The sequence below is a fragment of the Pelotomaculum isophthalicicum JI genome, assembly GCF_029478095.1.
Lineage (GTDB): Bacteria > Bacillota > Desulfotomaculia > Desulfotomaculales > Pelotomaculaceae > Pelotomaculum_D > Pelotomaculum_D isophthalicicum.
The window spans coordinates 57,672-115,342 of sequence record NZ_JAKOAV010000003.1 but is presented as its reverse complement, the minus strand read 5'-3'; the positions used below and the strand labels follow the sequence as shown (position 1 = coordinate 115,342).

The following is a 57,671-nucleotide window of genomic DNA, read 5'->3' as shown; positions in this document are numbered from 1 at the left end:
ATTGTCTTGCGTTCACCTTGATAATGCGCTTCAATAGAACTTTCCCTGATAATAGCGGTTTCATAACGATTTTTGAAAGGAACCGGGAAGTCCATTTTATAGGTGTCCCCTTCTATTTGCCGGTAGCGCGGCATAGCTACCCGGACATCGTTGCCCAAGTTATCGTTGCCCACTGTGGCCAGAGCCTTTGGCAGAGAACCGGCGACATCAGCCAGCCCGCCTGTTTTCGCAAAAGGAACAACTTCGGAAGAAACAAGCAGAATTTTCAGAGGACGGTCAAACATAATGATACACCTCCTGGTTAGACCTTTCATGCAGGGGATAGAACTCCTCCGTATCCCTGAGGGCCTGCGCGGCCATTTCCGGTGGAGTGGGGTTAATAAAATATCCCGTTCCCAGTTCGAAACCGGCCATTATAGTAAGGCGCGGCATTATCTCTAAATGCCAGTGGTAATACCCTTCCTCACGAATGTTCACCGGAGAAGTGTGAAGAACCATGTTATACGGGATATTTTTTATCATTACGGAAATTTTGCGCAAAGTCGTCCTTAAAATACCGGCCAGGTCCCTTACCATCTCTTCACGAATTTGCCCAAAATCGTATTGGTGTTCCTTGGGTATTATCCATGTTTCGAAAGGAAAACGGGAGGCAAAGGGATTAAAACTTAAAAAATTTTCACTTTCAACAACAACTCTGTACTGTTCAGCTATTTCCTGACTGACTATGTCACAATAAATGCATGATCCGTGCCGTGAAGCATATTCCCTTGCCCCTTCCAGTTCCTGACCGACTTCGACAGGCACTAACGGCGTGGCAATAAGTTGGGAATGGGTGTGTTCCAGAGAGGCTCCCGCCACCGGACCGGTATTCTTAAAGATCTGGATATACTTTAGCCTGGAGTCTTTCCTTAAATCCAGGGAGCGTTCCCTCCATACCCAGATTACTTCTTCCACCTGTTTCTCTGTCTGGGTATCAAGACCTGGCTCATGCCTGTAAGATTCCACAATAAGCTCATGAGCGCCGATACCATTCATGGCCATGTATATCCCATGCTGACTCAAAGAGGATTCTTCTTCAATCCTTAAAGCGGGATACTTATTAGGAACCACTCTAACCCACCAGCCAGGCGTGTCATTTTGGCTGCCCGGTTCACGGTAGGCCATAATTTCTGGTGGAGTGAGCTTTTCTTTCCCTACACATAAAGGACATTCCTGCGTTTTTTTTTCTTCCAGTATGTCCTTGTAGTCATTCGGCCGTTTCCCGCGCTCGGTGGAAATAATAACCCAACGGTCGACGATGGGATCTTTCCTCCATTCAGACATTTTTCTACCCCCTGATTTGTACTGTGTATTTTTTGCGTGATAAAAATCAGTATTATTATTTATGCCACCATAGCGGAAAACTATCAAAGAATTTATAACAGGTGAGACTCAGTTTTATCATGCCTGTCGTCAATCGTTACCGTTGTAACGACTCTTTCCACACCGTTCCTAAAAGGTTCCTGATGCATTTTCTGAACTAAATCCATTACTTTGTCCAATTCACCTTCCAGAATAGTTGACATAGAATTGACCTGGCTTTTAACGCCGTTTTCCTTTCTTGCCAGTTCGCAACAGTCCGCTATATAACTAGAAATACTTGGAGTTGGTGTTCCCATGGGAACAATACTGACTTCAACAATAGCCATTTTTTCACCTCCTAACGATGAACAGAATAACTTTATTTGAGGGTACCGCAAATAAAGCATTTTTATTCACGTTGGTCTTAATATGTTGATTATTTTCATAACAAGGAGGAAATTAGACAATTGAATCGAAATACTATATTGTGGTGAAAATTATGGAAGAAGGGGTCGATTATGAATCAAGATACGGTCAAAATCAAGGGAACCAGGAACGGTCTTGTGATCGTCCTTGATTCAAGCTGTGATTTCGAAGATATTAAGGAGAACCTCCTGCGCAAAATGGAGTCCGCCAGAGGGTTTTTTAAAGGAGCGAAATTCTCGCTATTCCAAGGTCATAAGGATATCCCGGTCAGCCAAAAAAACGAGTTGGAAAGCATTTGCAAACAATTTGGATTAGTGCCTAACACAGAAGAATACATGGGGGTAAGATCTGACTTAGCGCCAGTCCCGCAGGCATTTACCAACTCAAGATCCGGTGAAGCAGCCCTTTTAGTGAGTCGCTCCCTGCGCTCCGGACAAAAAATATCATCGCCTGAACATGTTGTCGTATTAGGGGACGTTCACCCTGGCGCTGAAATAGTATCAGGTGGAAATATATTAGTTATGGGCAACTGTCAGGGTGTAATTCACGCCGGAGCGGGTGGGGACCGCAAGGCCAAGGTAATCGCCCGGCAACTCGCCCCGACTGTAATCAGTATTGCCGACCGTAGATACTCACCCAATCAAAACGGAAAATTACCACCTGGGCGACAGCTGGCAAGGCTTGAAGGAAAAGAAATTATTTTTGAGTTGTATCTGAAATCAGAGAGTCAATCCTCTATTACGGTAAATTAGTGATTATATAATATGAAAATATTAAAAAAGCTGACAGGAGATTAATTCCCGTCAGCTTTTTTGATACTGCGTGCAACAGCCAATATACCCGCAATAGATTTTGCGTCACAAATTTCCCCCTCCCAGACCAACTCGATGGCGCGTTCAAAGGGCATAATCACCAAATCAATATCTTCGTCATCGTCCGGCTTCTGCCCTACATAGGTAAGTCCGGTGGCTAGAAAAAGATGCAACATTTCATTGGTAAAGCCCGGTGTGCTGAAAAAGCTAATCAGTCTATGTAAACTAGCTGCCTCATACCCGGTTTCCTCCAGTAATTCACGTCCGGCACAGTCCGTCATGCTCTCACCCGGCTCTAATTTACCCGCGGGTATTTCCAATAATGATTTTCCAACAGCATGACGGTACTGTCTCACCAGGAGTATCTCTCCTTTTTCATTTACAGGTACAATCGCAACTGCTCCGGAATGCTCAACAACTTCACGAATCGCGGTTCGCCCCCCGGGCAAAGAAATCGTATCGACCCTTAAATTTACATTATTTCCCTCATATATTCGCTTTGTTAAAAGGATTTCCTCGACCTTACCGGCCAATTTCACCACACCTTTCCAACTAATGTAATTAAGCGGGTTAGCATAATTATATTAATATTTCACTGTATTTTTTCAATATCCTGCAATTATCTCCATATCACGCACGTTGTAACGGGGCGCACAGCTTTTTAATATCGATTCTTGAAGGAATTTTTAATCGGGCATAGAATTCTTTTATCATATTTACTGGTATAACATGCCTGTTAGTTCATATAGTTATACAGAATTTGCCTTAACCAAAAGGGAGGAAATCTTGTCTTGGCTGTTAAAGTCGGCATACCCAACGCTTTATTATATTATATCTATTACCCGTTGTGGCAAGCCTTCTTTAACGAGATCGGCGTTCAGGTAGTTACCTCTGGAAAGACGACTAAAGAAATACTGAATAATGGTGTTCGTGAGGCGCTTGCAGACGCTTGCGTACCGGTAAAGCTTTTTTTCGGCCACGTCATGGGGCTTAAAGATCGCGTTGACTACCTCTTCATACCTAGAGTAGTATGCATCAACCGCAAAACAATTTATTGTCCAAAATTCCTTGGCTTGCCAGACATGATCAAGCATTCAGTAACCGGCTTGCCACCGGTCATTGATGTTCGCATGGACACACGCCAGGGACGTTTTGCCATGCTCAAGGCTTACATGGAAATTGGCGACATATTCGGCGCCAGCAAGTATTTATCCTCTCATGCTTACAGAAAAGCATGCGGCACCTTGAAAAGATATAACAAGCTATTACGACAAGGCTGGCATCCACATGAAGCAATGAACTTATTGCATAAGCCGGGTTCTTTGCCAAAACCTCCTGCCACAAGTCTGAAGTTTGCGGTTATTGGTTATCCTTACAACATTTATGACAGTTTTATCAGCGTAAATCTTTTGGATAAACTCCGGCGTTTGGGAGTAGGTACGATCACCGCTGAGAACATTTCCCCGTTATCATTGGCCTGTCAGAAAAATTGCGGCTTACCGAAACGGCTTTTCTGGACTTTTAGCGACCGGGCCTTAAAAGCCGCCCATTTCTTATTTAAACGGGGACACATAGACGGTTTGCTGCACCTCACCGCCTTCGGGTGCGGGCCGGACTCACTGTTAAACAAGTTTATTGAACTGGAAGCGAAGAAGCATCGGAACATACCTTTTATGACTTTGATGATCGACGAACATACTGGCGAAGCCGGTATGTCTACGCGTCTTGAAGCCTTTGTCGATATGGTGAAGCGTCGGAAGGAGGCGTTGGCATGCCTAAAATAACTTTCCCGCGCATGGGAGAATCCTACCGCACTTTTAAAATGTTTTTAGAGGATTTGGGAAACGAGGTGGTAGTTCCTCCCCGTCCCAGTAAACGCACTCTGGACCTGGGAATAAGGTATGCTCCCGAATTTGCCTGTTTTCCGCTAAAAATCCTGATGGGCACCTACCTGGAAACTATAGAGATGGGAATCGACACTATTGTCACCACGGGCGGCGTCGGTCCATGCCGCGCCGGGGAATACGCCATGCTGCACCATAAAATACTCAATGATTTAGGGCACAAAATTAAAATGATCGTTATTGAACCGCCCCGCCTGCATCCCTTTAAGTTTTATAAAAGTGTTCGTGCGCTGAACAAGGCAAGAGTCTCCATAAGAGGTATTATCGCCCATGTAAAGCGGGCATGGCGTAAGCTTCAAGCCCTGGATAACCTTGAAAAACTGAGCCACATCGTGCGGCCAAGGGAAATCAGCCGCGGCAACACTACCAGAGTCTACCGGAAAGTCCTGGACTGGATTGATCAGGCCTATACCACTGAACAAATTATTGAGGCCGAATCCACCGCGATAGAAGCGCTTAACAGCATTCCTCAAGATCCCAACCGTAATGTTTTAAAAGTTGGCATCATCGGGGAAATCTACGTCCTTTTAGAACCGGCCAGCAACCTGGAAATCGAAGAGACTCTCGGAAACCTGGGAGTTGAAGTAGAAAGGTCGATGTTCCTGACAGGCTGGACCAGGGATAACTCCTGGAACGAAACAACAGAGGGCATTACAGTTAAAGAAGCCGCTTCTCCTTACCTCCCTGAACTAATTGGCGGACATGGCCGGGATTCTATCGGCAACACCGTGCTTTACGCCAAGCGCGGCTTCGATGGGATGATCCAGCTCGCGCCATTTACCTGTATTCCGGAAATAGTAGCACGTACTATCCTGCCAAAGGTGAGTAAAGATTATAACATCCCGGTGCTTACTTTCTTCCTTGACGAACAGACTGGAAAAGCCGGCATGACTACCCGGCTTGAAGCGTTTGTTGATTTACTCAGAAGAAAAAAACAATTCCGGAGCGAAGTTCAGTCTCTTACATGTTGATTGACGGAAAGGATTGTTATGAAGGCATACTTGGGTATTGATGTCGGTTCAGTCAGTATAAATATTGTCATTCTTGACGAGGCTGGAACAGTAATTACCGGTCTTTATCTGCGCACCCAGGGCAGACCCATTGAAGTAATCCAGGAAGGGCTGAAACAAACTGCCGGTTTTCTTCCTGCGGATTTAGAAATCGCGGGTGTCGGCACAACAGGGAGCGGCCGTTATCTGGCCGGGGTGATGGTCGGGGCGGATGTAATAAAAAACGAAATAACCGCGCACGCTGTAGCGGCATCCATGCTCATTCCCGAAGTTCAAACCGTCCTTGAGATCGGCGGCCAAGATTCAAAGATCATCATTTTAAGAGATGGAATCGTGACTGACTTCGCTATGAATACGGTATGCGCAGCCGGCACTGGTTCGTTTTTGGATCAGCAGGCTTCCCGGCTGAATATCCCGATTGACCAGTTCGGAGGTCTGGCGCTTCGTTCCGAAACCCCTGTCCGTATAGCCGGGCGGTGTACAGTTTTTGCCGAATCGGACATGATTCACAAACAGCAAATGGGACATAAGATAGAGGATATCATCAAGGGCTTGTGCCAGGCCCTGGTCCGGAATTATCTCAATAACGTCGGCAAAGGCAAGGAAATATTGCCGCCCGTAATGTTTCAGGGCGGGGTCGCCGCCAATGTAGGGATCAGAGCCGCCTTTGAAGAAGCGCTGGGCATACCCATACAAATACCAGAGCATTTTGGGGTAATGGGGGCGATCGGTGCCGCCCAACTAGCCAGGGAAGAAGTTGCCATGACCGGTAAAACTCGCTTTAAGGGATTTAAAACAATGGGTCTCCCATACCGGACCGGCAATTTCGATTGTAATGGTTGCCCAAACGTTTGTGAAATAGTGGAGATTTATGAAGAAGAAAAAGTTATCGGACGTTGGGGTTCACGGTGCAACAAGTGGGATGTAGTTGAAAACAGCTAAGCTCAGCTTATTTTACAGTCCGTTATCTGTTAACCAATAATATTTATTAACATCTGATAAACACCGGATGCTTAACAAGGCAAATGGTGTTTTTTTGAATTATTGTCGTTTATATGATAATAACTTGTAAATACATATTATTACACTTCTTCTAATTTAATTTATATTATATCTCCCGATATTGGCACCCTGGCATAAAAAGGATTCTAAGTATTTATGTCGAAAATATGACAAATATACCTCAATAAAATAAGTATAAAAACTATTGCTTCCATTAAACAATTAACGGAGTGATTAAACTATTGTTTAAAAACAACAATTATTTATCCAAAGCATTTTATTATCTTATTGGTTTTACGATATGTTACTTAATTAGCATTTTGCTGGAACGGTTCTTTATAGATGTTTTTTTTCCTGATACAGATAAATGCGATAGTCAACTTCTATGCAATACAATGGTGTTGATATTTGGATTTTTGTTTATTTTCCTTATTTGGCGGCTTTATCGTTTACAGTTGCTGGAATTGACGGGAATCCAGGAGAAATTAAATAAATCTGAGGAAAGATACCGTACGCTGGTGGAAAACATCAATGATGCCATTTTTACTTTAGATCTATATAATTTTATAACATACGTGAGCCCGGTTATAGAAAAATTATCCGCTTTTAAACCAGACGAATTTAAAGGCAAATCTATCACTAACTTTGTGCATTCTGACGATTCTAATGGTCTATTGGCCATGTTAGAAAAAGCAAAAACAGAAGAAGTACTGTATGAATGCCGGCTCATCAATAAATCCGGAGCATATCGCCACTTTCGCATCTCCTGCGGCCCGCTCTTTGAAAGCGAAAAACTTGCCGGCTTGACCGGCGTACTTAATGACATCACAGCACGCAAACAGGCTGAAGAGGCTTTAAAAGACAGCGAGGAAAGATTTCGCACACTGGTCGATGACGTGCTCGACAGTTCTGCTGTGGGCATAATGATTCTAGACTGGGATTTTAAAGTTGTCTGGTTGAACAGGGCTCTTGAGAGCTTTTTTTTGTTGCACAGAGAAGAAATTCTTGGGATCAGCGCGCGAAATCTGATCGATGAAAGAATAAAATACTTCTTTGCCCAGCCTGAAACATTCGCCCAAAAGCTGCTGGCCACTTATGAAGATAATACATATGTGGAAAGCTTTGAATGTCACGTTTCACCTTCTGAGCAGCACCAGGAACGTTGGCTAGAACATTATAGCCAGCCTATCTATTCAGGGTTATACGCAGGCGGGCGGATTGAACATTACTATGATATAACCGAACGCAAGCAGGTTGAAAAGCAATACAAATATTTGAGTTTGCACGACTCCCTCACCGGACTTTATAACCGTGCATTCTTCAATGAAGAAATGCACCGTATGGAGGGCGGCAGCTATTTACCGTTGGGAATTATTGTTTGTGATGTGGATGGGTTAAAACTAGTTAACGACACCATGGGACACGAAGCAGGCAACAAACTGCTTCAAGCAGCGGCAAATTTGCTCAGCAACTGTTTTCGCAAGAGTGATATTGTAGCCCGTATTGGTGGAGATGAATTTGTAATTATACTCCCAAGTACCGATAATTCCACAGTTGAAAACGCATGTCAACGGCTAAAAAATGCCATTAAAAAATACAATAAGAGCCAGCCGGAAATCTCTTTAAGCTTATCAACCGGATTTGCAGTTAGCAACGACATCACAAAAAGCTCAACCGACCTATTTAAAGAGGCGGACCTCAATATGTACAGGGAAAAACTAAGTCACGCCCAGAGTACCCGCAGCATCATTGTAAACACCTTAAAGAAGGTTCTGGAGGCCAGAGATTTTATAACCGAGGGGCACGCTGAACGAATGCAGGAAATGGTTGTGCAGCTTGCTATTGCTTGTGGTATCCCCGATCATATGCTAAACGACTTGCGTCTTTTTACCCTATTCCACGACCTTGGCAAAATCGGCATACCTGACCGGATTCTATTTAAGCCAGGTCCCCTTAATGATGATGAATTTCTCCAAATCAAACAGCACTGTGAAATCGGTTGCCGAATCGCCAACACTGTGCCCGATCTTAAATCTATCGCCGATTGGATTCTCAAACACCACGAATGGTTTAACGGTAAAGGTTATCCGTTGGGTTTGGCAGGTGAAGAAATTCCCTTGGAGTGCCGCATCCTGGCAATTGTCGATGCTTATGACGCTATGACGAGCGACCGTCCTTACCGAAAAGCTACAACTGTTAGTGAAGCAGTGGTTGAATTAAAAAAATGTTCCGGTGAACAATTCGACCCACAGCTTGTCCAGAAATTTTTGTCAACACTCCCTCATCAATAAAAATTATTCACAGCTTAACATATCAATTATAAACATGTTCGCTTACACTTGTAGAATCATTTTCATTGTCAATCTTATGAACATCTTCGCTTACACCGGCAGGAATATCTTTGTTCACACTTTTATTTGCATCCGCGTACACACAGGCAATTATATTCACTTCACAACTATACAAGCCAGGCTTAGCGGAAGGTGGAACATTCAAGCGAAAAGCTATTTCTTTTTGATCGCCACTCGCTTTTGCCATAGCCGGCGTTGTCAATACAGGAATCAGCGCATCTGATGCAGGAAGCCACCGTGACTCCGACTTTTCCTTGAACTCCAGCACAGTTGGCAGAAGCTCCTTTAAACCATCTGCTTTTAAAACTGTTGCTTGAATATATAGCTGATATAGGTCATTACCCTTAACCATGACAGTAACATTTTTTTCTTCGCTAATTTTGCCAACATTAACCGTTGGAAATGACAATGAATTAGCATCTATTATGACATCAAGCTGTTTCTGTATATTGGCCTTAGTTTCCAGGTTGGCGCCGTTTGCAGAGCAAATTATTAAACAAAGCGACCCCAGAAGTAAACAAAGGAGTTTTACCGTCCATTTACCCAACGCATCTTCCCCCTTAGTCCAACCACTACTTGCAGCCAGCAAAGCGGCAAGTAGTATAGTGTCTGGGACTAAAGTCCCAGACACTATACATACGCTATCCCACTTATTTCTAGATTTGTTTTCGTCTTGTGATCATGTTAAAATAAACTTAAGCATTGTCAAGACAAAATCCGTTTTGGGTGGCAGCCTTTTTTGGATTATTTGTTTTATGGCAATGCTTTTATTGTGGGACAGCGGAAATTGTAACTGTGGCAGTGTAACTGCCGTCACTTGCGTTACCCGGGAAATTAACCCGAATGTCGAAGTTCTTCGCATCCCCACCTACGACTGCTGTACCGGCGGAAGCCAACATGTTTGTAGCAGTACCTGAAGCATTTGCGTAATTACCTGCTAACAATTGATCCCTGTACTGCAGCACACTAGCCGGTTGTGTTACTCCTCCAGACGCGATGAATGATGTGCTTGAAAGCTGGAGTTGGTAGGCACCGGTTCCACTGGTGGTGGCTGTCAATGTCTCAGGGGTAGTAGCAGTACCTTGCTGTACGTTGTTAAAGGTCAAAGAAGCTGGATTAAGCGCCAGGGTCAATGAGTTTTGAACATTGGCGGTTATAGCCAAGGTGGCTGCATTCACTATGCCCGCGGCAACCATCAGTATTCCTAGCATCAAAAGAATAGCTACGGTTTTTTTCACCTAATTCACCTCCTTTCATGTTGTACCCGGACCGTTGGTGTCATTTAATTATGATTATGCTCCGGGATTATTGTCCTGCAGTCCTCCTTTTTCCGCCAACCGTTTGTGAAGCTTGCGAATATATAGAATGACGGCAAGAATAATGGCCGCAATAATCGTCACCGTACCAGCCATTGTAAGCAGAGGTCCGGTTAAGAATGATAGCTTTCGTTCATAAAAGTTCTCACTATTATAGGTCAACAACATGTTTCCTTGGAAATAACCGATGAATGGCGCTTCGTCCCAAGGAATTTCAATCTTTTTCTCTTTACCGGGCAAAACGTTAAACAATGGTACATTGAGTTGAGTCCTCTGGTTTCTCAGAACGTCATAAATTTCAATATTACCCCGTACTTCCAGGTGCACATCACCTGTGTTTGTTACAGCCACAATAAAAACAGGCTTGCCAGTGTTCCAGAAACCTGTATCCGCTTTAATAACGCGCCAGTCTCGCTTTAGGTTTAAACTTCCAGCGGCATCGGTTACTTTCACGTAAACAAGCGAGCGGATTTCTGATGCCACAGTAATAGCCGCGGACAACTTCCCTTCTTGTTCCGGGAGCATAGGTATGAATTTGCTGTTAAAATAAGTTACATGCTCACCCGCTTCAGCATTTAAAGGAACATCAAATCTTACACGGATTTTACCTTGTTCCCCATTATCCAGTTTTTCCGGAGCGCTGACGACAGTAGCCCAGGTCATGGGCGACCAGCTGGAATCAATGTCCTCGACCTTATTCCACTGGTTGTTTTCCTCGCGAAAATCCTGTAAATATGCTTCAATTCTAACAATTTCACCTGTCCGGTTCTGCACGTTAAATTCTTGTTCGAAGCTTTCCCCTGGTTTAACGGTTTTGTCGACGATCGACGGCCCGAGACTTACACCATTAAGTTCAACTGCATTGGCAGTGTCATATGCTCCTATAAGTAAACCAATCCCTAATAGTAATATAAATATGCCTTTGACCGGTTTTATTCTAACCATATGTCACACCTCAGTTATTCAAAACAACTATATTGTAAACAATTTGTCGCAATATGTAATAATAAAGCCAAGCCCAAGTTAAATACTTAGGCTTGGCGATAATAATATAACCTAAGGCAGCCCGGCTACCGTAAGGCAAATCAATAACCCTTTAGGTCCGTAGCTTTGCGCCCTATGCCTTTCGGCATAGATTGCTTTGTTGTTATTATATAAGTTATTAATTACCTGTGCAATATATTTTTTCACTACATTTACTTAAATATCCGTAATAAGAACGGAAAAGCCGCATAATAGCGGCTTAATTCACTTAGGATTATTTCCAGTTTCTTTCGTCACACTTCCATGATGATGGGTAAAATCATTGGCCTTCTCCTAGTTTTTTCATAAAGAAATTTTCCTAAAACTTCCCTTACTTGCGATTTAATTGCCGACCATTCCGATACACCACGTTCCGTGCATATATCTAACGCATTCCTAACCTTTATCCTGGCTTCTTCCAGCAATTCTTCCGATTCCCGGACGTAAACAAAACCTCGTGATACTATATCAGGACCGGCTACAATCAAACCTGCTTCTCGATTTATTGTAACAACCACGATCAGAATTCCATCCTGGGATAGCTGCTTGCGATCTCTGAGAACGATATTGCCAACATCCCCGACACCTAAACCATCAACAAGCACTTTTCCAGCCGTTACCTTGCCGTTGATTCGCCCGGCGCGGCGGGTGAATTCCAATACCTGGCCATTTTCCGCCACAAAAACATTCCCCGGCAAAACCCCAACTTCTTTGGCCAGTTCAGCGTGCTTAATGAGCATTCTGTATTCCCCGTGCACAGGTACAAAAAACTTGGGGCGAACCAGGTTAATCATCATTTTGAGGTCTTCCTGGCACGGATGTCCTGATACGTGAATACTTGAAGCCGATTCGTAAATAACATACGCTCCTTGTTTGAAAAGCTGGTCTATAATCCGGGCAACCACCTTTTCGTTTCCGGGGATAGGAGTGGCCGAAATAATAACCGTGTCGCCCGGTACAATATCTACCTGTTTATGATCTGACAAGGCTATTCTCGTCAAAGCCGACATCGGTTCTCCCTGACTGCCTGTTGTTAAAATTACCACCTTATGTCTCGGCAGACGGTTTGCCTCATCTAACTCGACCATCGTGTTCTCGGGAATATGAAGATATCCGAGTTCGTAAGCCACACTGACCACATTAACCATGCTACGTCCCACTACGGCAACCTTGCGGTTCTGCCTGTGAGCTACCTGGATGGCTTGCTGGAGCCTGTGCACATTTGACGCAAATGTGGCGATAATAATCCGCTCAGTAGCCTGGCGAAAGGTTTCATCAAAAGTATTTCCCACCATTCGCTCAGAAAGGGTGTATCCTGGTATTTCAGCGTTGGTGCTATCCGACAGCAAAACCAATACACCTTTGTCACCCAACTGAGCCAGCCGGTGAAAATCAGTAACCTGGCCGTCGACCGGGGTCTGGTCAAATTTAAAGTCACCAGTGTAAATAATCACTCCCACCGGTGTATGCACGGCTATTGCCACAGCATCCGGTATACTGTGCGATACTTTGATGAATTCCACCCTGAATGGCCCGATTTGAACAATGTCCCTTGGCTTAACCGAATTAAGAGCGGCATCAACATTCCGCTCCTTAAGCTTACCTTGCAGCAAGCCTAAGGTAAGCCTCGTGCCGTACACAGGAACATTTAACTGCCGCAAGACATAAGGCAGGGCTCCTATATGATCCTCATGGCCATGGGTAAGCACTATCCCGCGGACAAGCTCCCTATTATCCAACAGATAGGTAATGTCCGGAATAACAATATCTATTCCCAACATTTCTTCTTCCGGGAACATTAAACCGCAGTCAATTACTAAAATATTCTCCCCAAATCTCACCGCCATCATATTTTTGCCGATTTCCCCTAATCCTCCGAGAGGAATCAGGGACAATTTGGGATCTCGCGCCAAATCCGCACCTCCTTAACCATCTAAAAAAACAATTATATATCGTACTGCAACCGGTGAGATAAACTAGGAGAAGGTGGGAAGTATTTTATTGACTGATAGTTCTAGGAAAGCCTTGCTTTACATTCAGGTAATATTATACTTCATTTTTTTACCTGCAACAAGCCAGCGCTCAATGGCTTGGACAAATATATTATGGAACCTGTCCACAAGTTCTAATGGTATATATTTATCAACTTCCTATAATAATTTCATGTTTACCAATAAGGAGCAAATATTTTCTTTTTCCGCCGCAGTAACTTGCACTAAAGGAAGGCGCAGACCGCCTACCTGCCAGCCTTTGATGCTTAAAGCAGTTTTCACTGGTGCCGGATTAGTAGTAATAAACATTCCTTTAAAAACAGGGAAAAGTTCCAAGTGAATTTTTGTAGCCAGGGTAGTATTGCCGGAAGTATACGCGTTAATCATCTCTTTAATGCGCATACCTGTTAAGTGAGAAGCCACACTTATTACCCCCTTGCCGCCCAACGCTAGAACAGGCAAGGTCAATGAGTCGTCACCACTGTAAATAGCAAAGTGGTCAGGTAAAGAACGTCTTAATTCACTAACCTGATCCAAACTGCCGCTTGCTTCCTTGATTGCGACAATATTAGTGATCTCAGCAAGCCTTGCCACTGTCTCAGGCAACATGTTTACTGAGGTCCTACCCGGTATATTATACAGAATAATCGGCAGTTCCGTACTCTCTGCTATGGCTTTGAAATGCTGAAAAAGCCCCTCCTGTGACGGCTTGTTGTAATAAGGAGCTACCAGCATAACACCATCAACTCCGGCTTTTTGCGCGGCTTGGGTTAAGACTATGCTGCTGGCAGTGGAGTTACTGCCGGTACCGGCGATTACAGCAGCTTTACCACCAACCTCTTCAACAATCGCTTCGAAAAGCCCGACCTTCTCATCTGTACTAAGAGTCGGCGATTCACCGGTCGTACCTGCAACCACCAATCCGTCCGACCCGGTCTGAACCAGGTAAGAAGCTAATTTTTTGGCCTGGCTTAAATTAATTGTAAGATCTTTATTAAAGGGTGTAACCATAGCTGTAATCATTCGACCAAAATCATTTGTCAAATCTTTCACCTTCTTTATAAATATTCACCCGGTCTGAATTGCCGGTGCAATATTTGGATACATTTTTCCATTTCAACCCGCTTCACCAGTATCCAAATTGTTGTATAAGAATCGGCAGACTGCAAGATCTGTATTTTTTCGTTAGACAGCGCCTCAACAATTTTAGCCATAACACCGGGAACACCAGTCATTCCTGCTCCCACAACCGCCACTTTAGCGCAATCAGGCAGCACCTCGGGGTAAATATTTATTTCTTCCAGGACACGAACTGCTTTGGCTACAACCGAATTTTTTACAGTAAAAAGAATTGATTCCGAAAGTATGTTGATTAGATCTAAACTAATTCCGGCATGCGCCAAAGCATTAAATATTTTTTTCTGAAATTCAGGGACATCAGAACAATTTTTAATTATAATTTTCATCCTGCTGACGTCAGAGATATTTGTAATTCCAGTTATTGTACGGTCCCTGGTAATATCTATAGAACCCTTATATACTTCTCCATACGAAGTAACTAGAGTACCTGGCGCGTCGTTAAAAGTGCATTTAATCCTCAAAGGAATATTTTTTTGCATGGTAATTTCCACAGCCCGGGGGTGAATCACTTTGGCTCCTTCCTGGGCGAGTTGGCAGATCTCATTATATGTCACAGTCTCAAGAGGTCTCGCGTCAGATACAATTCTCGGGTCTGCTGTCATTATACCTTCAACGTCAGTAAAAATATCAACGCTGGTTGCCTCAAGCGCAACACCAAGGGCTGCCGCAGTGGTATCACTGCCGCCCCTGCCAAGTGTGGTGACTTCCCCCTCATTGGTAATACCCTGAAATCCGGCAACTATAACAATTTTCCCCTCCAAGGCATGTCGCACTATGCATTGCGGGTCAACCTTGATGATTCTTGCCTCGGTATAATTATTGTCTGTAATTATGCCGGCCTGCGCTCCGGTTAGGAAAATGGCCGGGTAGCCTAATTTTTGTATAGTGGCTGTCAACACCACACCGGAAATGATTTCCCCACAGGACATCAGGAGATCGGATTCACGGGGCGACAGTTCCTTATTACCGCTGCTGGCATATGAAAGGAGTGTATCAGTCGCATAGGGCTCACCCTGGCGTCCGATAGCAGATACTACAACTACCGGAAAGTAACCTGCCTGACTGGCTTCGACTACCTTGGCGGCGACCTTTAAACGCATGTCTTCATCAACAAGGGAAGTGCCGCCGAACTTCTGAACAATAAAATCCATATATACTCCTTTCGGTAGCCACTCTTTTCAGTAGTCAGTAGTCAGTAGTCAGAATTCAGAATGAACATAAGAGTCCGGTTCTCTTATTCTGACTACTGACTCCTGAATTCTGACTCCTGATATTATTATTTTTTCTTTAAACAATCATACTTAATTAAGAGTTCAGCAATTTGAATTGCGTTAGTTGCCGCGCCTTTTCGCAGTTGGTCGGCTGCAACCCAAATATTCAGGCCATTGGGAATGGAATTATCTTCACGAATACGGCCTACGAAAACCTCGTCTTGATCAGACGAAAACAAAGGCATCGGATATTTTTTCGCCGCCGGGTCATCAACAACAACAATGCCGGGAGATTTTTCGAACACTTGTCTCGCTTCTAAAGCGGTAATTTTCCTCTCGGTTTCGATATTTATTGACTCAGAGTGACTGCGGTATACCGGTACTCTTACGGTAGTAGCCGTAATTGCTATCGAATCGTCATGCAATATTTTTTGATTTTCTTTCACCATCTTCCATTCTTCTTTTGTATAATCCAGATCCATAAAAACATCGATATGTGGAATTAAATTAAACGCTATCTGGTAAGGAAATACTTCCGGAGTAATTTTACCCTGTTCCAGCACTGCTTTAGTCTGAACAGTCAATTCTTCAATAGCTTCCGCTCCCGCACCTGATACCGCTTGATAAGTCGACACCACTATCCTCTTTATTTTCGCCGCGTCATGGATTGGCTTCAATGCCACTACCGCGATAATAGTCGAACAGTTGGGATTGGCAATGATCCCTTTATGCCATTTAACATCTTCGGGGTTGACTTCAGGAACCACTAGGGGAACCTCGGGATCCATCCTAAAATTGCTGCTGTTGTCAATTATCACTGCTCCCCGCTCAACGGCTGCCGGTCCAAATTCCTTGCTTGCCGCCCCTCCGGCAAAAAAAACAATATCAGCGCCGTTAAACGAATCCGGAGTTGTTTCTTCCACACTATAGTACTTTCCCCGATAAGCTATTTCTTTACCTGCAGACCGGGAAGTGGCGCAAAGTTTTAAATCCCCCACAGGAAAATTCCGCTCATCAAGAACTTTTAAAATCTCATGTCCCACTGCACCGCTGGCGCCAACTAACACTACTTTGAATTCCGACAAAGAAAAACCCCCTTAATAAAATGTTTTATTTAAAAAGTATCACTTCTAATTGCCTAGTCTCAACTGGTATTTTTTCGGGCAAGATTGCACAGGGTTTACAGGAGTTTTACTTTGCAATTTTTAGGGTTATTTTAATAATATATGTTAATTATGTACCACTAGCAGTGGTTGATACTGTTTACCCTTTAATGCATCTTGTATTGTATCTACTATCAAATCCCACTTCGCCATTAATGAGTTTGGCTTTCCAGTCGGATTGTCTTGTCCGAAAGGCACCAGAAAAATATTTTTCATGTTAAGCAATAAACCAATGTTTTTTGCGTTCATGCTCAAACCATCGTTGGTTGAAACAGCCAGCACAACCGGGCGCTGGTTTCTTAATTGGGCTTTTACGGCCATCAGCACAGGGCTGTCGGTAATACCGTTGGCTAGTTTTGCCAGTGTGTTCCCCGTACATGGCGCTACTACTATTATATCATGAAGTTTCTGCGGACCGATGGGTTCGGCGCCCACAATAGTTGAAATTATATCCCGGCCGGTAATATCACTGATCATGTTCTTCCATTTTTGGCTGGTACCAAATCTAGTGTCGGTGGCAAAGACCGCGTCGCTCATTACCGGATATACTTCAGCACCTTCATTAACTAAATTGCGCACTTGCGGTATTACGTCGTCAAGACAACAATGAGAGCCAGTCAAGGCAAAGCCAATCTTGACTCCATGCAAACGCATCTCAAGCACCTCCGTTATCTAAAAACCAGTTAATTGCCTGCGGCTTCCTCTGCAAGATATCTTGTAATCGCCTCAGCCAAAATCCTTCCGGCTGTTTTTGGCGCAACCCTGCCCGGCAGACTAGGCGCAAGAACAGCTTTTATTCCTAAACGCTCTGCCGCGTGAAAGTCAGTTCCACCCGGCGCTGTGGCCAAGTCAATAATCACCGTACCGGATGTTATGCCTGTTAATATATCTTCCGTCAAAACCGGCGCGGGTACCGTGTTAAAAATCATATCGGCTTCGCCCAAACAGCTTTTCATTTCCGCAAAAGGAACAGGTCTAAGATTCATCTCAACGATCCGAGCCAAGTCCGCATTCTTTCTGGCAACGACTCCTGTTTGTGCTCCCATCGCACTTAATAAACGGGCTAGTGTCCGGCCGGTCCGGCCGAATCCGATAACGAAAGCTGAACTACCGTGAATAGTAATCGGCAACATTTCCATCGCCATCTGTACAACGCCTTCCGACGAAGGAATGGAATTTAATATCGCCACTTCGTCTAAATTCATCAGTTCGACGAGACGAAGTCCTAAACTGGTAGTCATCTGCTTGAGCAGCGCACCGGCTAGTCCGGTAAAAACAAGAGTATCAGCGGGTAAAGTCGCCATTATTTCTTCCTTTAGGGTTAGGGTCTGTTCGGATAACACACAATGCAAAAACCCTTTATCGTCAATACCAAGAATGGGTAGAACAACAGCTTTGACACCATTCATACACTGCACTAAACTACTTGAAAGAACAACACCGCTGGTACCGGTTTTTACTGGCAAGCCCATGACATTCACCCGGATGCCTGATGCAAGCAACTCCTCGATCATATCCAGGTACCTGGCATCGCCTCCGATAACAGCAACCGTAATCCCATCAAGATTTGGCCGCATAACCGTTGAGAACCCCCTAACATCGTTGGCTGCGTTTACCCACATTATATGAGCTATTAGAAATGAAGGTGCTTGTCATTATTTAGTTACGATTAATCAAAAAGCAGCTTGTCTAAACCATAAACCACCCTTTCAAGATGTACTACTTTACGTATTCCTAAAAGTACTCCGGGCATGAATGATTCCCGGGTAGTGGAATCATGCCTGATTGTTAAAGTCTGCCCCAGACCGCCAAAAATAACCTCCTGATGGGCTACCAGCCCCGGTAGGCGGACACTGTGTATACGTATTCCACCTGTCAGTTTGCCCCCGCGCACCCCGGTTATATTTTCAAATTCATTAACCGACCCCTGCTCGAAATCCCCGCGCTGTTCAATGATCGTCTCGGCTGTTTTTATTGATGTGCCGGATGGGGCGTCAACTTTTTGATCGTGGTGCAACTCAATTATCTCCACATGAGGGAAATGCCGCACAGCTTCAGAGGCAAATTTCATCATTAGAATTGCCCCAATGGCAAAGTTGGGCGCTATCAATCCACCTACACCCAGAGATTGTGAAACATCTATAATTTCCTGAATTTTCTCTTGACTCAATCCACTTGTCCCGACAACCGGACGCACACCGTGATTTAGACAGGTCATTATATTCCGGTACACAGCTTGAGGGATAGTAAAGTCTATCAATACATCAGGACGTGTACGTAATATGAGCTCTTCCAGGTCTTTTTCTATCAGAACTCCTATCTCCCCGGCTTCAATCAATGAACCGACATCTACTCCTTCTCCTTTACTGTCGGTTGCGCCGATAAGTTCCATATCATCAGCATTCCAGACCGTTTTTGTGACCTCCCGGCCCATCCTGCCATAAGCACCAGCAATAGCTACCCTAATCAAAACCACACCTCCTTTTAAAATGGCCGCTAACTTTTTAAAGTTTATTGTCTTATATATAATTAAATATGTCAATAATAATTAAAGTAACAAAATAATGCTTGAATGTAAAGTGAACTCTGTACACGCTTGGGCTTCTTTCAACCTAACGGTAGGTTCCGCTTTGGTATATTTATTTTTTAATACAGTCATAATACTATCGATAAGAAGGGTGTGATAGAATGAACAAGGACCCGTCAATTCAAGAAGAACAAAATAGTTACCCTTTGATGAGCGGGTGGCCTTTCTCTACATCAGCGATGCCCAACCCCTGGTTGCAATATGTCACTGGAACAATAATACCCAAAGTCGACATTATTGAAAATGATTCATCCATTATTTATATTTATGACCTCGCGGGTGCAGATAGCAGTAAGCTTAATCTTGAGGTGTCCGAATTTGAAGTTGTCATTACAGCCCCCGTGGTTCCTTCTCAACAACCAAATATCCAGTATATATACCAGGAAAGACCAAAAGGTCGATATGAAAGAATTTTATTACCCCCCAAAAATGTTAATATAGAAGGAATAAAAGCAGATTTTAAAGATGGAATACTAGAGGTTAAATTCCCGAAGCTTTCTAAAAGATCCTGATATGAAAAAAGACAAGGTCATGACCTTGTCTTTTTCTTTATATTATACAATAGTATCGTTTTCAGGAACCATGTCCACCGTTTTGGGCATATTTTCTGGAATCACAAGTCTTGTCGCGGTACTCTCCGAAAGATCCGAATAAGTAAATTCAGCCAACGGATACCCCGAGCCCCTTGTTAATAAATAATATTTTGTTTCATTCGTTTTATAGTTAAAATTAATTTTTTCATTCGTTATTTTTGTAAGTTCATCTTTCACAATACTTCCCTCCTAATTTAGTTCATACTATGACATGGTTTTCCAGCCCTGCTTCAATATATTCACATTCACCTTGCCGGGCTCAGGAAAATCACGCCGCTCAACAACCCCTGAGAAAACGAAACCATCCGAACCATACATTGACTCTACAATACCACTGGTAACTTCAAAATCCATTCTATTACCGCTAAGATTTTCAGCAGGGTTAAAAGGTTCCGATAGAGCCAATTCTTCAGCATAGTCCTGGAACAGCATCCATAATACGGACTCCAGATTACTGTCAGGTATAGTAACATTAAGGGTAATTTCTTCAGATGCTTCCCGTCTGGAGATCATATGATTATGAGCATATAGTTTTTCTGTAAGGTTGTCTACTATATGCTCACTTCTACCTTCCCTTAACGGCTGCTGATGCATTGCCAGCAGTTTTTTTGCCAAAGATCTGATCAACAAATAATTCCGGTGAACATTCCCAAGGGCTAGCGGGTGGATCCGCTCCACAAGAAGAGTAAATGCCTTTACCTGCTGATCATTGCTGCAAACACCAGCCTTTTCCCCAGCTAAGGCTAAATAAGAATAAACGTCCTCAATATTTACCGGAATTCTAGCAGCGGGATTGTTGGGATCTTGAGGGTTAAAAGCATTTACAACACTTGGATCTATCGGACCAAGCTCACCCATTTTACCCATTACAATTTCGTCCGCTCCCAGACACAATAAAGTTCCGGCACTGTAACAACGGAAAGGAACGATAATATTAAAACGACTCGTATATTCCCGGATTAGATGAACCAAACGCCATGGCGTCAGTACGTCACCTCCCCTTGTGTATAGAAACAAATCTATTTTGCTTCCTGTTCTCTGATCGTTTTTATTAAGCATTTCCAAATGTCTGTAAAAAACTTCAGTTACATCCGGCGCAATTCTTGTATTAATATTTTCCCGGTCGCCGGTAATATAACAGATAACGGCGGAACCTCTCAATTCGGCAATATTTCTAATTAACTCAATTCTTTGTTGACGCGCCATATAAACCTCCTGTCATCCGTGGTTATGCTAAATCTAGTATGTCAAAAGCAAGCGGTAAAGATGACATATAAGATAAAATATTTGGTCACTTATTTTCAAGTATTCAGAATTCGGGAGCCAGAATTCTGAACCTTTCGAGAGATAAAAACACTCTCATTCAGACTCCTGACGGATATAGTTACCAGGCGGAAGGTTAAAGTTAATCTAGCTTAGTTTCGTATCAATATAAAACAGGAGGGGGTGGAGTATCCCCTCCTGTTTTATATTGTTCTTAATTATACTATTCTTAATACTAATAGCGCTGAAAAGCCGGATTGGTTTGATCAAGTTCCACGATGATAACTTCAGCACCGATTTTTCTCACAGCCTCCCATGGTATAATCAGCTTTTGCTTGTCAATCCAAAGATTAATAATGTTATTTTTCTTTGGTAGAATTATCGAACGAATCTCTCCGGATTCAACATCAATATCCATATCAGATTCTTCCACCACACCCAATCGTGCGCCGTTATAGATATTCACTATTTCTTTACCGACTAGATCGCCCAGCCTCATTTTAGCCACCTCTTGCATATTAAACTTTAAATTTAAACTTAACTATTACATTTTGCGCCAAGCCCGCAGTACCTTCTGAAAATAAGGTTGAGCTAAAGCCATAATAATTGAAATAGTAGCCAGCGGTTCCAGACTAAATTGTCCCAGATGGAATCGCACCGGTAATTGCAATTCAACAAAAGTACATATTAGTACAAGAGAAAGATAGATACCACCAGCTACTCCAACAAGATTGGTTAAGGCTTGTGAAAGAGGACTGGATTTACTTTCGCCAATTGCCCCCCAGTCTTTTTCCCTGTATCTGTGCTGTTTAACTCTTTCGCGAACGGAAAAAACTATCAGCAACAATACAACCGTCCCGAATAATAATCCGTTTAGCATTGTCCCACCCCCGTATTAATTTATTGGGGACATGCCGGGAATATGATAAAAAAATCAGGTAGTCAGAATTCAGCAGTCAGAATTCAGAATACGAGATTAAACTGCTTTCGCATTCTGACTCCTGACTTCTGACTCCTGACCCCTGAGCCATTTCCCAATAGCTATACTTTCCCCGTGGATCCAAAACCACCTTGCCCGCGGCTGCTTTCTTCAAGCTCTTCTACAGTTTCAAGGTCTGCATGATAAACCGGTAAGAAAAGCAGCTGAGCAACTCTTTCTCCTGGATTGACGATATATTCACAGTCGGACTGATTGTAAACAGCCACGATTATTTCTCCTTTGTAGTCACTATCAATAACACCCACAGCATTCGCAAGAGAAATACCGTGCTTGGTAGCCAAACCACTTCTAGGGAAAACCAAGCCAACAACGTGTTTAAATGGGATTTCAATGGCAATACCCGTTGGGATTTTCATTCTGGCGCCGGGAGGCACCACTAAAGGTTCATCCAGGCAAGCCGGCAAGTCCAACCCCGCTGAGCCTATCGTGGCATAACGCGGAAAAGGTATGGAATCGCCTATTTTTCCTGATACCTTTTTTATTCTTACAGATATTGAAAAGCTCATAAAGATCCTCCATTGGCAACAAATTTGACAATAAATTTAAAATCCCCCTCAACGGAGGATTGATATTTGTTAGTCACCCTGATGTTCACCAACATTAAGCTATTTTTCACGATATTATTAATTACCATACCTCTCCAGCATTTTTCCCATATTACCACAATCCGTCCAGGGTCCGATAGTCGCCATGGAAAAATCCGCAGGCTTTAACTTTTCCGCAGCTAACTCCTGAATATCAGCTATTGTTACTTTGTTTAGTTTCTCTACAACCTCCTCCGGTGGCAGAACCTTCCCCAGATAAAGTTGAGATTTTCCCAATCTGCTCATCCGGGTACTCACATTCTCCAAACTTAAAAGCAAGTTGCCCTTTAGCTGGTCCTTTGCACGCTGGAGTTCTTCTGGTTTTACGCTATTTACTCTGATATCTTTCACTTGTTTAAAGATTAACTCCAATACCTCATCCACGTTTTGCTTGCTCAAACCGGCATATATGCAAAAAAGACCGGTATCATGATACGAACTGTGATAAGAATAAACTGAATAAACCAGCCCGCGTTGCTCCCTAATTTCCTGGAACAACCTTGAACTTAGGCCTCCGCCTAGAATAGTGTTAAGCACCTGGAAAGTATATGTTTTCTCATTTTCCAGACTTAACCCAGGGGTACCGATACACAAGTGCACCTGTTCAGTTTCTTTGCTGCGGCAAACTACATCCCGCTTGGGCGCGGGAGCGATTATGGTTCTTGCCGGCACGTATCCTTTTTTTGTCTCCAGTATTGGGCGGAGTTTATTGATAACCTCATCCTTATCTATGTTGCCTGCGGCTGTTACAATCAAATTACCCGGTTTGTAATGAGCATTATAAAATTCAACTATCTTGTCCCTCGAAAGATTCTCAATCACTTCAGCAGTTCCAATAATCGGTCTGCCAAGGGCATGTCCCTGCCACATTGAACCGGCAAAGATATCATGTACCAGTTCATCGGGAGCATCTTCGTACATTTTTATTTCTTCAATGATCACGTTTCTTTCACGGTCGATATCATCCGCATCAAATTTTGAGTAAAAAAGCATATCGCTAAGAAGGTCAACTGCCAGGTCAAAATGCTCGTCAAGAACCCTGGCGTAATAGCAAGTATATTCCTTAGTTGTAAAAGCATTTAGCTGCCCGCCTACCGCATCAAGGGCTTCGGCGATCTGCTTGGCTGTACGCCTTGCCGTCCCCTTAAAAAGCAAATGTTCAATAAAGTGGGATATTCCGTTATTCTCAGGACTTTCATAACGTGAACCCACATCAACCCAAAAGCCCAAAGCCACCGAGCGAACGTGGGGAACTTGTTCCGAAAGAATATGTATATTGTTGTCAAGAGTAACCTTATGGAACATAAAGGAACCTCCTATAAAATACATCCTCAAACATATTCGTGATATTTGATCTAATTCCTTTAAATCTGAACAACATATATAAAAAAGCTGAGATACGCCCCTTATCAGGTTTCCCAATTTCCCGCTTGATTATTAACCGTTAACTTCTTAACAAATCCTATGCATTGCACAGGACAATTATTAAATAAAAATCAGGTAATCAGAATTCAGGAGTCAGAATTCAGAATACTTAAAGATAATAAACCGATCTCTCATTCTGAATTCTGACTCCTGACTCTTGTCCCAGTAATTACCCCAAATTTAATACCAATTTCATTTAGATTAGCTTCGGCCGAATTCACGGCGTCTCTGCGGCCGCGATCCCCGGTCGCGAGGCCTGTCTCCACGGTCCTCTCTGGGGACTTTTCCTTCCGGCGCAGGCGTAACATCTTTCTTGGATAGCTTTAACCGGCCTTGATTATCATATCCGATTGTTTTAACCAGGATCATATCCCCTTCTTTAACAACATCCTCAACCTTGTTTACCCTGTGGTGTTCAAGCTGGGAAATATGAACAAGGCCTTCTTTACCCGGCAATCCCAGAACTCCCGGAATAATTTCAACAAAACATCCAAAGTCCATTACCTTGGTAACTCGTCCGTTATAAATCTCGCCGGCTTGAATTTCCTTTGTTAATGATTCGATAATCTGCAGGGCTATCTTACCTTTTTCCTGGTCAACAGATGATATAAACACCCGTCCGTCATCTTCAATGTCTATATCCGCACCGGTTTCCTCAACGATTTTCTTAATAATCTTGCCACCAGGCCCAATAACGTCGCGTATTTTATCCGGGTCAATTGTGGTATGGATAATACGCGGGGCGTGTGGCGACAATTCCGGCCTGGGAGCGGGTATAACTTCAATTATTTTATTTAATATATGCATGCGTCCATCATGTGCCTGTGCCAGAGCTTGTTCAAAAACTTCCTGGGTGATGCCGGCGATTTTGATATCCATTTGGAGAGCGGTAATCCCTTTGGCAGTTCCTGCGACTTTAAAGTCCATATCACCAAGGTGATCTTCAAACCCCTGGATATCAGTAAGCACTGAGTGATTATCGCCTTCTTTAATCAGGCCCATGGCAACACCGGCAACGGGCGCTTTAATTGGAACTCCGGCATCCATTAAAGCTAAACAACTGCCGCACACACTACCCATGGAGGTTGAACCGTTTGACTCAAGAGCTTCGGAAACAAGGCGAATGGTGTACGGGAATTCTTCTTCAGTTGGAATAACTGCTGAAAGCGCCCGTTCCGCCAGCGCTCCGTGTCCGATTTCCCTGCGGCCGGGTGATCTCATCGGCCTGGTTTCACCCACACTAAAAGGTGGAAAATTATAATGGTGCATAAAGCGCTTGGATTCTTCCACCCCAAGACCGTCCAAAATCTGCTCGTCGGATATTGTCCCCAGGGTTACCGCTGAAAGGATTTGGGTTTGTCCCCTGGTAAACAGCCCGGATCCGTGGGGTCGTGGCAAAACACCAACTTCAACGGATATCGGGCGCACCTCAGTTAGTGCCCGCCCGTCAATACGCACTCCTTCTGTTGTAATCATACGGCGAACGATCTTCTTTTCAACCGCGTCAATAACTGTACTTATTAAATTTTCCTGATCCGGAAAAGTTTCGATGAACTGCCCCGCTAACTCGTTCTTAACATCATCCAAGTATGATTCACGGGCTTGTTTAATAAGCTTTTCATTCACACACCGCCGAAGGGCAACTTCGAGTTTTTCCTCGGCAGGCCCGGTTACTGCTTCAATAATATCGTTCCCGGGTTCGGCTATATCGGGTATTACTTTTTCCTTGGCCAGGCCTATAGCAAGGGCTTCATCACGAAACTTTTCAATAAAGTTAACGATTTCTTTCACAGAGTCATGTCCGAAAGAAATTGCCTCCAGCATGACCGCTTCCGGAATCTCACGGGCACCCGCCTCTACCATCATTACTGCTTCCCCGGTACCGGCAACCACCAGATGCATGTCGCTCTTTTCGATTTGGGCTAAAACGGGGTTAATCACAAACTGCCCGTCCACCCGGCCTACGATAACACCACCAATTGGATATTTTAAGGGGATTTCTGAAATATGCAACGCTGCTGAAGCACCGATCATGGCGGCTATTTCAGGAGCATGATCTTGGTCCACGGACATTATTGTAGCTATAACTTGGACCTCATTGCGCATTTCTTTAGGGAACAGAGGACGAATTGGACGGTCGATCAATCGTCCGGAAAGAACAGCTTTCTCACTGGGACGACTTTCTCTCTTTATAAAACCGCCCGGTATCTTTCCAACAGCATAGAACCTTTCCTCATAATCCACTGTAAGTGGAAAGAAATCAATCCCTGCCCTGACGTGGCCGGCCATAGTGGCGGTGACCAGGACAACAGTATCACCGTAACGGACAAGTACGGAACCACTCGCTTGTTTTGCCAGTCTACCAGTCTCTAAGATCATCGGGCGACCACCGACGAGAATTTCTCTGATTAAAACCTGGTTATTTAGCATTGAGTCGCTATACCTCCTGTAACAGACATGAAACATTTAACAAAATATATCTTCGACGTTCTTATTAGTATTTCCTTTCGGGGTAAAATAAAATCACAAAAACCCCCGCATATGACGAAGAAGCGGGTGAATTAGCCCGCTTCATGAACATCGCTACTTTCTTAAACCAAGTTTTTCGATAAGTGAACGATATCGATCAAAATGCCGGTCACGTAGATAGTTTAGCAAGGCCCTTCTTTGGCCAACCATCTTTAACAAACCCCGGCGTGAGTGGTGGTCACCCTTATGTTGCTGCAAGTGACTGGTAAGATTATTAATCCTTTCCGTCAAAATAGCAATCTGAACTTCTGGAGAACCAGTGTCGTTATCGTGAAGCTTATGTTGGGAAATAATGTTTTGTTTGCTTTCAGTAGTCAAAGCCATGCTGTTCACCTCCTTTTTAATTAATCGCTGCCGGCCAAGTCAACCGCCGGAGAACGTGTTACCTAGCCTGCAGTTCTTTGGGAAGGTTACTTCCCGATTATTGTAATTACCAGGCGACCGCCTGGTATATCCTTGGCAACAATATCAAACACTCTACCGGGCTTTGCCAAAAACCCCCTAAATCTGGTAGCTGTCGGTATGCGTCCTGGTATGCCACTGGCAGCGTTAATTATGTCTGCTATAGTAATCCTATCCTGTCTCAAATCCCGTAATCGCTTGCGGGCGTGTTCAGTAATAATTACCTTCATCTGTTTTAGGCTCTAATACGCGTTAGATTGGTATACTTGTTCGTCCCTCTCTTGCGAGAGAAAGGCGTATAGAGCATCCTCGAAGGCTGTTAACCGGACATTTTCCATGTTCGATTGGAGGTAAATGCTTTCCAGCTCTTTTTTCAAGGACTGGAACTCCTCGCTCAGACAAATCAAAGCGATATAATTTAACCACTTCTTGATTTCCTCTTCTGGAGAATCAAATTTTGGAACTGTCAAGGTAAACGCCTCCTTTCATGATACGGGACGTTTAACGCGATAATTGTAGCACAAACCTGGCACTTATGTAAACGCTGCCTATTAAATTTATATTGAAAGTTGTTATTTTTTATTCATTTGCTTTCGACCCCCGCACGGGTCTCCATAATATCCTGCTCTATTTGTTTAACCAGATCGGTTGAAGTCATAAATCTTTTTTCCTCCCTTAACCGCCTGGTAAATTTTACTTTTATATTTTTTCCATATAGATCCTGGTAAAAGTCCAACAAATGCACTTCAATGTTCCTCGTGCTACCCTGAAATGTTGGTTTGACACCGATATTTGCCACTCCGAGGTAGGTTTCATTATCAACATACACTTTAACTGAATAAACACCATTTGCGGGAACAAGCAATGTTTGTTCTATATTAAGGTTGGCGGTAGGATATCCAAGGGAGCCGCCCCGTCTTTCCCCCGTCACAACCTGTCCTTCAATAAACGGATAATACCCTAAAAACTTAGCCGACTCAGCTACCTGACCTTTCATCAGCAACTCCCTGATCAAAGTGCTGCTGATTACCTGACCTTCAACCATTACCGGGGGAACCACGCGTAACTGGTAATTGTATTTAGCAGCTTGCTGTTCCAGCAAGGCTGGTGTTCCCCGGCCATAGTGACCGAAAGTATAATTATACCCAACCACAACACCACTGGCTCCTAGCTCATCGCAAAGAACCGTCTTAATAAAATCTTCAGGAGAAAGTGCGGCAAATTCAAGGTCGAAAGGTACCAGCAACAGTACTTTGACATCCAGCCTAGCCATGAACTTTTGTTTCGCTTCCTGTGATAGAAGAAATGACGGACACTTATCCGGATACAGAACGGCTAGTGGATGAGGATGAAAAGTAAAAACAGCCGGTGTGCCGCCAATTTCCTTAGCCAAGCTCACTATCTCAGAAATCAGTTTTTGATGGCCGATATGTACCCCGTCGAAGTTCCCCAGACCGACTACCAGCCGTTTATGTTTATCCTTTAACCCTTGCCAATGGCGGTAAATGTTCAAATTAACAACCTCCTGTCTGAACGGAGCCGGTCCGTATTTCGGATTTATTGCCTATTCGTTGTCCGCACTAGCGCAAACAACGATTTGATTTCCTTATTTAACATGATTATACCAGCACACAAACGGGTTTAAATACAAACCTGCTCGTGTCATCCGGATCAAGATCAGTCTTTGCAACAGCCAACAACCCTTCCGGGCCTTGCAGTCGAACAAGAACACCTTCTGTCAAACCGTCAGGCAGTTCTGCCACTCCGGGCAAATAAAGCTTTGAGCCTGAACTGACCGCTGTAACTGCGGCGCTTTTTACTTTAACAGGCGGTAAACCTAATAGCGCTTTCTCCACAGGAATAACCATATTAGAAAAATTATGTTCCGTTTTCCCGGCTACAGCAAACAACTTAATATCTTCTAGAGTATATGAATCAGCAATATGAAAAACACCTACTCTTGTTCGTACCAGAAACGACATATGTGCTCCACATCCCAGGTAATCGCCGATATCCTCACAAAGTGTCCGGACATATGTCCCCTTAGAGCAAGTTAAGTGCACAAACGCCACCGGGTTCGGGCAACTCCAGCCGGTACCGTCTATATACTCAAGCTTGTGGACGGTAACAACACGCGGTTGGCGTTCGATAGACATACCAGCTCTAGCCAATTCGTAAAGCTTTTTTCCGTGCCATTTTAAAGCGGACACCATTGGCGGCACCTGGCTAATCTCCCCGGTAAAAACCGGTAAAGAAGCCTTGACGGCTTCCGCGGTCAAACGTGAAGCATCTCGTTCGTCTATCACTTCACCAAAGGAATCCCCTGTAGTAGTAACGACACCAAAAGTAATTTCCGCGCGATACTCTTTATCGTCCCCGGTAATAAACCGGGCTGCACGGGTGGCACGGCCCAGACAAACAACCAGCACACCGGCTGCTCCGGGATCTAGTGTTCCGGTGTGTCCAACTTTATTTATTTTAAATGTGCGGCGGATAAAATCAACAACATCGTGGGAGGTCATCCCGGGAGGTTTCAGCACATTAATAATTCCATTCATATCACAACCCCGCTCCTCCGGCTGCACAAACTGCCGCCGCGACCACCTCTTTTTCAATTATGTTAATATTTCCTGAGATTTCACAACCAGCAGCACGCAAATGACCGCCGCCGCCAAAATAAGCAGCCAGCCGGTTCACATCCACTGTTTTTTTTGAACGAAAACTGATTTTATATTTGCCGTCCGGCAACTCATGAAAAAGAAGTCCTACTTCAACACCTTTAATTGATCGGGCATAGTTCACGATTCCTTCTGTATGCTCATCTTTCGCCCCGGTGTCCCTGAGCATATCACGCGTGACAATCATCCAAGCCACTTGGCCGCAATTGCTAAACGAGAGGGTTTTTAACGCTGCGCTTAATAAAAGTTGGCACATCCGCGATTTTTCTTCATAAAGAAGAACGTTTATCCGGGAAACAGGTACACCGATCTCAATCAACCTGGCCACTCGTCTATGTGTGTCGGGTGTAGTACTCTCATATTGAAATGAACCGGTATCAGTAACAATCGCCGTGTACAAACAAATTGCCACATCTAAAGAAATATTAACCTTCATTAACTGCAACAAGTCAAATATGATTTCTCCGACCGCCGCCGCTTGTGGATCAATATACCTGTACGTCCCGTAAGAATTTGTGCTGGCATGATGATCTATATTAATAACGGTCAAATCACGCCCGGGCAAGTCCCGGTAGCCAATACCTAATCTTTCCGCAACGGGGCAATCCAAAGCAATAAGCGTGTCGTAATCTCCTTCCGGTGGGCTGCCTGCCCGGTAGCCTTGTATGCCGGGCAAAAACTCGTATATTTCAGGTACAGGATCGGGACCGGCTACTGTTGCTTCTTTGCCAAGCTGTTTCAAGATCAGCGCTAAAGCCAGTACCGATCCTAGGCAGTCACCATCGGGCATGATATGACCGCATATTAACGCGTGCTTTATGTTGCTCACTGCCCGGGCAATCACTTCGAGCTTACTCATTGGAAGGGCCACCTTCCCCTCGGACTTCTTCCATAAGCTTAATTAAACGTGCGCCCTGTCCTATTGATTGATCTAATTTAAAAGTAATTTCCGGAGTGTAACGAAGCCGGATTCGCTTGCCCAACTCACTTCTTATAAATCCCTGCGCTTTTGTAAGCGCTGCCATAGAAGCCTTTTGTGCTGCTGGTTCCCCGTAAACGCTGGCAAAAATATCAGCATAGCGTAAATCCTTTGAAACTTTTACTGAAGTGATGCTGACAAAACCTACCCGTGGATCTTTCATTTCATCCCTTAGCAACTCAGAAACTTCCTTTTTTATGGCTTCCGCTAACCGTTCGGAACGGAAAGACATTGCCAAACACCCCCAATGAGAGGTTAGTGGTTAAATACGACTTTCTATATCTAAATTTAAGCGAGTTCCCTTTTAACAGCTTCAACGGTAAATGCCTCAACAACGTCTCCCTCTTGCATTTCATTGAATTTTTCAAAAGCAAGGCCACACTCGTACCCTTGCAACACTTCTTTTACGTCATCTTTAAACCGCTTTAAGGAATTTAATTTCCCTTCATGGATAACTATACCGTCACGCACCAACCGAACGCCGGCGTCCCTTTCGATCTTACCCTCTAAAACATAACACCCTGCTATAGTACCTATTTTTGAAGCCTTGAAAATCTTCCTTATTTCCGCCCTGCCCTGAGCCACTTCTTTATACTCCGGCTCCAGCAAGCCGCTCATGGCCGCCTTAACGTCCTCAATCGCTTCATATATAACCCTATACAGCCGCACATCAACTTTCTCATTCTCCGCAGCTTTTCTGGCGTTTACGTCCGGACGCACGTTAAATCCTAAAATGATGGCGTTAGATGCCGACGCCAGCATAATATCAGTTTCAGAGATAGCACCGACTCCACCATGGATAATATTAACTTTTACCTCTCCGGTATTCAACCGCTCCAGTGCCTGCCGCAAAGCTTCAACCGAACCCTGCACATCCGCCTTAACTATAATCCCCAGTTCCTTGATCTGGCCTTCCTGAATACGTTTAAACAAGTCGTCCAGGGATACTCTGGTAGTATTTTTTAATTCTTCTTCCCGTTTCTTAATCTGTCTGCGTGAAACAATATTCCTGGCCAATTTTTCATCCTGTACAACAATAAATACGTCCCCTGCCATCGGTGTTTCCGAAAAGCCCAGTACTTCAACAGGTGTGGAAGGCCCGGCTTTTTTTACACGACGCCCTTTATCGTCAATCATGGCGCGTACCCGCCCAATGGCAGAACCAGCTATAATGTTATCGCCAATCATTAGAGTACCGTTTTGCACAAGCACAGTGGCTACGGGTCCGCGACCTTTATCAAGTTCCGCTTCTATCACGGTTCCCCGGGCCGGACGCTCAGGATTGGCTTTTAATTCTTTCATTTCAGCCACCAGCAGGATCATTTCTAAAAGGTCTTTTAACCCTTCGCGTTTGACGGCAGAAACATTAACACAGATAGTATCCCCGCCCCATTCCTCGGCTATCAATCCATGTTCAGTAAGCTCCTGCTTTACTCTTTCAGGATTAGCCCCGGGTTTATCCATCTTGTTGATAGCTACAATTATCGGCACTTCCGCCTCTTTGGCGTGATTTATCGCCTCAATTGTCTGAGGCATTACCCCGTCTTCAGCCGCAACCACCAGGATGGCAATGTCAGTAACCTGCGCGCCACGCGCCCGCATAGCCGTAAAAGCTTCATGTCCCGGTGTATCAACAAAAGTGATTCGCTTACCACTATGTTCAACCTGATAAGCGCCAATATGCTGAGTTATTCCGCCAGCCTCTGTGGCAGTCACGTTAGTCTGTCTGATGGCGTCTAACAGCGAAGTCTTGCCATGGTCAACATGTCCCATCACAGTAACAATACAAGGCCTTTGCGCCAATAGCTTGGAATCCTCTTCCGGTTCTTGCATCAACAACGCTTCCAAGTCAACCGGCAGCTTAACCTCGACTTCATATCCGAATTCCACAGCCAGCAAGCTTGCTGTATCGCTGTCAATCTCCTGATTAATCGTGGCCAGCACACCAAGCTGCATTAATTTTTTAATCAGTTCAGCCGGGGTTTTGTGTATCTTGACTGCCAATTCTTGTACCGTTATTGACTCACCGATAACTACTGGCTTTTTTTCCACAGGTTGAGCCGGACCAGCTTGGTGACTTTCTTGGTTTTTAAAGTTTCCTTTTTTACGCGAACCACCTGTAGCAGCCCTTAATCGCGGCTTTTCATCAATATTATCTAAGGCTACCGCACGTTTATCATAACGTCCTTTGTTACCTGGCCGCCCAACCTGAGATTTTGGCTTATCTTGAGTCTTTGGTTTATCAAGATAGGTGCGTTCTTTATCATCACGCCGCCCTTGTGGCTTCGTCACTGTTAAATCTGTTTTTATCCTGGAACCTTGGTTGGCGCCGGATTGAGCAGGTCGATCAACTGGCCTTGGTCTAGCGCCTGGTTGACCGCCCGGTCTTGTACCTTGTTGACCACCTGGTCTTGCACCCGGTTGCCCCCCCGGTCTTGCGCCACGGTCACTCCACCGTTGTGGTCCAGTACCCTTGGAACTGGTTGCACTACCCGGTCTGGGCGCTCCCTGCTGTCTAAAGTCAGCAGACCGGCCTGGCCCTGTTTTACCTCGATCGTAACGTTGGGCCGGACTATTATTTTGGGGAGGACGGTTTTGCTGTTGTTTACTTTGCGGCGGACGCTCCTGGCGACCGCCTTCCTGCTGCGGCCGGCTATTTTGCATCCGATCTTGTGAAGGCCTCTCCGGACGCCCGCCATCGGTCCTATTACCTTGGGGCTGGTTTCGTGGTCTGTCGAACGCTTGACGCTCTTTAAACCCCTCAAAAGTTTTACCTTTCGCCCCCTGGTCGCTTTTTACTTGGGTTTTTTCTCCTTGCACTGGTTTTTCTTCAAAACGTCTGTCCGGTGGACGAGAAGGAACGCGGTCAACTAAGCCAGGGCCACGGTAATAGTTCGTCTCCGAAGTCTTGCCGCCCTTCCTTTGATCACCTTGCTGCCCCCCAGTTTTTCTGGTCTTGTTAAATTCCGTCGCTGATGACTCACTTTTATTCTTCACCTTTTGCTCCTGCGACACCGCTGGCGCAGGCTCAGGTGCCGGTTTCTCATTCTTTGGAGTTTCTTTACGGTATAATCTCAGCAAACGTTCAACCTCACTGTCTTCCAATGCGCTCATATGAGATTTAACGTTTATTCCAATACCACTCAACTTATTTATTATTTCCTTGCTTTCTATGTTAAGTTCTTTTGCTATTTCATGTACCCGTTTTTTTACCATATAATCACCTCCATGATATATACCTTGTACTGAGTACATCTCCCCTTTCAAGTGTTTCAAGTATTATTGCGGCAGATATATTTCCGTAAAACCGTCCCGTTTCCATTTTCGAGCAACAATAATTACTCTCAACGACCGCTAACTTTTATTAATTCCTTTTCCAGAGCATCAAAAACTTCGGAGGATATTGGACTTTTGAGAGCCCTTTCAAGTTTTTTCCCCTTTATGGCTCTTTTTAAACAATCTTCACCAGGACAGATATATGCGCCGCGTCCGGATCGTTTTCCAGTGAGGTCAATCTCAATTGTTTCATCTGGCGTGCGCACTAATCGGATCAACTGTCTTTTGGGCTTCATCTCCTGGCAACCAACACACATCCGCTGGGGTATCCTTTTAACCTTAGGCACCGGACACCTACCCCCTATTTATGCTATTCATCCAGACTATCGTAAACTTCACCGCATTCTTCTGAATATATTTCCTGCATTTGCGACTCGCTCTTAATATCTATCTTCCAACTGGTTAGTTTTGCGGCCAGACGCGCATTCTGTCCTTCTTTGCCTATCGCCAGGGATAATTGATAATCCGGCACAATTACCCTAGCAATTTTCTCCTCATCCCAAACTTCAACAGCCATGACTTTTGCCGGACTCAAGGAACTGGCAACAAACTTTGACGGGTCCGGATTCCATTTTATAATATCAACCTTCTCACCATTCAGTTCATTGACAATGTTCTGTACTCTCATTCCTTTTGGACCAACACAAGCCCCCACCGGGTCGACATTCTCATCTCTTGAATATACGGCTATCTTTGAGCGGGCTCCCGCTTCCCGCGCAATCGCCTTTAGTTCCACGACACCTTCCTGCAATTCGGGAACCTCCAATTCGAAAAGGCGCTTCAATAAACCCGGGTGGGTACGTGAAACCATGATTTGGGGCCCTTTGGTTGTTTTTCTAACTTCAACAATGTACACCTTGATTCTTTCGCCATGACGATAATCCTCACCAGGCATCTGCTCTGAAGGCATTAAGATAGCTTCCGTCTTACCCAGTTCGATCAGTACATTTTTTTGTTCAAAACGCTGAACTGTACCGGTGACTATTTCTCCCTCGCGATTTACGAACTCCTCAAAAACAATATTTCTTTCCGCCTCGCGAATCCGCTGTACAACTACCTGTTTCGCTGTTTGCGCGGCAATACGGCCAAAATTTCTTGGGGTAACTTCTGTTTCTACAATATCGCCCACTTGATAATTTGGGTTTATTTTTTTCGCTTCATCCAGATCAATCTCCAGACGCGGATCTTCCACAAACTCCATTACCGATCGTTGGGTATAAACTTTAAAATCCCCGGTCTCACGCTCAATATGGACCCTGGCATTTTGCAGAGACCCAAAATTCCGCTTATAGGCAGAAAGCAAAGCCGCTTCAATAGCATCCAGTAAGACATCTACAGCTATGCCCTTCTCCTTTTCCAAATCTTTTAAGGCCTCCAAGAATTCTATATTCATCCTACTTCCTCCCCCGCCCAATTAAAGTTCCCCAGCCAGCCGCGCTGATGCAATCTGTTCCAAAGGAATACATAATTCCGTGCCATCTATGTCAATCACTACATTACCCATGCGTGTTCCCATTAGGCGACCGCTAAATTTCTTCCGGCCGTTAATAGGAACAAAAGTGGTAACAACAGCAGATCTCTCCTTAAACCGGCTATAATCCTCTAATTTCTTTATTGGCCTTTCAATGCCGGGTGAAGATACCTCCAACGAATAGGAATGTGATATCGGTACTTTTTCATCAAGCAATCTGTCGATTCTCTCGGAAACAAAACGACAATCCTCGTGGCTGATACCGTCAGGTTTATCGATAAAAATTCGCAGGTACCAACGTCCGCCTTCTTTTAAAAACTCGACATCCACAAGTTCTATACCAGCTTCCTGTACTATTGGTAAAGCTATCTGCTGGACCAGTTTCACAACTTGATGACTTGCCACCAGAAACCCTCCTAAATTATCACTGTTGCTTGATAAGACGAAAGAGTGGGAATTACCCACTCTTTGAAAAGACCGAAATCCATGTGTTCCTGACGAACTACTAATTACTATATCATAAAAGACATATGTTGACAAGAGCTATCTTGTTAGGCTGCTCACACCCGCAACAGCTTTCTCCATAATAAGGACAGCGTTTCTAGCCGATTTAGGTTTACCCAGTGCTGCGGCGGCCCGGGTCATTAGACCTAAACGGCCGGAATCTGTCAGGTACGCTTTAACCTGTCCGGCCATATTCCGTTCGTCGACTCTCACTCCTGCCCCCGCCCCTGCCAGGAATTGCGCGTTTCTCTCTTCCTGTCCCGGCAGCGGATCGATAATAAATACAGGCAGGCCTATCGCCATGGCTTCCGCGCAAGACAAACCACCCGGCTTGCCAATCAGCAAATCCGCTGCCGCCATTAACTCGTGGATGTTGTTGACGTAACCGTAAATCTTTACCGCACAGGATAGATCAGGTGCGATATTTAGCAGTCTATCCCTAAGCGAAGCATTCGTACCGGCAACAACCATCAACTGGCAATCACCAATAGACTCTCCCAGTTCTTTCACTGTAGATTCCAGGTGTCCCATTCCCAGCCCGCCGCCTGTAATTAATATTGCCGGCAGCTCAGGATTCAACCCAAGCTTTTTTCTTACTTCTTTCTTGTCATATCGCCTTTCAAAGGCGGGATCTATCGGTATCCCGGTAGCCCGCGCATTATCCGGTTTAATCCCGAACGCCGCACATTCAGGCTGTAGTTGCTCAGCGCCAATCAGGTAATAATCCACTCCCGGGAATATCCAAAAAGAATGTATGGTAAAATCAGTAATAGTCGCAAAAACAGGCCCCTTAAATATACCTTTCTTTTTCATGTAAGACATGATCCCCACCGGAAAAGGATGTGTGCAAACTATAACTTCCGGTTGAAAATCTTTGATATATTTGACAAGTCTGGGCGCTACCAGGAGGTTTAATATCCGGTTGAATTCAAGCTTGCCGCGTCCTGATAAAGGCTGTCCTTTCTCTGCTTGGCGGTACAAGTAACCGTATATAACCGGACTCATTTTTAGAATTTCCATATAAGTGCCCAAGATTACTTTTTCCAAAAAAGGGCTGGCATAGCGGAAGGTATCCAGAATGGATACCTCTATCTCCGGATAAAGATTACCGGCTGCTTTCTTAATAGCTTCAGCCGCCCGCATGTGCCCGTTACCAACTGTAACCGACAAAATCAGTATTTTATTTAACATATTACAATTTTCCCAACTGATCTAAAACAAAACTTTCCACCCTATCGACAGGTACCATAATCGTTTCACCGGTTTTACGCACCCGTACTTCAACTTGCTCATTCGCTACCGCTTTCGCTCCGACGGTAATCCGCAAGGGGCAACCAATCAGATCAGCGTCCTTAAACTTGACCCCGGCACGTTCAGGCCGGTCATCAATTACTGTTTCTATACCTGCTTCAACCAGCCGGTGATAAACTTTTTCCGCCATGGCCGCCTGGTTCTCATCCTTGACGCTTACCGGCACGACAACAACATGATACGGCGCTATGGCAACCGGCCAGATAATCCCGTCTTGGTCATGGTTCTGCTCTATAGCGGCAGCCATCGTCCTGCTAACGCCAATACCGTAGCAACCCATTATAATTGTCTTTTTTTGGCCGCTCTCGTCAAGATAAGTGGCTCCTAAAACTTTGCTGTACTTATCCCCCAGTTTAAAAATCTGGCCAACTTCAATCCCCTTTGCCTCTTTCAGCGTCGAACCGCACCGGGGACAAGGCTCACCAGCCTGCACCATCCTGATATCAGCAATGATATCAATAGTAAAATCACGAACCGGGTTAACATTAATTAAATGAGTGTCATCCTTATTTGCCCCGGAAACAGCGTTGACTAATGCGGAGATTTCCAAATCCGCAATTATTCTTACACTTTTGAGGTTAACCGGCCCGGCAAATCCAACGCGCGCTCCGGTAATGTCCTGTACCGTGCCCGCCCCGGCCAGCTTCAAATGCAAGCAATGCAAAGCGTTTGACAACTTAATTTCATTGACATCCCGGTCACCTCTGACCAGCGCCGCGACAACTTCCTCTTCCGTCTCATAAAGCAGGGTTTTTATTATCTTTTGCGGCGACACATGCAAAAAGTTTGCGACCTCTTCCACCGTATGAGCGCCGGGAGTCGACACCTCGGCAAGTTGTTTCAGGTCCTCGCCTGTTTTTGTGAGCACATTCGTTAACGCAGCCTTCTCCACGTTGGCGGCGTACCCGCATGATTCCTTCTCACAGAACAGTATGGTAGCTTCCCCGGAATCAGCCAGTACCATAAACTCATGGGTATCACTGCCTCCAATTGCTCCGGAGTCAGCTTCCACAGGCCGGAAGCGCAGCCCGCATCTCCGGAATACCTGGGTGTAAGCGTCGTGCATTTTTTGATAGCTTAATTGCAAGCCTTGCTCATCCCGGTCGAATGAATAAAGATCTTTCATGATAAACTCCCGGCCGCGCAACAAGCCGAAACGCGGCCGCCGCTCATCCCGGTATTTATTTTGAATCTGGTATAGTAAAAGCGGGAGTTGCTTGTATGAGTTTACTTCACTCCGCACCAGCGCGGTAATTATCTCCTCATGTGTAGGCCCCAAGGCAAAATCCCGGTCATGCCGGTCTTTTAAACGGAAAAGTTCGGGTCCGTACACGTCCCAGCGGCCTGACTCCTGCCACAATTCAGCAGACTGGATAATCGGCATTTGCAGTTCCTGCCCGCCATGGCGGTCCATTTCCTCCCGGATTATCTGATTAATCTTTTTTAACACACGTAAGGCCAGAGGCAGGTAAGTGTATACGCCTGCCGCTTCCCGGCGGATAAAACCGGCCCGCAATAATAGCTGGTGGCTGACTATTTCCGCTTCCGCAGGCACTTCTCTTAATGTAGGCGCAAATAACTCTGTCGTTCGCATAAAACTCCTCCAATTCAAGTAGTCAGTAGTCAGTAATCAGTAATCAGTAGTTAGATGTCTATATAGCTTCGTCTTATCATCAGATGGATAATAATAGTAATGAATGGAAATATACCGCATTCAAAAATCTACGTAAGAATATAGACAATGAACCACAAACATGAACAAGTGCGCCTTCTGCCATACCAGTAAGTCTTCAAATGTTTTCGCCCGTTCCCTCATTCTGAATACTGACTACTGACTACTTTGTAGTTACAGCAATTCTACCTCTTTCAACAATTCTTCGACAAGCTTTTCTTCAACTACTTTCCTGATAACTTTACCTTTACGAAAGATAATTCCCACTCCTTTACCGCCGGCAATGCCGACATCAGCCTCCCTCGCCTCGCCCGGGCCGTTAACCACGCAGCCCATCACTGCCACTTTAAGCGGCTTGTCCAGATATTGAAGTTTTTCCTCCACTTCCTCCGCGATCTTTATAAGTTCGATTTGTGTGCGTCCGCAAGTGGGACAGGAGATTAACTCCACACCCTTTTTGCGGATACCCAGCGATTTAAGGATATCAAAACCGGCCCTTACTTCGTGGCGTGGATCCCCGGTTAAGGATACTCTGATAGTGTCGCCGATTCCTTCGTTCAATAATATGCCGATTCCGACAGCGGACTTGATTGTCCCGTAACGGATGGTGCCGGCCTCAGTCACTCCGATGTGAAAAGGGTAGTCCGTTAAACCTGCCAGAAGGCGGTAAGAATCCAGCATTAAAGGAATATCTGAGGCTTTTAAAGACACCTTAATACTGGTATAATTTAAATCTTCAAGCATTCTGATGTGTCTCAAGGCGCTTTCCACCATTGCCGCCGCTGTTACTCCACCGTCCCGCTCAAGCAGTTCTTTTTCCAGCGATCCGGCGTTTACCCCAATCCGGATTGGCAAATTACGTTCTCTGGCGGCCGCCGCCACTTCCTTAACTTTCTCACGTCCGCCGATATTACCCGGGTTTATCCTGAGTCCGTCAACACCTGCCCTGATTGCTGCCAGCGCCAGCCTGTAATCAAAGTGAATATCGGCAATAAGCGGTATACTAATCCCTTTTAGAATAAGTGGCAACGCTTCCGCAGCCTCCCGGTCAGGTACAGCCACCCGGATTATTTCGCAACCTCCGGCAGCCAGTTCATTAATCTGAGAAATGGTGGCGGGAATATCCCTGGTGTCGGTGTTCGTCATTGACTGCACACTAACCGGCGCCCCGCCGCCTACCTGCACCTTGCCGATAAAAACAGGCTTTGTCTGTCTTCTCTTCATCATTGTTGCCCCGGCACCTGGTTAAATACGTATAACTGGAGAATATCATTATAAGTTATAATCACCATCAACAACAGCAGCAGCCCGAGACCCACCAGGTGAATGAAATTCTCTTTCACCGGGTCTACCGGCCGGCCGCCTACCTTTTCCCAGGCTAGAAAGAGAATCCGGCTGCCGTCCAATGCCGGGATCGGAAAGAGGTTAAATAAGCCCAGGTTAATACTTAAGAAGGCTGATAGCTGAAGAAGGAAGAAAAAACCTACCTGCGCAGCTTTACCGATTTCATTGACCACCCGCACCGGGCCGCCGAGTTCCGCCGGCGCTTGTCCGAAAATCATTTTAGCGATAAAGTCGAGGATAGTGACAGTAATCCTGCCGGTCCATTCAAATCCCAGCGCTATAGACGGTATCAAGCCCATTCTGCGGTAACCGGATGCCGACACAACGCCAATTTTCCCCTGGCCGTTTTCATCTCTATAAGTATTTATATCATACTGTTGTTCAATACCACCCCGCGATATAGTCACGGTGATTCTTTCTTCCGGGTGTTCACTTATCCAGGCCACAAGTTTTTCCCATTCTTCCAAGTGTTCTCCATTGATAGCTACAATTTTATCCCCTGCTACAATACCGGCTTTTTCAGCTGGGGAACCGGGAACGACTTCCTTGATCTCGGTTGTTGCGACGGGTAAACCTTGAAACATAAAGACAAAAGCCAATAAAACCACAGCCAGTATAAAATTCATCAGCGGGCCGGCAAAGATAACGGCGACACGCTGGCCCACAGTTTTTTTATTAAAGCCGCGCTCATCATCAACAAAATCTTCCTCGTTCGGGTCCATCCCGGCCATACGCACGAAACCGCCCAACGGTAAAGCACGTATGTTGTAGGAAGTCTCCCCTTTGGGGACGCCAAACAGCTTCGGCCCAAAACCCAGGCTGAATTCATGCACCTTTATACCAACCAGTTTGGCGATGCTAAAATGACCTAACTCGTGGAAAATAACCAGCATGCCGAATACAAATACAGAAGCGATAAAAGTAAGCAACAAAAACACCACCCTGTATATTCATTAGGGACGACCTTTGAGCGTTCAACGTGGTTCCTGTCCGGCCCTCATAATCGTTCGAGCTCTTTCGCCCTCGGGTTCAGTCAAACTAGGCGCTTTGCGCCTTAGACAATTCCCTCATCTATCCTCGGCTCACTCACTCTTTAAATCGGCCTTAAAATCGCCGCTTATGCATGCTCAAAGGTTCCAATTAAATTAGCTCCGGTTTCCCTGGCCCAACTATCAGCCTCCATAATTTCCTCCAGTTCAGGCTGCTTAACCGTCAAATGCTTTTCCATCACTTCAGCTACTATAAAGGGAATTGTCGTGAAAGAAATCCTTCCTTTCAAAAAAGAATCAACTGCCACCTCGTTGGCGGCATTGAACACCGCAGGCATAGTTCCACCAGCTTTGCCGGCTTCAAAAGCAAGTTTTAGCGAAGGAAACCTCCCAGTATCCGGCTTCTCAAAAGTCAACCCCTGCAAACAAGTTAAATTTAGCCTGGGACAACAACCCGGCTGCCGCTCCGGGTAGGTCAGCGCATACTGTATCGGCAGCCGCATATCCGGCATACCCATCTGGGCTATAACTGACCCGTCCAAGAACTCAACTGCTGAATGAATGATGCTTTGCGGATGAATAACAACTTCTATTTGTTCGTAGCTTACCCCAAAAAGCCATTTTGCTTCAATAATCTCAAGCCCTTTGTTCATCATAGTAGCTGAATCGATGGTAATCTTTTTGCCCATTTGCCAGTTTGGATGAAAAAGCGCCATATCAACAGTCACATTTTCCATTTCCTCTTTACTAAAAGTTCGAAACGGTCCTCCCGAAGCAGTTAGAATAATTTTTTCAACCGCCCTTTGCTCTAGCCCATTAAGGCACTGCCAAATAGCCGAATGCTCGCTGTCAACCGGCAGCAGAGCCGATTTCTTTCTAGCGGCCAGCTCCATAACCAGGTGTCCGGCAGCCACCAATGTTTCCTTGTTTGCCAGCGCGACATCCTTACCGGCGTTAATTGCGGCAATAGTCGGGTATATGCCAAGCGCACCGGCAACCGCAACCAGGACAATGTCAGCTTGCGGCAGCATGGCCAGGTTTTCCAGCCCGGACCTTCCCCAGGCTAAATCCGGGGTCTCGTCACAGGCAAGCTCATCTCGTAGATTTTTGAGCTCTTGTTCCCTTTCCAATACAACGACTTCCGGCCGGAACTCTCTGACTTGACTGGCAAGCAGCCGCCAGTTCCTTCCTGCCGCCAACCCCACTACTCTAAACTTGCCGGGCATATTACGGATGACATCAAGTGTTTGTCTGCCTATAGACCCGGTACTACCTAGAATAACAATTTTTTTCATGCTAAACTCCAATAATTATCCAGTTACGTTTATTTTATCTTGATATTCAAAATATCTGATTTAATTGTCGCCTGTATGCCTATAAGTAAGATTGGGCCAAGAATCAAGCCCAAAACACCCATTAATTTTAATCCGGCATACATTGCCACTAGTGTTGCTAAAGGATGCAAGCCAAGACTTGCCGAAACTATCTTTGTTTCAAAAATTTGTCTAACCAATAGTACTATTCCGTATAAAACAGCAAGTTTAATTCCAAAACCGGTATCACCGGCAGCGAAGGACCAGACTAGCCAAGGCAGATAAATGGTTGCTGGTCCGAGAACAGGAATAAGGTCGAAAAAACCTATCAAAAGCCCCATGGTCAAGGCATATTTTGCGCCGATTATGTACAAACCAGTAATACTGATAACAGTGGTTATAGATATAAGAATAGCCTGAGCCCGTAAATAACCCAAAAAAGCCGTAGATATCTCCCGCATAACATTAACAGCTTTTTCTCCCCACGGTTCCGGAATGAAACGCAGCAATAGCTGAACAATCAAATGACGGTCCCGGGCTAAAAAATAAGTAGCCAGCCCGCTCACCACCATAACAGTGAGAGTGCCGGGCACCAATGAGATAAACTGCAGTATGGAATTGACAGCCCGACTGATAAAACCCTGGAGGTTCGCAGTGAGACTGTTAATATTCTGCTCAAGTGAAGAAGTGACATATGGCGGAAGATTCACATAAAAAGTCGTCGCTTTTTCAATCAGATCCTGAAAATAAACCCTTAATTCCGTAGCGATTCCAGGCAGCGAAACGGAAAGCTGGACCAACTCCGCAACCAGTTTCAAGATCACAACTGTAAAAATGACACCGATTCCCCCGAAGACAATAATCATGGCAATTATTGTTGAGACACCGCGGGGTAATTTCACCTTGCGCTGCAAAGCTCCAATAATAGGTTCCATTAAAAAACTAAAAACCAGAGCTATTATGAAGGGCACCAGCACCGGTAATATATACTTGACAGCAGCCAGAACAATTAACAAAGTTATAACCGCGTAAATTAACAAGACCAGTTTCCTTGGCATTTATCAAGCCACCTTAACCGATAATAAAGAGCCGCACGTAATAATAAACAAGGGGAGCGGTAAACAAGGCGCTGTCAAAACGGTCAAGTATACCGCCATGCCCCGGAATTAAAGTGCTGGAATCTTTAAGACCGGCCTGTCTCTTAAAAGCTGACTCAAGCAAGTCACCCACTTCAGCGGCAACTCCCAGCATACACCCTAACAATAACAATTTGGGTAAAGGTAAAAATGGATAAATGATTGCAAACAAATAAGATATAATGACACTTCCTAAAAGACCTCCGGCGGCTCCTTCCAGAGTTTTCTTCGGGCTCAACACCGGAGCGATTCTTCTTTTACCGAAAGCTTTCCCGACAAAAAAGGCGACAGTATCACAGGCCCACGTACCAGCAAACATAAAAACAAGCCAAATCCACCCGTCAGGAAGGGTTCTTAAAAGATAAAAGTAACACATTAAGCCTACATAAAGCGTACCCATAAGGGTACCAGCGATGTCTAACAATGAATAACGCGGATAAAAAGCCACTGTTGCAATTAGTTGCAGGAATAAAATGATAGTGATGGTAGGTCCAGGATATCCATCATGATATAGATATGCCCCGCCAAGTAAAATTAAACCTCCAGCCTGGGCTAGCCAGAAAGACGGTTTTATCCCCAATCTGGACAGCATTTCCGATATTTCTCTCAACCCGAGAAAAACGATTATTCCAGTTAACAGTAACAATGGTAAGCCTGCATGATAAACAGCCAGGATAATCAGGGGCGCACCCACCAAGGCGCTAATTATTCTTTGCAGGAGCACGTCTTCACCAACCTGTCAGGTTGTTATCTATTTTACCCATTAACTTTTTGATTTTAACCCGCCAAAACGGCGCTCCCGCCGCTGGTATTCAACCAGAGCGCGCAACAAGTGATAGCGCCGGAATTCGGGCCATAATGTGGAAGTAAACCAAAATTCAGTATAGGCCAGCTGCCATAGTAAAAAGTTGCTTATCCGGTAATCACCGGAAGGCCGGATTAATAGATCCGGTTCGGGCTGACCGGCAGTATACAAGTGTTCTGAAATCAAATTAGCATCAATTTGACTGGCTTTATAACAACCCTTTTCTATATCTGTAACGATTGCCCGTATGGCGTCAATTATTTCCGTACGTCCTCCGTAGTTTAAGGCTATATTTAATATAAGCCGGTTATTGTCACGGGTCAATTTAACCGCATCAGCCAGGGCATCCCTAGCCGGTTGCGGCAATTCATCCAACCTGCCGATCGGGTTAATGCGTACTCCTTCTTCATTAAGTTCACGCATTTCTTTATTGAGATACTCGACCAGCAAGTCCATCAGAACAACTACTTCTTCCTGGGGCCTCTTCCAGTTTTCAGTAGAAAAGGCATATACGGTTAACACTTGAATATCCAGTTCGCAGCACAACTTAACTATATCCCTGAGAGATTCCATTCCCGCTCTGTGACCGATAGCCCGCAGCAACCCCTGCCTTTGCGCCCAACGTCCGTTGCCATCCATGATTATGGCAATATGCTTAGGCAATCTTTTTTTGTCAATCATATCTAACATTTCCTGTACTCCCGGCCCTGATTCATCAGACTCTTTTTTACGCCAGAAGTTGATAATTCTATTAAACATAGCAATAATGCCCTCCAGGATCGCCGGTTGTACATATTTTACCATATAAACAGCCCCCTCGTACAGGTGAGGGGGCTTATCCGTTACTCTTCAATAATAGCTCCCGTAGGACAGGAATCTATGCAGACACCACAATCCTGACACTTTTCAAGATCAATCTTACAGACATCATCTGCTTCGATAATTGCTTCATTCGGGCAAGAGTCTAAACAAGTACCACATCCCACACATTCGTCAGTTATCTTGTAGGCCACCCTTCACTACCTCCTTTCCTAATATCTTCGAAGACCACTGTCAGCACCATTTTACCTGAAATATATCTATATCGTACGACACGCAGTCTTTCACCAGAAATCCCTTGAACAGGCCGGGTGACTAAAATATCAACAGCCAATCCCAGTTTCTCGCAACGTTCAAGAGCATCATCTAAAGTCAGGCCAACGAGATCAAGACACTCGTTCATCTAAACCTGCATTATCTCCTGTTCTTTTGTTGATAAAAGCGCATCGATTTCTTTAACAAAACGGTCGGTTATTTTCTGGACTTCATCCTGGCTGCGCTTTAATTCATCTTCAGACAACTTGCCCTCTTTTTGAGAAGCTTTAAGCTGCTCATTGGTATCGCGGCGAATATTACGCACTGCCACCCGGCCTTCTTCCGCTTTCTTCTTAATGACCTTCATCAAATCAGCCCGTCTTTCCTGAGTTAGCTGCGGTATGGCAAGCCTTATTACCGCACCGTCACTGGCAGGCGGAATACCTAGATCGGATTTCATAATGGCCCGTTCAATTTCCGGCAAAGAATTTTTATCCCATGGTTGAATAACCAGGAGTCTGGCTTCGGGCACTGAAATATTAGCGAGTTGGTTGATAGGCGTCGGTGTACCGTAGTAGTTGACTGTGATCTTGTCCAATAGCGCCGGAGTGGCCCGGCCTGCCCGCAAAGAGGCAAACTCTTTTTTCACTACCTCAACGGTTTTCTTCATATTGCTTTCAGATTCACTGATTATTTCTTTCGCCATTAAACTCACCCCCGATATAAGTTCCGATTTTTTCTCCAAAGATCGCTTTTTTAATATTACCTTCCTTGTTTAAATCAAAAACAATTAACGGTATCTTGTTATCCATGCATAGCGAAGCAGCAGTAGAATCCATAACACCCAGTCCGCGGTTGATCATTTCTATATAGCTTAGCTCTTTGAATCTTTTTGCGTTTGGATTTTTCAACGGGTCAGAATCATAAACGCCATCCACTTGTTTTGCCATTAAAATAACTTGCGCCTCAATTTCAGCCGCCCGCAAGGCCGCGGTCGTGTCAGTGGAAAAATATGGGTTACCAGTACCGGCGGCAAAAATCACCACTCTGCCTTTCTCCATATGCCTTATTGCGCGCCGCCTGATATAGGGCTCGGCTACCGCCCTCATTTCAATAGCGGTTTGCGTGCGTGTATCCACCCCATGCTTTTGCAGCGCATCATGTAAGGCAAGTGAATTCATCACCGTGGCCAGCATTCCCATGTAATCAGCCGTCGCCCGGTCCATGCCCTTGGCGCTTCCGGCAATCCCACGCCAGATATTTCCTCCCCCAACCACAACCGCCAACTGCACCCTGCATTCCATTACATCTTTGACCTGTCTGGCGATAGTGTTAACCACATCAGGATCTATGCCATATCCCAAAGAACCGGCCAGCGCTTCCCCGCTTAGCTTTAAAACAATACGCCAGTATTTCGGAGAAACCATACGAGGCAAACCTCCATTTAACGCGTTTATTAAATTAAATATATTTACGCCCTATTTATTTATAAATTTACACTATTTACCGGCATTTCGAGTAGCCGCTTCCACTTCAGCGGCGAGATCATTTTGTCTTTTCTGAAGTCCCTCGCCCAGTTCATAGCGGGTAAAACGTCTGATGCTAATATTCTCACCAATTTTTGCAATTTTTTCTGTTAATAATTTTTTAATAGTAACATCCGGATCCTTAATAAAAGGTTGCTCCATCAGACATACTTCTTTATAATACTTTTCTATACGCCCAGTCACCATCTTGTCAACTATTTTTTCCGGTTTGCCTTCATTCAAAGCCTGGGCGCGAAGTATTGAACGCTCTTTTTCCAGCACATCCGCCGGTACATCATCTTTATTAACGTATTCAGGTTTAGCGGCGGCAACTTGCATCGCTATCTCCCTGACAAAATTTCTAAATTCATCAGTCTTGGCTACAAAATCGGTTTCACAATTCACTTCAACCAAGACGCCAATTCTTCCGGCTCCATGTATGTAAGATTCAACCAAACCCTCCGCGGCAATACGGCCGGCTTTCTTCGCGGCAGCCGCCAACCCTTTTTCCCTCAGATAATCGGCGGCTTTTTCAATGTCACCGTTCGTTTCAGTGAGGGCTTTTTTGCAGTCCATCATTCCAGCACCGGTACGCTCCCGAAGTTCTTTCACCAAATTGGCTGATATAGCAGACATAGTCAAGATCCCCCTTTATTTACTTCTTTTACATTTCTATAATATTATATCCAAGTTTACTCCGGAACAATCAAAGAACGAACATGCCGCAGCTGTTCATAAGATTACCAAGAATCGGTTCATGTTCAATTTTTCTTATTTACAAAATAAGGCAGGGGTTTCCTGTAAAAGACATCCCCCGCCTAGTTAGACTTTATTCCGCTAGTTGTTCTCCCTGCTTGCCTTCGAGAACAGCCTCAGCCATTTTACCGGTTAAGAGGCGAACCGCCCTGATTGCATCATCGTTTCCCGGTATGATATAATCCACTTCATCAGGGTCGCAGTTGGTATCCACAATGGCAACAATAGGGATACCTAGCTTGCGCGCCTCCGCAACGGCAATACGCTCCTTGCGGGGATCTACGACGAACAACGCTCCCGGCAGCCGTCGCATATCTTTAATGCCACCTAAAAACTTTTGCAATTTTTCCTTCTCATGCATTAATTGGGCTACTTCTTTCTTGGGGAGAACTTCCAGTGTCCCGTTAGCTTCCTTATTCTCCAGTTCATGCAGGCGGTCAATCCTGCGCCTGATCGTCTGGAAATTAGTGAGCATACCCCCAAGCCAGCGTTGATTTACATAAAACATGCCGCATCGTTCCGCTTCTTCCCGCACCGACTCCTGGGCTTGCTTTTTTGTACCGACAAAAAGAATGGAATCGCCTTCAAGAGAAAGTTGTTTGACAAAATTATAAGCATCCTCGACCTTTTTAACCGTTTTCTGCAAATCTATGATATAGATACCATTACGGTCTGTAAAAATATAAGGAGCCATTTTAGGATTCCAGCGCCTGGTTTGATGCCCGAAGTGAACACCCGCTTCCAATAGCTGCTTCATAGATATTACACCCATCTGATAAACACCTCCCCCCGCTATGGTTTTGTTCCTCCGCTGCCTTCATATCCGGTAAGGCCCTAAATAACCGGGCACCCTTACCTGAATCCAGCAACGTGTGTAATTCACACTAAGCCGTATTCTACCATAAATAATACCCCGGCGCAAGCCGGGGTGATAATATTTTAGTACCCATTAAGCTCCAGTCCGTTATTTTTTCATAGCGCTGAGCTTTTCCAATTCTTCCAGCAGGTGATCGTTCAGAACACGGATATATGTGCCTTTCATGCCAAGAGACTTAGACTCAATAACGCCCGCGCTTTCAAACTTGCGCAAGGCATTCACTATAACAGACCTGGTGATGCCTACCCGGTCGGCTATTTTACTGGCCACCAGCAATCCTTCATCCCCGCCGAGCTGCTCGAAAATATTCTGGATGGCATCCAATTCGGAATAAGACAAAGTGGCCAAGGCAATTTGCACGGCCGCGCGACTACGGGCGTCCTCCTCAATCTTTTTAGCCCGTGACCGGAGTATTTCCAAAGCCACCACAGTTGCAGCGTACTCCCCTAAAATAAGGTCCTCATCTGTAAAGTAGCTGCCGAATCTAGCCAGCACCAGGGTGCCTAGGCGGGAACCAGGGCCGGCGATTGGCACCATGGTAGTGATTTTATTATTAAAGCGGCACGGTTTTTCACTAAAAACACATGCATTGCCCACCTGGCTGAAGTTAGCGGTAGTCTCATTTATTTTCATTAAATTCTCATTATACTCTTCAGGGAACCCACCGCGGCCTTCAACAATCTCTCTCATTATGTCGCAAACCCAATCCTCGAGGTAAGAGTATCCCAGTACTTTGCCACGTTGATCAAGTATGTAAATACTTGCCTCAATATGTTTACTGAGAACACTTGACACAATATTAAAATCTACGGCATGCCCTACTGACTTCAAAACCAGATTATTGATAGCGCGTGTTTTGGCGAGCAAGTTATGCATCCTTGTCGTTATTTCCCCCTTACAAAATATACCGACTCAAATCCTCATTTTTAACCACATCTTCTAATTTTTCTACAACTTGTTGGCGATCTATTTCGATAATCTTATCACTGAGTTCAGGCGCTTCAAAAGACAGATCTTCTAATAGTTTTTCCAAGATTGTATGCAAGCGGCGTGCTCCAATGTTCTCTGTTTGTTCATTAACAGTATAAGCTATTTTTGCGATTTCTTCAAGTGAATTTTTTGAAAATTTAACCGACAATCCTTCTGTAGCCAATAATTCAGTATATTGCTTAATTAGCGCGTTTCTGGGTTCCGTCAAAATCTGTTGAAAATCCTCGCAAGTGAGGCTCTCAAGTTCAACACGGATCGGGAAACGCCCCTGAAGTTCCGGAATCAAGTCCGATGGCTTGGAAATATGAAAAGCTCCCGAGGCAATAAACAAAATGTGGTCGGTTTTAACCGGCCCGTATTTTGTTACAACAGTGGAACCTTCAACAATCGGCAGTATGTCACGCTGCACCCCGCCTCTGGATACATCTGGCCCATATCCTTCCCTACCGGCAATCTTGTCGATCTCATCCAGGAAAACAATTCCATCATCTTCCACCCGTTTTATTGACTGTGTCGTTACCTCATCCATGTCAATCAATTTTTGCGCTTCCTGTTGGACCAGAATCTTTCTTGCATCCTGCACGGTTACTTTACGTTTGTGTTTCTTCTTCGGCAAAAAACCACCGAGCATATCCTGAATATTAACTCCCATTTCCTCCATACCCGAACCTGTAAACACTTCGACCATGGGAGGTTTGTTATCTTCCACTTCAATCTCTAGATACTCATTTTCCAGTTGGCCTTTTGCCAGCTTTTCCTTTAACATATCTCTTTCAAAATCGATCCGTTTAAACCTTTGGTCCTGGCTGCTGTCGCTCTGTTCATTTGGCTTTGCGGCGCCAAAAAGCATTTCCAACGGATTGCGCGGAGGAGTTTCCTGCACCGGATATGGCGCCAGCAGTTCAATAATTTTTTCTTCGGCAATCGCTATGGCTTTACTCTCTACTTCCTTCAGTTTATCCTGTTTGACCATTCTAATCGCTGTTTCCACAAGGTCCCTGATCATACTTTCGACATCCCTGCCGACATAACCCACCTCTGTAAACTTCGTCGCTTCCACTTTGACAAAAGGAGCCTTTACCAGCTTGGCCAGGCGGCGGGCGATTTCGGTCTTACCGACACCGGTCGGACCAATCATTAAGATATTTTTTGGGATCACTTCGTCTCTAAAATCTTCAGGTAACTTTTTACGCCGGTAGCGGTTACGCAAGGCCACGGCTACAGCTTTTTTAGCCTTTCCCTGGCCGACGATGTATTTATCAAGTTCCTCAACAATGCGACGCGGCGTTAGCTCTTCCATTATTTAACCTCCCATATTCAAGTACTCAGAATTCAGCAGTCAGTATTCAGAACATCTCGGAAAGATACTGTTCTCTCATTCTGACTCCTGACTCCTGACTCCTGACTCCTGACTCCTGACTCCTGACTCCTGACTCCTGACTCCTGACTCCTGAGACATTATACTTCTTCAACAATGATATTGTCATTGGTATACACACAAATATCAGCGGCTATAGACAGTGCTTCTCTGGCAACTTCACCGGCGCCCATCTGAGTATGCCTGATTAGAGCGCGCGCCGCAGCCAACGCGTAAGGCCCACCGGAACCGATGGCCGCTACGCCGTCATCAGGTTCGATTATCTCGCCCCCCCCGGATATGATCAACAAGTCATCCTTGCTGGCTACGATCAAAAGCGCTTCCAGACGGCGCAAAATTTTATCAGTACGCCATTCCTTCGCCAACTCAACAGCTGCCCGCTGCAAGTTGCCGTGGTATTCCTCCAGCCTCCCCTCAAACTTTTCAAATAAAGTAAAGGCATCCGCGACAGATCCGGCGAATCCAGCCACAACTTTATCTTTATAAAGCCGCCTTATTTTCTTGGCGCTTTTTTTCATAACCGTATTCTGGCCGAAAGTAACTTGTCCGTCACCGGCAACAGCCACTTTCCCTTCTTTTTTTATCGCAACTATTGTCGTAGCGTGAAACATTATCATACCCCCTTCAGAACTTTATATAATTTTATGTAATTCTATATATTTTCATATAGCAGGGTAACCAAACCTTGTTTCACTCCTCCGCCCTCGGATGAGCCTTTCTATAAACCTGCTTTAACCTTTCACCGGTAACATGTGTATATATCTGTGTACTGGATAGGCTGATATGGCCAAGCATTTCCTGAACCGAACGAAGATCCGCCCCGGCGTTCAACAAATGAGTGGCGAAAGAATGGCGGAGCGTGTGCGGGCTTATTTTCCTATCAATACAGACTTTATTTACGTATTTGTCAATTATTTTACGAATTCCCCGCTCTGATAACCTTTCACCCCACCGGTTAAGAAAAACAGCATTATTTAAAGATAAGAGCGGCATTTTACCCGCAGACATGTTTTTTTCAATGTTAATTTGAGCCGCACCTTTCGTCCTCTTCCCGGAAGCGTTAATCAATAATTTAAGACGGGCATCCTTTAAGTAACGCATCAAAGCGTTTACCGCTTGAGAGCCCAACGGCACCAGTCTCTCACGCGCTCTCTTACCCATCACCCGGACGTACCCCGCGCCAAGATCGAGATCACCCTGATCGAGTGATACCAGTTCGTTAATCCGCAACCCTCCAGCATACAAAGTTTCCAGGAGCGCCCGGTCACGCATCCCCAGGGGATTTCCCAAATCAGGCGCTTCCACCAGCAGTTTTGCCTCGTTTTCATACAAAAAACGAGGCAAGCGCTTATCCAACCGCGGGTTAGACAACTTTGCCACAGGGTTTTCGTCTACAATTTCCTCTCTCTTCAAGTAGCGGTAAAACGACCGCCACGCCGCCAGCCGTCTGGCTATGGTAGCCCGCGAGAGGCCCTTTCTTTGCGAGAAAGCCAAAAAGCCGCGAAAAATCCGGTGGTCCAGATCCGCCGGATGGATAGCGAAATCTTCTTTATTTACCTGACGAGAAATAAACTCCAAACCTTGAAACAAATCTTTCTGGTAATTATCAATTGTTTTCGGAGAAGCGTTTTTTTCTATCTTTAGGTAAATTAAAAAATTATCTATATAGCTGTACACGGCAATTCCTTCTCAAACAACGGATTCTTTGAATTTCGCGATAGATTCCAGCGCTTTTTCGGCAATCATCTTGTACCGTTCTTTTTTATCTTTAATTTTAACATCTTGCCGGGGGAAAAGACCAAAAGTGATATTCATCGGCTGGAAATGGGACGGATCAGCGTTGGTTATATAATATGCCAATGATCCGTGCGCGCTCGCGCGGGGGAAAACAACCGGTTCCCTGCCGCTAACAAGCAACGCCGCATTAATACCCGCCATCAAACCGGATGCCGCCGACTCGACATACCCTTCCACACCGGTTATCTGGCCGGCGAAGAAAAGAGACAGGCGTTTTTTAGATTGAAAAGTAGGCAACAACAATACCGGAGCGTTAATAAATGTGTTCCTGTGCATAACTCCGAACCTGGCAAACTCCGCGTTTTCCAGTCCGGGAATAAGCCGGAAAACCCGGCTCTGCTCGTTCCACTTAAGGGATGTCTGGAAACCCACCAGATTGAACAAGGTTCCTTCAGTATTATCCTGTCTTAGCTGTACAACGGCATAAGGTCTCCTGCCTGTTCGCGGGTCGGTCAAACCAACCGGTTTGAGCGGACCGTATAAAAGAGTCTCGTTACCGCGCGCCGCCAGAATCTCTACCGGCATACATCCTTCAAAATAATTCTCTTTCTCAAATTCATGCCGCGGCGCTTGCCCGGCATGCACCAAGGCGTCCCAAAAGATCTCATACTCTTCCTTGTTCATCGGACAGTTTAGGTAGGCCGCCTCTCCCTTTCCATAACGGCTGGAACGAAATATCTTCTCCATATTCAAAGATTCATACGTTACAATTGGAGCGACAGCATCATAAAAATAGAAACATTCTTCTCCGGTAAACTCTCTGATGCTCCCCGCCATGGCTTCCGCTGTAAGCGGCCCGGTGGACAGGACAACCACCCCATCCTTAGGTACCTGCATTATCTCTTCACGGTAAATGTCCACCATCGGGTGCGCGGATAACTTCTCAGTAACCCGCCCGGCGAAAGTATTGCGGTCAACGGCAAGGGCGCCACCGGCCGGCACTCTTGTTTCTCCGGCGCATTCCATAATGAGAGAGCCAAGCAAGCGCATCTCTTCTTTCAAAAGGCCAACCGCGTTTACCAGAGCAGCCGCGCGCAAGGAGTTGCTGCAAACCAGTTCCGCAAAATCACCCGTGCGATGGACAGGTGTTTGTCTCGCCGGCCTCATTTCGTACAGCCTGACTCTTATCCCCCGGTTCGCTAATTGCCAGGCTGCCTCGGCGCCGGCCAAACCCGCTCCGACAACGGTTACTACCTGTTCAGCCATTATTTTCTCCCTTTTTTTAGAACAACTGGGGCAAAAATAATTATATCTTATTGCAATGATATATTTTCAACTTTATTTTCCGAATTTTTCTTTATTCTGCTCTTCACTTTACTATTTGCGACATCCTTATTGCTGCATTTTTCGTTTATGCAGCGCAGGGTTATTTTTTTCCCCGCTCCTTTCTTTTCAATCATCAAGCCCCCACAAACCGGACACTTAACTTTCGCAGGCTGATCCCAGATTGTAAAATCACACTCGGGGTAGCGGCTGCAACCGTAAAACTTTCTCCCTTTTTTAGAGCGTCTGGCTACAAGTTCCCCCTCACAACGCGGGCAACCGACACCGGTTGGTTCTAAGAGCGGTCTTGTGTTGCGGCATTCCGGAAAACCCGGACATGCTAAAAACTTGCCGTAACGGCCCATTTTGATCACCATATTGCGTCCGCATTGTTCACAGATTTCATCTGTGACTTCATCGGCAACCTGAACACGTCCAATCTCTTTATCCGCTTTTAGCAAGGTTTGATTAAACGGTGTATAAAACTTGTCGAGAACCTGAACCCAGTTCACCGTACCCTCTTCAATTCTGTCCAGCTCCTCTTCCATACCCGCGGTGAATTCAATGTCAATAATGTTTAAAAAATGTTTCTTTAATAAATCAACTACTGTTGTGCCCAATTCTGTCGGGTAGAGTTGTTTATTCTCCCTAACTACATAGCCTCGCTTTATAACTGTTTCAACAATAGGCGCATATGTACTCGGCCTGCCTATTCCTTTTTCTTCTAAAGTTTTAACCAATGTCGCGTCTGTATAACGAGGCGGCGGCTGGGTGTAATGTTGTTTTGGCGTTAGTGAGCGCGCTTCCACGCTTTCTCCTTCGCTCAACTCCGGAAGCAGTTTCTCCTCATCTTTCTCACCGTCATCCCTGCTTTCGGTATAAACTTGCATAAATCCCGGAAATTTAATTACTGAGCCAGTAGCCCGGAACATATAATCACCAGCGCTTATATCCACACTGGTTGTGTCAAAAACAGCCTGACTCATCTGGCTGGCTAAAAAACGGGACCAGATCAACTTATAGAGCTTATACTGATCATTAGTCAGGAAACTTTTTATTAAGTCCGGCTCCCTGTTAACCGACGTTGGACGAATAGCTTCATGGGCATCCTGAATCTTGCCTTTTCCCGCCGGCCTCGGCGTATTCTTACCCACATAGTGCGCCCCAAGCCTTTTGCGCAAATAATCCTGCGCTTCACTGCGGGCTGTTTCCGACACTCTGGTGGAGTCAGTGCGAATATAAGTCACCAGTCCGGAAGTTCCTTCCTTTCCAAGATCAAGCCCCTCGTAAAGCTGCTGGGCAATCATCATAGTTTTTCTTGAAGTAAAATTCAGCTTTCGGTATGCCTCTTGCTGAAGAGTACTTGTGATAAAAGGCGGCGCGGGCTTGCGGTTTTTTTCCTTACGGGTTACTTTAGTCACGGTATAATGCGTGCCTTTAAGGCTATCCAACACTTCCCGCATCTTCTCCGCGCTATCGATATCAATTTTTTTACCTAAATATTTATACAGCTTCCCTTCAAAAGGAGCGCTTCCTGTTTTAATAAAACTACCCGTGAGAGTCCAGTATTCTTCGGGTTCAAAAGATTCTATTTCCTCTTCGCGGTCACATATCAATCTAACGGCTACTGATTGAACCCGGCCTGCGCTAAGACCTTTTTTGACTTTTCGCCATAATAGCGGACTCAAATTATAACCTACCAGTCTGTCAAGAATACGGCGGGCTTGCTGCGCATTCACCAGGTCGGCGTCAACCACCCTGGGATGCGTCACAGCACTCTGTATGGCTTGCTTGGTTATCTCGTTAAATTCAATACGGCAAGGTTCGTCGTCTGGTATTTCGAGGATATTCTGGAGATGCCAGGCAATAGCCTCACCTTCCCGGTCAGGGTCGGAGGCAATCAACACCTGGTCCGCTTTTTTCTCAGCTGCCCGCAAATCCTTAATAGTATTGCCTTTGCCGCGTATAGTTATATACTTTGGGTTAAATCCATTTGATACGTCTACCCCAAACTGGCTTTTGGGCAGATCCCGCACATGCCCCATAGAAGCCTTAACCATGTATTTCTTACCCAAAAATTTGCTTATTGTTTTTGCTTTTGCGGGGGACTCAACAATTACTAAAGTTTTTGACAAACGACACACCTCATTTTATATATCGCCTGGCTTTTATTGCCATCTATTATAGCATACTTTTTAAAATTAATCTGTCCAACCATTTTTTTATACCATATTCCGGCCCGTCCGGGTATAAGATTTACCTGGATGCTGCCTGGTTAAACCCTTTATTTCCAGATACATTAAAGCCGCTATGGCTTTTTGGGGTACAAGCCCGGATTGTCTTATCAATTCATCCAGGGATACCGGCTCCAAAGAAAGCAAACGGTAAAGCGTTTCCTCCTCCTTGCTCATTTTTACCGCGCCTTCTTCTATGGAATCCGGCAACGGAAAAAGTTTATCCATACCAAGTTCATCAAGGATATCACCGGCTCCTTCAACCAGTCTGGCCCCTTGCTTGATCAGGCGGTGTGGCCCCCGGCTCAATGGATTGACCACATTACCTGGCACCGCCATTACATCGCGACCTTGCTCCAGGGCAAAATCCGCCGTAATCAAAGCGCCGCTTCTTTCACCAGCCTCCACTACAACAGTCCCTAGGGACAAACCGCTAATGATGCGGTTACGGGCGGGGAAATGCCACGCTTCAGGCAACGCCCCGGGAGGAAACTCGCTAACTACAGCTCCATTATCCATTATCCGCTCCATTATTTTTTTGTTTTCCCTGGGATAAACAACATCCGGTCCGCAACCAAGGACAGCAATAGTTCTACCACAACCCGCCAAGGCTCCTTTATGCGCAAAGGTATCAATTCCCCTGGCCATGCCGCTTACAACAGTTATCCCCACAGCGGCCAAGTCCTTTGCCAGCTTTTCCGCCACCAACTGACCATAGGGTGAAGGTTTTCGCGCCCCCACCACCGCCACGGCAAGGTTATCCGCGGATTTCAGGCAACCCCGCATAAAAATAACGGGGGGAGGGTCAAAAATTGAACGCAGCTTCTCAGGATAGCCAGATTCATTATGACATATAAAAGTAATACCTAAAGACTCCAATTTAGCGACCAGACTGTCAAGATCAAGCCCGGCCTTGCGCCGCGACAGACCCGCCGACCATTCAGCGCCCGCACCCGGCGCTCCCGACAAATCTTTAGCATCAGCTTCCCAGGCCGCCTTCACTGAGCCAAAATACTCAACAAGCGACCAAATACGCTTACCCGAACCAGGCAAAAGGTACTGCCACCCCAACCAGTATATTCTTTCTTCCAAAAGTTTTCTCCCCTAATCATAACTTTCGCCCCTTCTTTTCGGGATTAAGGCAACATCTTCCTGCTTTCTTGAA

At 45.1% G+C, this 57,671-nt stretch carries 58 protein-coding genes, 2 pseudogenes and 1 riboswitch (1 of these 61 only partly in view); of the genes and pseudogenes, 6 read left to right on the top strand and 54 right to left on the bottom strand.

Annotated elements, in window-relative coordinates; translation table 11 throughout:
• The 3 genes from glgA to L7E55_RS02915 form a co-directional block, all read right to left on the bottom strand.
• Positions 1–284: the start of a glycogen synthase GlgA gene (gene glgA, locus L7E55_RS02925; RefSeq protein WP_277442528.1), read on the bottom strand. 1,210 nt of this gene lie to the left of the window's left edge; the window shows 284 of its 1,494 coding nt (coding positions 1–284); its start codon is at positions 282–284; its stop codon lies off the left edge, out of view.
• On the bottom strand, positions 277–1,323 hold the full coding sequence (gene galT, locus L7E55_RS02920) for a galactose-1-phosphate uridylyltransferase (protein ID WP_277442527.1): 1,047 nt from the start codon (positions 1,321–1,323) through the stop codon (positions 277–279). Before galT ends, glgA begins: the two co-directional genes overlap by 8 nt.
• Before the next feature lie 92 nt (positions 1,324–1,415).
• The gene (locus tag L7E55_RS02915; RefSeq protein ID WP_277442526.1) at positions 1,416–1,688 is read right to left on the bottom strand and encodes an MTH1187 family thiamine-binding protein; all 273 of its coding nucleotides are present in this window, start codon (positions 1,686–1,688) and stop codon (positions 1,416–1,418) included.
• Between the two features lie 171 nt (positions 1,689–1,859).
• Here L7E55_RS02915 and L7E55_RS02910 point away from each other — a divergent pair, with 171 nt between their 5' ends.
• Entirely contained in the window at positions 1,860–2,519 is a 660-nt protein-coding gene (locus L7E55_RS02910) for a septum site-determining protein MinC (RefSeq protein WP_277442525.1), read from the top strand.
• Between the two features lie 41 nt (positions 2,520–2,560).
• Here L7E55_RS02910 and L7E55_RS02905 read toward each other — a convergent pair whose 3' ends face one another.
• Positions 2,561–3,112, bottom strand: a complete 552-nt coding sequence (locus L7E55_RS02905; RefSeq protein ID WP_277442524.1) for an NUDIX hydrolase — start codon at positions 3,110–3,112, stop codon at positions 2,561–2,563.
• A 258-nt stretch (positions 3,113–3,370) separates the two neighbouring features.
• Here L7E55_RS02905 and L7E55_RS02900 point away from each other — a divergent pair, with 258 nt between their 5' ends.
• The 4 genes from L7E55_RS02900 to L7E55_RS02885 all read left to right on the top strand — a co-directional run bounded on the left by L7E55_RS02900 (position 3,371) and on the right by L7E55_RS02885 (position 8,786).
• Positions 3,371–4,363: an acyl-CoA dehydratase activase-related protein gene (locus L7E55_RS02900; protein ID WP_277442523.1), complete on the top strand. Its 993-nt coding sequence runs from the start codon at positions 3,371–3,373 to the stop codon at positions 4,361–4,363.
• A complete protein-coding gene (locus tag L7E55_RS02895; protein ID WP_277442522.1) occupies positions 4,351–5,454 on the top strand; it encodes an acyl-CoA dehydratase activase-related protein in 1,104 nt (367 codons plus the stop codon). The genes L7E55_RS02900 and L7E55_RS02895 overlap by 13 nt, the downstream gene beginning before the upstream one ends.
• Before the next feature lie 18 nt (positions 5,455–5,472).
• Positions 5,473–6,435 carry an acyl-CoA dehydratase activase gene (locus L7E55_RS02890; protein WP_277442521.1) on the top strand — a complete coding sequence of 321 codons (963 nt, stop codon included), beginning with the start codon at positions 5,473–5,475 and terminating at the stop codon, positions 6,433–6,435.
• Between the two features lie 476 nt (positions 6,436–6,911).
• Positions 6,912–8,786, top strand: coding sequence for a sensor domain-containing diguanylate cyclase/phosphohydrolase (locus L7E55_RS02885; RefSeq protein WP_277442520.1), 1,875 nt, complete (start codon positions 6,912–6,914; stop codon positions 8,784–8,786).
• Between the two features lie 22 nt (positions 8,787–8,808).
• Here L7E55_RS02885 and L7E55_RS02880 read toward each other — a convergent pair whose 3' ends face one another.
• The 10 genes from L7E55_RS02880 to dapB form a co-directional block, all read right to left on the bottom strand.
• On the bottom strand, positions 8,809–9,393 hold the full coding sequence (locus L7E55_RS02880) for a hypothetical protein (RefSeq protein WP_277442519.1): 585 nt from the start codon (positions 9,391–9,393) through the stop codon (positions 8,809–8,811).
• A 220-nt stretch (positions 9,394–9,613) separates the two neighbouring features.
• On the bottom strand, positions 9,614–10,084 hold the full coding sequence (locus tag L7E55_RS02875; RefSeq protein WP_277442517.1) for a hypothetical protein: 471 nt from the start codon (positions 10,082–10,084) through the stop codon (positions 9,614–9,616).
• A 54-nt stretch (positions 10,085–10,138) separates the two neighbouring features.
• Positions 10,139–11,107: a fimbrial biogenesis chaperone gene (locus L7E55_RS02870; RefSeq protein ID WP_277442516.1), complete on the bottom strand. Its 969-nt coding sequence runs from the start codon at positions 11,105–11,107 to the stop codon at positions 10,139–10,141.
• Between the two features lie 112 nt (positions 11,108–11,219).
• A riboswitch (cyclic di-GMP riboswitch) is annotated at positions 11,220–11,313 on the bottom strand.
• A 126-nt stretch (positions 11,314–11,439) separates the two neighbouring features.
• Positions 11,440–13,098 (bottom strand): ribonuclease J, encoded by a 1,659-nt coding sequence (locus L7E55_RS02865; protein WP_277442515.1) that lies wholly within the window; start codon positions 13,096–13,098, stop codon positions 11,440–11,442.
• A 237-nt stretch (positions 13,099–13,335) separates the two neighbouring features.
• Complete coding sequence (dapA, locus tag L7E55_RS02860) at positions 13,336–14,220, bottom strand: 4-hydroxy-tetrahydrodipicolinate synthase (RefSeq protein WP_277442514.1); 885 nt, start codon at positions 14,218–14,220, stop codon at positions 13,336–13,338.
• 14 nt (positions 14,221–14,234) lie between these two features.
• On the bottom strand, positions 14,235–15,467 hold the full coding sequence (dapG, locus tag L7E55_RS02855; RefSeq protein WP_277442513.1) for an aspartate kinase: 1,233 nt from the start codon (positions 15,465–15,467) through the stop codon (positions 14,235–14,237).
• A gap of 125 nt (positions 15,468–15,592) precedes the next feature.
• Complete coding sequence (locus L7E55_RS02850) at positions 15,593–16,612, bottom strand: aspartate-semialdehyde dehydrogenase (RefSeq protein WP_277442510.1); 1,020 nt, start codon at positions 16,610–16,612, stop codon at positions 15,593–15,595.
• Positions 16,613–16,756: 144 nt separating this feature from the next.
• Complete coding sequence (locus L7E55_RS02845) at positions 16,757–17,344, bottom strand: dipicolinate synthase subunit B (protein WP_277442509.1); 588 nt, start codon at positions 17,342–17,344, stop codon at positions 16,757–16,759.
• Between the two features lie 29 nt (positions 17,345–17,373).
• A complete protein-coding gene (gene dpsA / locus L7E55_RS02840; RefSeq protein ID WP_277442508.1) occupies positions 17,374–18,267 on the bottom strand; it encodes a dipicolinate synthase subunit DpsA in 894 nt (297 codons plus the stop codon).
• Positions 18,268–18,359: 92 nt separating this feature from the next.
• Positions 18,360–19,160 (bottom strand): 4-hydroxy-tetrahydrodipicolinate reductase, encoded by an 801-nt coding sequence (gene dapB, locus L7E55_RS02835; RefSeq protein WP_277442506.1) that lies wholly within the window; start codon positions 19,158–19,160, stop codon positions 18,360–18,362.
• A gap of 218 nt (positions 19,161–19,378) precedes the next feature.
• On the opposite strand from dapB, the gene L7E55_RS02830 reads away from it, so the two are divergent.
• Positions 19,379–19,789 carry an Hsp20/alpha crystallin family protein gene (locus tag L7E55_RS02830; RefSeq protein ID WP_277442504.1) on the top strand — a complete coding sequence of 137 codons (411 nt, stop codon included), beginning with the start codon at positions 19,379–19,381 and terminating at the stop codon, positions 19,787–19,789.
• Between the two features lie 42 nt (positions 19,790–19,831).
• On the opposite strand, the gene L7E55_RS02825 is transcribed toward L7E55_RS02830, so the two are convergent.
• The 40 genes and pseudogenes from L7E55_RS02825 to dprA form a co-directional block, all read right to left on the bottom strand.
• Positions 19,832–20,047, bottom strand: a complete 216-nt coding sequence (locus L7E55_RS02825) for a hypothetical protein (RefSeq protein WP_277442503.1) — start codon at positions 20,045–20,047, stop codon at positions 19,832–19,834.
• Positions 20,048–20,074: 27 nt separating this feature from the next.
• On the bottom strand, positions 20,075–21,076 hold the full coding sequence (locus L7E55_RS02820) for an SDH family Clp fold serine proteinase (protein ID WP_277442502.1): 1,002 nt from the start codon (positions 21,074–21,076) through the stop codon (positions 20,075–20,077).
• Between the two features lie 292 nt (positions 21,077–21,368).
• Complete coding sequence (locus L7E55_RS02815; RefSeq protein ID WP_277442501.1) at positions 21,369–21,632, bottom strand: YlmC/YmxH family sporulation protein; 264 nt, start codon at positions 21,630–21,632, stop codon at positions 21,369–21,371.
• A 45-nt stretch (positions 21,633–21,677) separates the two neighbouring features.
• On the bottom strand, positions 21,678–22,013 hold the full coding sequence (locus L7E55_RS02810; RefSeq protein ID WP_277442500.1) for a hypothetical protein: 336 nt from the start codon (positions 22,011–22,013) through the stop codon (positions 21,678–21,680).
• A 161-nt stretch (positions 22,014–22,174) separates the two neighbouring features.
• Complete coding sequence (dut, locus tag L7E55_RS02805) at positions 22,175–22,639, bottom strand: dUTP diphosphatase (RefSeq protein ID WP_277442499.1); 465 nt, start codon at positions 22,637–22,639, stop codon at positions 22,175–22,177.
• 117 nt (positions 22,640–22,756) lie between these two features.
• Entirely contained in the window at positions 22,757–24,022 is a 1,266-nt protein-coding gene (locus L7E55_RS02800) for a M16 family metallopeptidase (RefSeq protein WP_277442497.1), read from the bottom strand.
• A 321-nt stretch (positions 24,023–24,343) separates the two neighbouring features.
• Entirely contained in the window at positions 24,344–26,572 is a 2,229-nt protein-coding gene (locus L7E55_RS02795) for a polyribonucleotide nucleotidyltransferase (protein ID WP_277442495.1), read from the bottom strand.
• Between the two features lie 153 nt (positions 26,573–26,725).
• A complete protein-coding gene (gene rpsO / locus L7E55_RS02790) occupies positions 26,726–26,995 on the bottom strand; it encodes a 30S ribosomal protein S15 (RefSeq protein ID WP_277442493.1) in 270 nt (89 codons plus the stop codon).
• Positions 26,996–27,081: 86 nt separating this feature from the next.
• The gene (locus L7E55_RS02785) at positions 27,082–27,303 is read right to left on the bottom strand and encodes a hypothetical protein (protein ID WP_277442492.1); all 222 of its coding nucleotides are present in this window, start codon (positions 27,301–27,303) and stop codon (positions 27,082–27,084) included.
• Between the two features lie 12 nt (positions 27,304–27,315).
• A complete protein-coding gene (locus L7E55_RS02780) occupies positions 27,316–27,543 on the bottom strand; it encodes a hypothetical protein (RefSeq protein WP_277442491.1) in 228 nt (75 codons plus the stop codon).
• Between the two features lie 113 nt (positions 27,544–27,656).
• On the bottom strand, positions 27,657–28,586 hold the full coding sequence (locus tag L7E55_RS02775) for a bifunctional riboflavin kinase/FAD synthetase (protein WP_277442489.1): 930 nt from the start codon (positions 28,584–28,586) through the stop codon (positions 27,657–27,659).
• A 106-nt stretch (positions 28,587–28,692) separates the two neighbouring features.
• Positions 28,693–29,631, bottom strand: coding sequence for a tRNA pseudouridine(55) synthase TruB (truB, locus tag L7E55_RS02770; RefSeq protein WP_277442488.1), 939 nt, complete (start codon positions 29,629–29,631; stop codon positions 28,693–28,695).
• Between the two features lies 1 nt (position 29,632).
• The gene (locus tag L7E55_RS02765) at positions 29,633–30,610 is read right to left on the bottom strand and encodes a DHH family phosphoesterase (RefSeq protein WP_277442487.1); all 978 of its coding nucleotides are present in this window, start codon (positions 30,608–30,610) and stop codon (positions 29,633–29,635) included.
• A complete protein-coding gene (gene rbfA, locus L7E55_RS02760; RefSeq protein ID WP_277442485.1) occupies positions 30,603–30,962 on the bottom strand; it encodes a 30S ribosome-binding factor RbfA in 360 nt (119 codons plus the stop codon). Before rbfA ends, L7E55_RS02765 begins: the two co-directional genes overlap by 8 nt.
• Positions 30,963–31,018: 56 nt before the next feature.
• Positions 31,019–33,202, bottom strand: a pseudogene (gene infB, locus L7E55_RS02755) (translation initiation factor IF-2); the annotation flags it as partial.
• A gap of 654 nt (positions 33,203–33,856) precedes the next feature.
• Positions 33,857–33,946 (bottom strand): annotated as a pseudogene (locus L7E55_RS17660) (translation initiation factor IF-2 N-terminal domain-containing protein); the annotation flags it as partial.
• 128 nt (positions 33,947–34,074) lie between these two features.
• A complete protein-coding gene (gene rnpM, locus L7E55_RS02750; protein WP_277442482.1) occupies positions 34,075–34,353 on the bottom strand; it encodes an RNase P modulator RnpM in 279 nt (92 codons plus the stop codon).
• 23 nt (positions 34,354–34,376) lie between these two features.
• Complete coding sequence (gene nusA, locus L7E55_RS02745) at positions 34,377–35,459, bottom strand: transcription termination factor NusA (RefSeq protein WP_277442481.1); 1,083 nt, start codon at positions 35,457–35,459, stop codon at positions 34,377–34,379.
• A 21-nt stretch (positions 35,460–35,480) separates the two neighbouring features.
• Positions 35,481–35,942 carry a ribosome maturation factor RimP gene (locus tag L7E55_RS02740; protein ID WP_277442480.1) on the bottom strand — a complete coding sequence of 154 codons (462 nt, stop codon included), beginning with the start codon at positions 35,940–35,942 and terminating at the stop codon, positions 35,481–35,483.
• Between the two features lie 138 nt (positions 35,943–36,080).
• Positions 36,081–37,232, bottom strand: coding sequence for an MGDG synthase family glycosyltransferase (locus L7E55_RS02735; RefSeq protein WP_277442477.1), 1,152 nt, complete (start codon positions 37,230–37,232; stop codon positions 36,081–36,083).
• A 1-nt stretch (position 37,233) separates the two neighbouring features.
• The gene (locus tag L7E55_RS02730) at positions 37,234–38,946 is read right to left on the bottom strand and encodes a proline--tRNA ligase (RefSeq protein WP_277442475.1); all 1,713 of its coding nucleotides are present in this window, start codon (positions 38,944–38,946) and stop codon (positions 37,234–37,236) included.
• A gap of 252 nt (positions 38,947–39,198) precedes the next feature.
• A complete protein-coding gene (gene ispG, locus L7E55_RS02725; RefSeq protein ID WP_277442582.1) occupies positions 39,199–40,248 on the bottom strand; it encodes a flavodoxin-dependent (E)-4-hydroxy-3-methylbut-2-enyl-diphosphate synthase in 1,050 nt (349 codons plus the stop codon).
• Positions 40,248–41,297, bottom strand: a complete 1,050-nt coding sequence (gene rseP / locus L7E55_RS02720; protein ID WP_277442473.1) for an RIP metalloprotease RseP — start codon at positions 41,295–41,297, stop codon at positions 40,248–40,250. Before rseP ends, ispG begins: the two co-directional genes overlap by 1 nt.
• Before the next feature lie 188 nt (positions 41,298–41,485).
• Positions 41,486–42,652, bottom strand: a complete 1,167-nt coding sequence (locus tag L7E55_RS02715) for a 1-deoxy-D-xylulose-5-phosphate reductoisomerase (RefSeq protein ID WP_277442471.1) — start codon at positions 42,650–42,652, stop codon at positions 41,486–41,488.
• A 29-nt stretch (positions 42,653–42,681) separates the two neighbouring features.
• A complete protein-coding gene (ytvI, locus tag L7E55_RS02710; RefSeq protein WP_277442470.1) occupies positions 42,682–43,728 on the bottom strand; it encodes a sporulation integral membrane protein YtvI in 1,047 nt (348 codons plus the stop codon).
• A gap of 13 nt (positions 43,729–43,741) precedes the next feature.
• Positions 43,742–44,530: a phosphatidate cytidylyltransferase gene (locus L7E55_RS02705; protein WP_277442469.1), complete on the bottom strand. Its 789-nt coding sequence runs from the start codon at positions 44,528–44,530 to the stop codon at positions 43,742–43,744.
• Positions 44,531–44,569: 39 nt separating this feature from the next.
• On the bottom strand, positions 44,570–45,370 hold the full coding sequence (locus L7E55_RS02700) for an isoprenyl transferase (RefSeq protein ID WP_420851999.1): 801 nt from the start codon (positions 45,368–45,370) through the stop codon (positions 44,570–44,572).
• Between the two features lie 83 nt (positions 45,371–45,453).
• A complete protein-coding gene (locus L7E55_RS02695; RefSeq protein WP_277442467.1) occupies positions 45,454–45,624 on the bottom strand; it encodes a DUF362 domain-containing protein in 171 nt (56 codons plus the stop codon).
• Positions 45,609–45,833, bottom strand: a complete 225-nt coding sequence (locus L7E55_RS02690) for a hypothetical protein (RefSeq protein WP_277442466.1) — start codon at positions 45,831–45,833, stop codon at positions 45,609–45,611. Before L7E55_RS02690 ends, L7E55_RS02695 begins: the two co-directional genes overlap by 16 nt.
• The gene (gene frr, locus L7E55_RS02685; protein ID WP_277442465.1) at positions 45,834–46,391 is read right to left on the bottom strand and encodes a ribosome recycling factor; all 558 of its coding nucleotides are present in this window, start codon (positions 46,389–46,391) and stop codon (positions 45,834–45,836) included.
• Complete coding sequence (pyrH, locus tag L7E55_RS02680; protein ID WP_277442464.1) at positions 46,369–47,112, bottom strand: UMP kinase; 744 nt, start codon at positions 47,110–47,112, stop codon at positions 46,369–46,371. The genes frr and pyrH overlap by 23 nt, the downstream gene beginning before the upstream one ends.
• 72 nt (positions 47,113–47,184) lie before the next feature.
• Complete coding sequence (gene tsf, locus L7E55_RS02675) at positions 47,185–47,847, bottom strand: translation elongation factor Ts (protein WP_277442463.1); 663 nt, start codon at positions 47,845–47,847, stop codon at positions 47,185–47,187.
• A 193-nt stretch (positions 47,848–48,040) separates the two neighbouring features.
• Entirely contained in the window at positions 48,041–48,739 is a 699-nt protein-coding gene (gene rpsB / locus L7E55_RS02670) for a 30S ribosomal protein S2 (protein WP_277442461.1), read from the bottom strand.
• Positions 48,740–48,931: 192 nt separating this feature from the next.
• Positions 48,932–49,720, bottom strand: a complete 789-nt coding sequence (gene codY, locus L7E55_RS02665; protein ID WP_277442460.1) for a GTP-sensing pleiotropic transcriptional regulator CodY — start codon at positions 49,718–49,720, stop codon at positions 48,932–48,934.
• A gap of 19 nt (positions 49,721–49,739) precedes the next feature.
• On the bottom strand, positions 49,740–51,134 hold the full coding sequence (hslU, locus tag L7E55_RS02660; protein WP_277442459.1) for an ATP-dependent protease ATPase subunit HslU: 1,395 nt from the start codon (positions 51,132–51,134) through the stop codon (positions 49,740–49,742).
• A 158-nt stretch (positions 51,135–51,292) separates the two neighbouring features.
• A complete protein-coding gene (hslV, locus tag L7E55_RS02655) occupies positions 51,293–51,823 on the bottom strand; it encodes an ATP-dependent protease subunit HslV (protein ID WP_277442458.1) in 531 nt (176 codons plus the stop codon).
• Between the two features lie 79 nt (positions 51,824–51,902).
• Positions 51,903–52,889, bottom strand: coding sequence for a tyrosine recombinase XerC (locus L7E55_RS02650; protein WP_277442457.1), 987 nt, complete (start codon positions 52,887–52,889; stop codon positions 51,903–51,905).
• Positions 52,890–52,901: 12 nt separating this feature from the next.
• Positions 52,902–54,215, bottom strand: coding sequence for a methylenetetrahydrofolate--tRNA-(uracil(54)-C(5))-methyltransferase (FADH(2)-oxidizing) TrmFO (gene trmFO / locus L7E55_RS02645; RefSeq protein ID WP_277442456.1), 1,314 nt, complete (start codon positions 54,213–54,215; stop codon positions 52,902–52,904).
• Between the two features lie 47 nt (positions 54,216–54,262).
• Entirely contained in the window at positions 54,263–56,407 is a 2,145-nt protein-coding gene (gene topA, locus L7E55_RS02640; protein ID WP_277442455.1) for a type I DNA topoisomerase, read from the bottom strand.
• A gap of 87 nt (positions 56,408–56,494) precedes the next feature.
• The gene (dprA, locus tag L7E55_RS02635; RefSeq protein ID WP_277442454.1) at positions 56,495–57,598 is read right to left on the bottom strand and encodes a DNA-processing protein DprA; all 1,104 of its coding nucleotides are present in this window, start codon (positions 57,596–57,598) and stop codon (positions 56,495–56,497) included.
• Positions 57,599–57,671 lie beyond the last annotated feature (73 nt).

Bases quoted from the DNA above. Each gene is read 5' to 3' on its own strand.
- galT (WP_277442527.1), bottom strand. From the start codon at position 1,323: ATGTCTGAATGGAGGAAAGATCCCATCGTCGACCGTTGGGTTATTATT.
- L7E55_RS02915 (WP_277442526.1), bottom strand. From the start codon at position 1,688: ATGGCTATTGTTGAAGTCAGTATTGTTCCCATGGGAACACCAACTCCA.
- L7E55_RS02910 (WP_277442525.1), top strand. From the start codon at position 1,860: ATGAATCAAGATACGGTCAAAATCAAGGGAACCAGGAACGGTCTTGTG.
- L7E55_RS02895 (WP_277442522.1), top strand. From the start codon at position 4,351: ATGCCTAAAATAACTTTCCCGCGCATGGGAGAATCCTACCGCACTTTT.
- L7E55_RS02890 (WP_277442521.1), top strand. From the start codon at position 5,473: ATGAAGGCATACTTGGGTATTGATGTCGGTTCAGTCAGTATAAATATT.
- L7E55_RS02870 (WP_277442516.1), bottom strand. From the start codon at position 11,107: ATGGTTAGAATAAAACCGGTCAAAGGCATATTTATATTACTATTAGGG.
- dapG (WP_277442513.1), bottom strand. From the start codon at position 15,467: ATGGATTTTATTGTTCAGAAGTTCGGCGGCACTTCCCTTGTTGATGAA.
- L7E55_RS02845 (WP_277442509.1), bottom strand. From the start codon at position 17,344: ATGCGTTTGCATGGAGTCAAGATTGGCTTTGCCTTGACTGGCTCTCAT.
- dpsA (WP_277442508.1), bottom strand. From the start codon at position 18,267: ATGCGGCCAAATCTTGATGGGATTACGGTTGCTGTTATCGGAGGCGAT.
- L7E55_RS02830 (WP_277442504.1), top strand. From the start codon at position 19,379: ATGAACAAGGACCCGTCAATTCAAGAAGAACAAAATAGTTACCCTTTG.
- L7E55_RS02820 (WP_277442502.1), bottom strand. From the start codon at position 21,076: ATGGCGCGTCAACAAAGAATTGAGTTAATTAGAAATATTGCCGAATTG.
- L7E55_RS02815 (WP_277442501.1), bottom strand. From the start codon at position 21,632: ATGAGGCTGGGCGATCTAGTCGGTAAAGAAATAGTGAATATCTATAAC.
- L7E55_RS02810 (WP_277442500.1), bottom strand. From the start codon at position 22,013: ATGCTAAACGGATTATTATTCGGGACGGTTGTATTGTTGCTGATAGTT.
- dut (WP_277442499.1), bottom strand. From the start codon at position 22,639: ATGAGCTTTTCAATATCTGTAAGAATAAAAAAGGTATCAGGAAAAATA.
- L7E55_RS02800 (WP_277442497.1), bottom strand. From the start codon at position 24,022: ATGTTCCATAAGGTTACTCTTGACAACAATATACATATTCTTTCGGAA.
- L7E55_RS02795 (WP_277442495.1), bottom strand. From the start codon at position 26,572: ATGCTAAATAACCAGGTTTTAATCAGAGAAATTCTCGTCGGTGGTCGC.
- rpsO (WP_277442493.1), bottom strand. From the start codon at position 26,995: ATGGCTTTGACTACTGAAAGCAAACAAAACATTATTTCCCAACATAAG.
- L7E55_RS02785 (WP_277442492.1), bottom strand. From the start codon at position 27,303: ATGAAGGTAATTATTACTGAACACGCCCGCAAGCGATTACGGGATTTG.
- truB (WP_277442488.1), bottom strand. From the start codon at position 29,631: ATGAATGGAATTATTAATGTGCTGAAACCTCCCGGGATGACCTCCCAC.
- L7E55_RS02765 (WP_277442487.1), bottom strand. From the start codon at position 30,610: ATGAGTAAGCTCGAAGTGATTGCCCGGGCAGTGAGCAACATAAAGCAC.
- rbfA (WP_277442485.1), bottom strand. From the start codon at position 30,962: ATGTCTTTCCGTTCCGAACGGTTAGCGGAAGCCATAAAAAAGGAAGTT.
- nusA (WP_277442481.1), bottom strand. From the start codon at position 35,459: ATGAATATAGAATTCTTGGAGGCCTTAAAAGATTTGGAAAAGGAGAAG.
- L7E55_RS02735 (WP_277442477.1), bottom strand. From the start codon at position 37,232: ATGTTAAATAAAATACTGATTTTGTCGGTTACAGTTGGTAACGGGCAC.
- L7E55_RS02730 (WP_277442475.1), bottom strand. From the start codon at position 38,946: ATGCGAACGACAGAGTTATTTGCGCCTACATTAAGAGAAGTGCCTGCG.
- ispG (WP_277442582.1), bottom strand. From the start codon at position 40,248: ATGAAGAGAAGACAGACAAAGCCTGTTTTTATCGGCAAGGTGCAGGTA.
- L7E55_RS02715 (WP_277442471.1), bottom strand. From the start codon at position 42,652: ATGAAAAAAATTGTTATTCTAGGTAGTACCGGGTCTATAGGCAGACAA.
- ytvI (WP_277442470.1), bottom strand. From the start codon at position 43,728: ATGCCAAGGAAACTGGTCTTGTTAATTTACGCGGTTATAACTTTGTTA.
- L7E55_RS02700 (WP_420851999.1), bottom strand. From the start codon at position 45,370: ATGTTTAATAGAATTATCAACTTCTGGCGTAAAAAAGAGTCTGATGAA.
- L7E55_RS02690 (WP_277442466.1), bottom strand. From the start codon at position 45,833: ATGAACGAGTGTCTTGATCTCGTTGGCCTGACTTTAGATGATGCTCTT.
- frr (WP_277442465.1), bottom strand. From the start codon at position 46,391: ATGGCGAAAGAAATAATCAGTGAATCTGAAAGCAATATGAAGAAAACC.
- pyrH (WP_277442464.1), bottom strand. From the start codon at position 47,112: ATGGTTTCTCCGAAATACTGGCGTATTGTTTTAAAGCTAAGCGGGGAA.
- tsf (WP_277442463.1), bottom strand. From the start codon at position 47,847: ATGTCTGCTATATCAGCCAATTTGGTGAAAGAACTTCGGGAGCGTACC.
- rpsB (WP_277442461.1), bottom strand. From the start codon at position 48,739: ATGGGTGTAATATCTATGAAGCAGCTATTGGAAGCGGGTGTTCACTTC.
- codY (WP_277442460.1), bottom strand. From the start codon at position 49,720: ATGCATAACTTGCTCGCCAAAACACGCGCTATCAATAATCTGGTTTTG.
- hslU (WP_277442459.1), bottom strand. From the start codon at position 51,134: ATGGAAGAGCTAACGCCGCGTCGCATTGTTGAGGAACTTGATAAATAC.
- hslV (WP_277442458.1), bottom strand. From the start codon at position 51,823: ATGTTTCACGCTACGACAATAGTTGCGATAAAAAAAGAAGGGAAAGTG.
- trmFO (WP_277442456.1), bottom strand. From the start codon at position 54,215: ATGGCTGAACAGGTAGTAACCGTTGTCGGAGCGGGTTTGGCCGGCGCC.